Annotated in this window: 65 protein-coding genes and 4 tRNA genes; 31 read left to right on the top strand and 38 right to left on the bottom strand. The window is 46.2% G+C overall.

Features of this window, described 5'->3' with window-relative positions; genetic code table 11:
* Positions 1-66: 66 nt before the first annotated feature.
* On the bottom strand, positions 67-588 hold the full coding sequence (locus JW727_03870) for a GTP-dependent dephospho-CoA kinase family protein (protein MBN2095159.1): 522 nt from the start codon (positions 586-588) through the stop codon (positions 67-69).
* A 136-nt stretch (positions 589-724) separates the two neighbouring features.
* Here JW727_03870 and JW727_03865 point away from each other — a divergent pair, with 136 nt between their 5' ends.
* Positions 725-1,501, top strand: a complete 777-nt coding sequence (locus tag JW727_03865) for a hypothetical protein (protein MBN2095158.1) — start codon at positions 725-727, stop codon at positions 1,499-1,501.
* Between the two features lie 42 nt (positions 1,502-1,543).
* Here JW727_03865 and JW727_03860 read toward each other — a convergent pair whose 3' ends face one another.
* The 3 genes from JW727_03860 to JW727_03850 all read right to left on the bottom strand — a co-directional run bounded on the left by JW727_03860 (position 1,544) and on the right by JW727_03850 (position 2,924).
* Complete coding sequence (locus tag JW727_03860; GenBank protein ID MBN2095157.1) at positions 1,544-2,362, bottom strand: hypothetical protein; 819 nt, start codon at positions 2,360-2,362, stop codon at positions 1,544-1,546.
* A 24-nt stretch (positions 2,363-2,386) separates the two neighbouring features.
* Positions 2,387-2,575, bottom strand: a complete 189-nt coding sequence (locus tag JW727_03855; GenBank protein ID MBN2095156.1) for a hypothetical protein — start codon at positions 2,573-2,575, stop codon at positions 2,387-2,389.
* 163 nt (positions 2,576-2,738) lie between these two features.
* Complete coding sequence (locus JW727_03850; protein MBN2095155.1) at positions 2,739-2,924, bottom strand: hypothetical protein; 186 nt, start codon at positions 2,922-2,924, stop codon at positions 2,739-2,741.
* 124 nt (positions 2,925-3,048) lie between these two features.
* Between JW727_03850 and mvk the strand changes: the two genes are divergently transcribed.
* Positions 3,049-3,999, top strand: coding sequence for a mevalonate kinase (gene mvk, locus JW727_03845; GenBank protein ID MBN2095154.1), 951 nt, complete (start codon positions 3,049-3,051; stop codon positions 3,997-3,999).
* Between the two features lie 55 nt (positions 4,000-4,054).
* Complete coding sequence (locus tag JW727_03840) at positions 4,055-4,675, top strand: DUF116 domain-containing protein (GenBank protein MBN2095153.1); 621 nt, start codon at positions 4,055-4,057, stop codon at positions 4,673-4,675.
* Between the two features lie 62 nt (positions 4,676-4,737).
* Here JW727_03840 and JW727_03835 read toward each other — a convergent pair whose 3' ends face one another.
* Both JW727_03835 and JW727_03830 read right to left on the bottom strand, forming a co-directional pair.
* The gene (locus JW727_03835) at positions 4,738-5,094 is read right to left on the bottom strand and encodes a hypothetical protein (protein MBN2095152.1); all 357 of its coding nucleotides are present in this window, start codon (positions 5,092-5,094) and stop codon (positions 4,738-4,740) included.
* A 74-nt stretch (positions 5,095-5,168) separates the two neighbouring features.
* Positions 5,169-6,329 carry a methionine adenosyltransferase gene (locus tag JW727_03830; protein MBN2095151.1) on the bottom strand — a complete coding sequence of 387 codons (1,161 nt, stop codon included), beginning with the start codon at positions 6,327-6,329 and terminating at the stop codon, positions 5,169-5,171.
* Between the two features lie 68 nt (positions 6,330-6,397).
* On the opposite strand from JW727_03830, the gene JW727_03825 reads away from it, so the two are divergent.
* Together JW727_03825 and JW727_03820 are read left to right on the top strand one after the other, a co-directional pair.
* Entirely contained in the window at positions 6,398-7,342 is a 945-nt protein-coding gene (locus JW727_03825; GenBank protein ID MBN2095150.1) for a replication factor C small subunit, read from the top strand.
* 48 nt (positions 7,343-7,390) lie between these two features.
* Complete coding sequence (locus JW727_03820; protein MBN2095149.1) at positions 7,391-9,643, top strand: hypothetical protein; 2,253 nt, start codon at positions 7,391-7,393, stop codon at positions 9,641-9,643.
* A 14-nt stretch (positions 9,644-9,657) separates the two neighbouring features.
* Here JW727_03820 and JW727_03815 read toward each other — a convergent pair whose 3' ends face one another.
* Both JW727_03815 and JW727_03810 read right to left on the bottom strand, forming a co-directional pair.
* Entirely contained in the window at positions 9,658-10,077 is a 420-nt protein-coding gene (locus JW727_03815) for an archease (GenBank protein ID MBN2095148.1), read from the bottom strand.
* A 55-nt stretch (positions 10,078-10,132) separates the two neighbouring features.
* Positions 10,133-10,957, bottom strand: a complete 825-nt coding sequence (locus JW727_03810) for a hypothetical protein (GenBank protein ID MBN2095147.1) — start codon at positions 10,955-10,957, stop codon at positions 10,133-10,135.
* A gap of 79 nt (positions 10,958-11,036) precedes the next feature.
* Between JW727_03810 and JW727_03805 the strand changes: the two genes are divergently transcribed.
* Positions 11,037-12,128, top strand: a complete 1,092-nt coding sequence (locus tag JW727_03805; GenBank protein ID MBN2095146.1) for a replication factor C large subunit — start codon at positions 11,037-11,039, stop codon at positions 12,126-12,128.
* Positions 12,129-12,700: 572 nt separating this feature from the next.
* On the opposite strand, the gene JW727_03800 is transcribed toward JW727_03805, so the two are convergent.
* Complete coding sequence (locus JW727_03800) at positions 12,701-13,441, bottom strand: hypothetical protein (GenBank protein ID MBN2095145.1); 741 nt, start codon at positions 13,439-13,441, stop codon at positions 12,701-12,703.
* 86 nt (positions 13,442-13,527) lie between these two features.
* Here JW727_03800 and JW727_03795 point away from each other — a divergent pair, with 86 nt between their 5' ends.
* Positions 13,528-14,034 carry a hypothetical protein gene (locus JW727_03795; protein ID MBN2095144.1) on the top strand — a complete coding sequence of 169 codons (507 nt, stop codon included), beginning with the start codon at positions 13,528-13,530 and terminating at the stop codon, positions 14,032-14,034.
* A 39-nt stretch (positions 14,035-14,073) separates the two neighbouring features.
* Here the strand turns inward: JW727_03795 and JW727_03790 are convergent, their stop codons facing one another.
* Positions 14,074-15,618, bottom strand: a complete 1,545-nt coding sequence (locus tag JW727_03790; GenBank protein MBN2095143.1) for a 2,3-bisphosphoglycerate-independent phosphoglycerate mutase — start codon at positions 15,616-15,618, stop codon at positions 14,074-14,076.
* 67 nt (positions 15,619-15,685) lie between these two features.
* Between JW727_03790 and JW727_03785 the strand changes: the two genes are divergently transcribed.
* Positions 15,686-17,149 (top strand): hypothetical protein, encoded by a 1,464-nt coding sequence (locus JW727_03785; protein ID MBN2095142.1) that lies wholly within the window; start codon positions 15,686-15,688, stop codon positions 17,147-17,149.
* Between the two features lies 1 nt (position 17,150).
* Here the strand turns inward: JW727_03785 and JW727_03780 are convergent, their stop codons facing one another.
* The 3 genes from JW727_03780 to JW727_03770 form a co-directional block, all read right to left on the bottom strand.
* Positions 17,151-17,942: a TIM barrel protein gene (locus JW727_03780; GenBank protein MBN2095141.1), complete on the bottom strand. Its 792-nt coding sequence runs from the start codon at positions 17,940-17,942 to the stop codon at positions 17,151-17,153.
* Complete coding sequence (locus JW727_03775; protein ID MBN2095140.1) at positions 17,939-18,424, bottom strand: flavin reductase family protein; 486 nt, start codon at positions 18,422-18,424, stop codon at positions 17,939-17,941. The genes JW727_03780 and JW727_03775 overlap by 4 nt, the downstream gene beginning before the upstream one ends.
* A 73-nt stretch (positions 18,425-18,497) precedes the next feature.
* On the bottom strand, positions 18,498-18,980 hold the full coding sequence (locus tag JW727_03770; GenBank protein ID MBN2095139.1) for a pyridoxamine 5'-phosphate oxidase family protein: 483 nt from the start codon (positions 18,978-18,980) through the stop codon (positions 18,498-18,500).
* A gap of 44 nt (positions 18,981-19,024) precedes the next feature.
* Between JW727_03770 and amrB the strand changes: the two genes are divergently transcribed.
* A complete protein-coding gene (gene amrB / locus JW727_03765; protein MBN2095138.1) occupies positions 19,025-19,846 on the top strand; it encodes an AmmeMemoRadiSam system protein B in 822 nt (273 codons plus the stop codon).
* A 57-nt stretch (positions 19,847-19,903) separates the two neighbouring features.
* A complete protein-coding gene (locus JW727_03760) occupies positions 19,904-20,446 on the top strand; it encodes a hypothetical protein (protein ID MBN2095137.1) in 543 nt (180 codons plus the stop codon).
* Between the two features lie 109 nt (positions 20,447-20,555).
* On the opposite strand, the gene JW727_03755 is transcribed toward JW727_03760, so the two are convergent.
* Positions 20,556-21,380, bottom strand: coding sequence for a TrmB family transcriptional regulator (locus JW727_03755; GenBank protein MBN2095136.1), 825 nt, complete (start codon positions 21,378-21,380; stop codon positions 20,556-20,558).
* 211 nt (positions 21,381-21,591) lie between these two features.
* On the opposite strand from JW727_03755, the gene JW727_03750 reads away from it, so the two are divergent.
* Together JW727_03750 and JW727_03745 are read left to right on the top strand one after the other, a co-directional pair.
* The gene (locus JW727_03750) at positions 21,592-23,253 is read left to right on the top strand and encodes an MMPL family transporter (protein ID MBN2095135.1); all 1,662 of its coding nucleotides are present in this window, start codon (positions 21,592-21,594) and stop codon (positions 23,251-23,253) included.
* A gap of 166 nt (positions 23,254-23,419) precedes the next feature.
* Positions 23,420-24,157 (top strand): geranylgeranylglyceryl/heptaprenylglyceryl phosphate synthase, encoded by a 738-nt coding sequence (locus JW727_03745; protein ID MBN2095134.1) that lies wholly within the window; start codon positions 23,420-23,422, stop codon positions 24,155-24,157.
* A gap of 92 nt (positions 24,158-24,249) precedes the next feature.
* On the opposite strand, the gene JW727_03740 is transcribed toward JW727_03745, so the two are convergent.
* Positions 24,250-25,137 carry a hypothetical protein gene (locus tag JW727_03740; GenBank protein ID MBN2095133.1) on the bottom strand — a complete coding sequence of 296 codons (888 nt, stop codon included), beginning with the start codon at positions 25,135-25,137 and terminating at the stop codon, positions 24,250-24,252.
* A 169-nt stretch (positions 25,138-25,306) separates the two neighbouring features.
* Between JW727_03740 and topA the strand changes: the two genes are divergently transcribed.
* The 4 genes from topA to JW727_03720 are packed head-to-tail and all read left to right on the top strand — an operon-like array spanning position 25,307 to position 29,065.
* Positions 25,307-27,508, top strand: coding sequence for a DNA topoisomerase I (gene topA / locus JW727_03735; GenBank protein ID MBN2095132.1), 2,202 nt, complete (start codon positions 25,307-25,309; stop codon positions 27,506-27,508).
* Positions 27,509-27,533: 25 nt separating this feature from the next.
* Positions 27,534-28,322 carry a hypothetical protein gene (locus JW727_03730; protein ID MBN2095131.1) on the top strand — a complete coding sequence of 263 codons (789 nt, stop codon included), beginning with the start codon at positions 27,534-27,536 and terminating at the stop codon, positions 28,320-28,322.
* Between the two features lie 53 nt (positions 28,323-28,375).
* Positions 28,376-28,657 carry a hypothetical protein gene (locus JW727_03725; protein MBN2095130.1) on the top strand — a complete coding sequence of 94 codons (282 nt, stop codon included), beginning with the start codon at positions 28,376-28,378 and terminating at the stop codon, positions 28,655-28,657.
* Positions 28,658-28,663: 6 nt separating this feature from the next.
* Entirely contained in the window at positions 28,664-29,065 is a 402-nt protein-coding gene (locus tag JW727_03720; protein ID MBN2095129.1) for a hypothetical protein, read from the top strand.
* Positions 29,066-29,088: 23 nt separating this feature from the next.
* On the opposite strand, the gene JW727_03715 is transcribed toward JW727_03720, so the two are convergent.
* Positions 29,089-29,613: a CDP-2,3-bis-(O-geranylgeranyl)-sn-glycerol synthase gene (locus tag JW727_03715; protein MBN2095128.1), complete on the bottom strand. Its 525-nt coding sequence runs from the start codon at positions 29,611-29,613 to the stop codon at positions 29,089-29,091.
* Positions 29,614-29,618: 5 nt separating this feature from the next.
* Between JW727_03715 and JW727_03710 the strand changes: the two genes are divergently transcribed.
* Together JW727_03710 and JW727_03705 are read left to right on the top strand one after the other, a co-directional pair.
* Positions 29,619-29,765: a hypothetical protein gene (locus JW727_03710; GenBank protein MBN2095127.1), complete on the top strand. Its 147-nt coding sequence runs from the start codon at positions 29,619-29,621 to the stop codon at positions 29,763-29,765.
* 220 nt (positions 29,766-29,985) lie between these two features.
* The gene (locus JW727_03705) at positions 29,986-30,873 is read left to right on the top strand and encodes a hypothetical protein (protein ID MBN2095126.1); all 888 of its coding nucleotides are present in this window, start codon (positions 29,986-29,988) and stop codon (positions 30,871-30,873) included.
* A gap of 23 nt (positions 30,874-30,896) precedes the next feature.
* Here the strand turns inward: JW727_03705 and JW727_03700 are convergent.
* Positions 30,897-31,047: transfer RNA gene (locus JW727_03700), tRNA-Val, on the bottom strand.
* Between the two features lie 230 nt (positions 31,048-31,277).
* On the opposite strand from JW727_03700, the gene JW727_03695 reads away from it, so the two are divergent.
* Both JW727_03695 and JW727_03690 read left to right on the top strand, forming a co-directional pair.
* The gene (locus JW727_03695) at positions 31,278-31,586 is read left to right on the top strand and encodes a hypothetical protein (protein MBN2095125.1); all 309 of its coding nucleotides are present in this window, start codon (positions 31,278-31,280) and stop codon (positions 31,584-31,586) included.
* A gap of 46 nt (positions 31,587-31,632) precedes the next feature.
* On the top strand, positions 31,633-31,827 hold the full coding sequence (locus JW727_03690; protein ID MBN2095124.1) for a ferredoxin: 195 nt from the start codon (positions 31,633-31,635) through the stop codon (positions 31,825-31,827).
* Positions 31,828-31,950: 123 nt separating this feature from the next.
* Here the strand turns inward: JW727_03690 and JW727_03685 are convergent, their stop codons facing one another.
* Together JW727_03685 and JW727_03680 are read right to left on the bottom strand one after the other, a co-directional pair.
* Entirely contained in the window at positions 31,951-32,673 is a 723-nt protein-coding gene (locus JW727_03685; protein ID MBN2095123.1) for a hypothetical protein, read from the bottom strand.
* On the bottom strand, positions 32,670-33,605 hold the full coding sequence (locus tag JW727_03680) for a hypothetical protein (protein MBN2095122.1): 936 nt from the start codon (positions 33,603-33,605) through the stop codon (positions 32,670-32,672). Before JW727_03680 ends, JW727_03685 begins: the two co-directional genes overlap by 4 nt.
* Positions 33,606-33,682: 77 nt before the next feature.
* Between JW727_03680 and JW727_03675 the strand changes: the two genes are divergently transcribed.
* Entirely contained in the window at positions 33,683-33,940 is a 258-nt protein-coding gene (locus tag JW727_03675) for a SemiSWEET transporter (protein MBN2095121.1), read from the top strand.
* Between the two features lie 23 nt (positions 33,941-33,963).
* Here the strand turns inward: JW727_03675 and JW727_03670 are convergent, their stop codons facing one another.
* Complete coding sequence (locus JW727_03670) at positions 33,964-34,218, bottom strand: hypothetical protein (GenBank protein MBN2095120.1); 255 nt, start codon at positions 34,216-34,218, stop codon at positions 33,964-33,966.
* Between the two features lie 171 nt (positions 34,219-34,389).
* Here JW727_03670 and JW727_03665 point away from each other — a divergent pair, with 171 nt between their 5' ends.
* Positions 34,390-34,773: a hypothetical protein gene (locus JW727_03665; GenBank protein MBN2095119.1), complete on the top strand. Its 384-nt coding sequence runs from the start codon at positions 34,390-34,392 to the stop codon at positions 34,771-34,773.
* A gap of 3 nt (positions 34,774-34,776) precedes the next feature.
* On the opposite strand, the gene JW727_03660 is transcribed toward JW727_03665, so the two are convergent.
* The 3 genes from JW727_03660 to JW727_03650 form a co-directional block, all read right to left on the bottom strand.
* Positions 34,777-35,442, bottom strand: a complete 666-nt coding sequence (locus tag JW727_03660) for a hypothetical protein (protein ID MBN2095118.1) — start codon at positions 35,440-35,442, stop codon at positions 34,777-34,779.
* 75 nt (positions 35,443-35,517) lie between these two features.
* Positions 35,518-35,787, bottom strand: a complete 270-nt coding sequence (locus tag JW727_03655) for a hypothetical protein (GenBank protein MBN2095117.1) — start codon at positions 35,785-35,787, stop codon at positions 35,518-35,520.
* A gap of 53 nt (positions 35,788-35,840) precedes the next feature.
* Positions 35,841-37,358: a hypothetical protein gene (locus JW727_03650; GenBank protein MBN2095116.1), complete on the bottom strand. Its 1,518-nt coding sequence runs from the start codon at positions 37,356-37,358 to the stop codon at positions 35,841-35,843.
* 176 nt (positions 37,359-37,534) lie between these two features.
* Here JW727_03650 and JW727_03645 point away from each other — a divergent pair, with 176 nt between their 5' ends.
* Positions 37,535-37,828, top strand: coding sequence for a hypothetical protein (locus tag JW727_03645; GenBank protein MBN2095115.1), 294 nt, complete (start codon positions 37,535-37,537; stop codon positions 37,826-37,828).
* A 60-nt stretch (positions 37,829-37,888) separates the two neighbouring features.
* On the opposite strand, the gene JW727_03640 is transcribed toward JW727_03645, so the two are convergent.
* The 6 genes from JW727_03640 to JW727_03615 all read right to left on the bottom strand — a co-directional run bounded on the left by JW727_03640 (position 37,889) and on the right by JW727_03615 (position 41,331).
* The gene (locus tag JW727_03640) at positions 37,889-38,263 is read right to left on the bottom strand and encodes a YbjQ family protein (protein ID MBN2095114.1); all 375 of its coding nucleotides are present in this window, start codon (positions 38,261-38,263) and stop codon (positions 37,889-37,891) included.
* Between the two features lie 2 nt (positions 38,264-38,265).
* The gene (locus JW727_03635; protein ID MBN2095113.1) at positions 38,266-38,445 is read right to left on the bottom strand and encodes a hypothetical protein; all 180 of its coding nucleotides are present in this window, start codon (positions 38,443-38,445) and stop codon (positions 38,266-38,268) included.
* A 32-nt stretch (positions 38,446-38,477) separates the two neighbouring features.
* Positions 38,478-39,575: an ROK family protein gene (locus tag JW727_03630; GenBank protein ID MBN2095112.1), complete on the bottom strand. Its 1,098-nt coding sequence runs from the start codon at positions 39,573-39,575 to the stop codon at positions 38,478-38,480.
* Between the two features lie 568 nt (positions 39,576-40,143).
* Positions 40,144-40,295: transfer RNA gene (locus tag JW727_03625), tRNA-Val, on the bottom strand.
* Between the two features lie 33 nt (positions 40,296-40,328).
* Positions 40,329-40,823, bottom strand: coding sequence for a hypothetical protein (locus JW727_03620; GenBank protein MBN2095111.1), 495 nt, complete (start codon positions 40,821-40,823; stop codon positions 40,329-40,331).
* Positions 40,816-41,331, bottom strand: coding sequence for a hypothetical protein (locus JW727_03615; protein ID MBN2095110.1), 516 nt, complete (start codon positions 41,329-41,331; stop codon positions 40,816-40,818). Before JW727_03615 ends, JW727_03620 begins: the two co-directional genes overlap by 8 nt.
* A 50-nt stretch (positions 41,332-41,381) precedes the next feature.
* Between JW727_03615 and JW727_03610 the strand changes: the two genes are divergently transcribed.
* Positions 41,382-41,639, top strand: a complete 258-nt coding sequence (locus JW727_03610) for a hypothetical protein (protein ID MBN2095109.1) — start codon at positions 41,382-41,384, stop codon at positions 41,637-41,639.
* A gap of 8 nt (positions 41,640-41,647) precedes the next feature.
* Here JW727_03610 and JW727_03605 read toward each other — a convergent pair.
* The 3 genes from JW727_03605 to JW727_03595 form a co-directional block, all read right to left on the bottom strand.
* Positions 41,648-41,836: transfer RNA gene (locus JW727_03605), tRNA-His, on the bottom strand.
* A gap of 31 nt (positions 41,837-41,867) precedes the next feature.
* On the bottom strand, positions 41,868-42,419 hold the full coding sequence (locus JW727_03600; GenBank protein ID MBN2095108.1) for an HDIG domain-containing protein: 552 nt from the start codon (positions 42,417-42,419) through the stop codon (positions 41,868-41,870).
* Positions 42,420-42,437: 18 nt separating this feature from the next.
* Positions 42,438-42,953: an NUDIX domain-containing protein gene (locus JW727_03595; GenBank protein ID MBN2095107.1), complete on the bottom strand. Its 516-nt coding sequence runs from the start codon at positions 42,951-42,953 to the stop codon at positions 42,438-42,440.
* 24 nt (positions 42,954-42,977) lie between these two features.
* Between JW727_03595 and JW727_03590 the strand changes: the two genes are divergently transcribed.
* Positions 42,978-43,116: transfer RNA gene (locus JW727_03590), tRNA-Gly, on the top strand.
* Between the two features lie 17 nt (positions 43,117-43,133).
* Here the strand turns inward: JW727_03590 and JW727_03585 are convergent.
* Entirely contained in the window at positions 43,134-43,547 is a 414-nt protein-coding gene (locus JW727_03585; GenBank protein MBN2095106.1) for a hypothetical protein, read from the bottom strand.
* 116 nt (positions 43,548-43,663) lie between these two features.
* Between JW727_03585 and JW727_03580 the strand changes: the two genes are divergently transcribed.
* Positions 43,664-44,461: a stage II sporulation protein M gene (locus JW727_03580; protein ID MBN2095105.1), complete on the top strand. Its 798-nt coding sequence runs from the start codon at positions 43,664-43,666 to the stop codon at positions 44,459-44,461.
* A 43-nt stretch (positions 44,462-44,504) separates the two neighbouring features.
* Complete coding sequence (gene rpl2p / locus JW727_03575) at positions 44,505-45,200, top strand: 50S ribosomal protein L2 (GenBank protein ID MBN2095104.1); 696 nt, start codon at positions 44,505-44,507, stop codon at positions 45,198-45,200.
* A gap of 163 nt (positions 45,201-45,363) precedes the next feature.
* On the opposite strand, the gene rpsK is transcribed toward rpl2p, so the two are convergent.
* A complete protein-coding gene (rpsK, locus tag JW727_03570; protein ID MBN2095103.1) occupies positions 45,364-46,017 on the bottom strand; it encodes a 30S ribosomal protein S11 in 654 nt (217 codons plus the stop codon).
* 70 nt (positions 46,018-46,087) lie between these two features.
* On the opposite strand from rpsK, the gene JW727_03565 reads away from it, so the two are divergent.
* Complete coding sequence (locus JW727_03565) at positions 46,088-46,342, top strand: PRC-barrel domain-containing protein (GenBank protein ID MBN2095102.1); 255 nt, start codon at positions 46,088-46,090, stop codon at positions 46,340-46,342.
* Positions 46,343-46,465: 123 nt separating this feature from the next.
* Positions 46,466-47,242: a hypothetical protein gene (locus tag JW727_03560; GenBank protein MBN2095101.1), complete on the top strand. Its 777-nt coding sequence runs from the start codon at positions 46,466-46,468 to the stop codon at positions 47,240-47,242.
* Between the two features lie 24 nt (positions 47,243-47,266).
* Here JW727_03560 and JW727_03555 read toward each other — a convergent pair whose 3' ends face one another.
* The 3 genes from JW727_03555 to JW727_03545 form a co-directional block, all read right to left on the bottom strand.
* The gene (locus JW727_03555) at positions 47,267-48,001 is read right to left on the bottom strand and encodes a hypothetical protein (GenBank protein MBN2095100.1); all 735 of its coding nucleotides are present in this window, start codon (positions 47,999-48,001) and stop codon (positions 47,267-47,269) included.
* A gap of 533 nt (positions 48,002-48,534) precedes the next feature.
* Positions 48,535-48,966, bottom strand: a complete 432-nt coding sequence (locus tag JW727_03550) for an HIT domain-containing protein (protein MBN2095099.1) — start codon at positions 48,964-48,966, stop codon at positions 48,535-48,537.
* Between the two features lie 19 nt (positions 48,967-48,985).
* Entirely contained in the window at positions 48,986-49,888 is a 903-nt protein-coding gene (locus tag JW727_03545; protein MBN2095098.1) for a hypothetical protein, read from the bottom strand.
* Between the two features lie 90 nt (positions 49,889-49,978).
* Here JW727_03545 and JW727_03540 point away from each other — a divergent pair, with 90 nt between their 5' ends.
* Positions 49,979-50,371, top strand: coding sequence for a translation initiation factor IF-2 subunit beta (locus JW727_03540; protein ID MBN2095097.1), 393 nt, complete (start codon positions 49,979-49,981; stop codon positions 50,369-50,371).
* 74 nt (positions 50,372-50,445) lie between these two features.
* Entirely contained in the window at positions 50,446-51,246 is an 801-nt protein-coding gene (locus tag JW727_03535) for an MBL fold metallo-hydrolase (GenBank protein ID MBN2095096.1), read from the top strand.
* 21 nt (positions 51,247-51,267) lie between these two features.
* Here JW727_03535 and JW727_03530 read toward each other — a convergent pair whose 3' ends face one another.
* Positions 51,268-53,259, bottom strand: a complete 1,992-nt coding sequence (locus JW727_03530) for a minichromosome maintenance protein MCM (protein ID MBN2095095.1) — start codon at positions 53,257-53,259, stop codon at positions 51,268-51,270.
* Positions 53,260-53,481 lie beyond the last annotated feature (222 nt).

Here is a 53,481-nt window from a genome sequence, read left to right as displayed (position 1 = left end):
GAGACAGTTTTCCAAACTTATCAAACAATTTTTTGAATTCTGTATTGCAGGAAAAAAATCGCAGCACTATTTTCCGGCCACATATTTCGAAAAGCAGGTTTTCAGAATATATTCTGCTTTCTTTTTTGACTCCTTTCCAACTTCCACAAAAACGCTCCCCTCTTTTGGCTGGCCATAAAAAATCAAAGTCCCAGTCCTTGAAAGCAATATTGCAGGAAGAACGAGTAAATCCTCCTCACCATCCACCTCCAGAAGAACCTTGTCTCCAGATAGAGCTTTCGAAACTGCATCAATACCCGGGGCAGTTATTTTTCCAGGAGGGTTTTCTACAGCAATAATTTCCCTAAAGCCCGCATACTCATTTTCAACAGGCCGCCGCTCAACTTTGTAATCAACTATCGAAAGTTTTGGAATAATGCCGCGCTCAAGAAAATTCTTGGTCGTCCTATCACCCACCGCCACAATAGCTTCACTTTCAAGGCTAAACCCTAGTGAAAAGGGGGAAGAAACAACTTTCCCCAAGGGCACTCTAAGGAGCATCCGGCATTCTTTTTTCAAAACAAGGTCAGAAGAAAAGTCCATATACATACATAGCTGCCCCTATAAACTATATGAGATTGCCCAAACATTTTGCCCTGCCCAAACCACGTAACAAAAGTTCAAATTTAGACAAGCCCAGAAAAGTATTTATACGCACAAGGTTAATTATAATAGGGTGATTAAATTGTCTGGAACTTATAGCTCGGAGCTATATCCTGCTCAGGAGTTTGGCCTAGAGACACTTATTGGAGCGCAAACAGCCCCTCCTGCGAGATATGCTCCCCAGATGCCTCCTGAAAGCTCCATTGCAAGTGACCTCATATCGGTCCCAGCGCAGCTTATTGGGGGCGCAGCCAGCGGCCTTGGAAAAGGCATTTACAATATTACCCTGGGCCCTCCTGTTTACTTGATAACTAGCGTTGCAAACAATGCAAAAAACATAGTGGAGAGGGTTCCTGCCGCGGCAATAGGCCTCGCAACGACCCCATATTCATATGCTTACGCAATAGACGAAACCGGCCCGATACACCAGTACCTATCTAAACCAGCCATCTGGACCGCAGACAAGCTTACAGAATACGCATCCTCGCTGGGGTTTGAAAAAAAAGACCTAGTGGAAATACCTGAAGGAAGCGACATTGCTGCGGAATTTAGCACCAAGGCGCAGAACATGGGCACCAATATATGGAACGATGCCATAGACCTGGGACGGGAAATAATCCAGGACGGTTCTGACTTCCTAGTAACGCCCGCAGTGGCAATTGCCGCAAGCTTGCTTGGAGCTTACCTGGTCTACAAAACCGCATTTGGAGCGCAGAGAGGCATATTTTCAAAAGGCAAGCAGAAGGTTTCACAAGCCATAAGGGGCGCACCCCAAGAAGTCATTCCTATGGCAGACATGCCTCTATACATAAGCCCTGTTTACGAAACAGAGGCCCCCTCCGCTCCGCAAATCCAGTAAAATACTGCTCTTTTTCCAGCAAACTCTTAAACTAGAAGCGCCTTATCTCTCATTGTACAAAACGTCATAAATTTCTGTAAAGCGCTCACGCGAACATGCACCGCCTGGCTGCAAAAGCCCTCTTGCCAAAAGGTAAATCTTTAGCTGAAAGCTCTCACGAAACAGCTTTCCATCAATCTTCTTCCCATAGCCCTCTTCGTAGGATTCCAGAAGTTCCCTGTAGGTCAGGCCAGTGCTGCATGCCGCAGAAATCGTGTGAATGTAGTTGTCTATGTCCTTCTCAAAACCGGGGTACGCTTTTATTGCAAGCTCGAAGTCCAATGCATACAGCTTGAACTTATCATCGGCTACCGCGGCATTGACATCATCTCCCTCATAATCAAGCATAAACTGCTTCACCAACGGCTCCCCATGATGCTCTCCAGTATTATGAATCTCCCTCATAAGCTTTCCTGATGCCTTTACCAGCTTTTGCTTGGTCTCTTTTTTTGTTTTTGGGTTTTGGTAAACCTCATTCAACTGAGCGCCGGGAACCTTCTCCATCCTTATGCTGTCTACATCAGAAGAGATAACTTTCGGGACAGGAAGACCCGCCTCATAAAGCGTTTTTAAGACCTCTTCTTCGCGCCCCTTTCTCTCCTGAGGCGAAGAATACGACTGGGGATAAATCGAGCCAAATCTGGACCAGACCTTCTGAGTCAGGTCGGACCTTGAGGAACGGTAAAATTTCTGGACATAATCCTCCCCAATAATCAGCTCATTTAAGTGGCTAAACCAAACGGGGGGAGCGTAGACTCCATCATCCGGTTCGGGAACCGAATTTTCGGAAAAAACTAAACCTGCAATACTATATGTTTCCATACTACCCCCCCAAGTATTTCCTAGCTAATCCAATGCATACAGTATGCCCAGACCCATCAAGCTTGCACCCGTATAAAGGGACATGTTCTTTGCCATCTTGTAAAGCGCAGTATCGGTATCCACATAAGGGTCAGAAAGGACTCTGTAAGCTCCAAGTGCGGCAGCGCCTATAAGGCCGCCGAGGAAATATTTCACTATCAAATCCTCTACCATAGTTATCACCTAAATATAATAAACAATACATATATAAATACATTCCACAACTAAAACATATAGTCTAGAATATACATAATCTCAAAAAAACTTCTGATTGCCTCGTGTTGAGTCCCCAGACACAATAAAACCAAGAAATATAAAAACGCCAAATTCAAGGCCATTAGTCCAAAGCATACAAAAGGCCTCCGCCCATCAAACTTGCCCCAGTAAAGACCGCCATGTTCTTTGCCATCTTGTACATTGCCGTTTCAGTATCTGCATAGGGGTCAGAAAGGACTCTATAAGCTCCAAGTGCGGCAGCGCCTATAAGGCCGCCGAGGAAATATTTCACGATTAAGTCTTCCATATTTACCACCTAAATATAGTAGATATTGATAGTATATATACTTTTCTGTTGTGTAAAATATATCCTTTAGTAGCTAATTCTACCGAAATTTCCCGCTAATATAGATAACCCCCAAACTAATAATATGGCCGTGTCTTCTGCACCGGGAAATATTTTCCTTCTGGGCGAACACTCTGTAGTTTATGGCAGAAGTGCGATAATTGCGGCTATTGGCCTCAAAACCTTCTGCCGGGCAGAAAAGATAAGCGAAAAATCCCTGGAAATAGCCTCTGCCGGATACGGCAAATTCGAGTCAAAGCTGGAAAATCTAAAGAAGCCCACCGAGTACCAGAGCCCCCTTGACCCGATAATCGACCTCTTTGCGGAATTTTCAGGCAAATTTAACCTTAAAACCGGGGTACGGCTTGAGATATCCTCCAACATACCCAGAAATTCCGGGGGAATGAGCTCATCAACAGCAGTCCTGTCTTCTGTTCTGGATGCCCTGAACAAGCTGCGGCCTTGCCTCGAAAAAGAAAGCTATTATGGCTTTCTTCTGCCCTTCCAGCAGAAAATCCATGGAGGAAAGGCCTCAGGCGCAGAGATATTTTCCTCAACATTCGGCGGCTACAACAAGATAAGGATAAACCCGCTCCAGAGAGAGGGCCTGGGAAACATTGAGCTCCCTATAATGATTGTAAACACCGGCGTAGAGGCAAAAACTGCAGAAACAGTGCCCTATGTAAAAAGCGGCTGGACGCTCGACATGGAGTCCTACGAGGAGGTTTTTGACAGGATTCAGTCCCTCGTGGAAGAGGGGGAGAAGGCAATAAAAACAACCGACCTTGTAAAGCTTGGAAAGCTCATGAGCGAAAACCACCAGATCCTTGCTTATGACCTGGGCGTTTCGCACCCCAAGTTGAATAAAGTCATAAAAGTCGCCCTTGACAGCGGAGCTTACGGCGCAAAACTTTCCGGCGGCGGGAAAGGAGGGGCTGCAATAATCCTGGCCGACAAAACAAAACAGGAAAAAATAGCCGAGCGCCTCTCGTTCTGCCATGTTTACAAGACGGAAATTGGCGTAGCCGGGTTATAGAGCGTTTTCTGCGGTCTGAAAAACTTCCTTTCTTAATTAATCAAAAGCTTCATTTATGGCTTATAACTTTGAGTTCAATCTCAGGAAACTTCCAAAGGATTTTTTTCTTGACCTGACAAAAGCCGCAAAAAAGCATAAAATCCACAGAAAGCTTGGAAAAACCTCGAGAAACATTGTAAAAAAATTCAGGGTTAATGAGCGGCTTGGCGTGCCCTTGGATGATGCAGTGACTATCGTAGAAGACCTTGTTGACACTTACATAGACAACATACTAAGCGTCGAAGACGTAAAAAAAGCCCGCCAAAAAATCCTGCTCGTTCCCCACTGCTGCCGGAAATACATGGATTCCCGCTGTAAGGCAAAGTTTGACGCCGAATATGCCTCATACTTTTGCAACAACTGCTCCAAGGACTGCTTTGCAAACCGGGCGACAAAAGCCGCAAATGACAAGGGCTACCAGGTCTACATTCTACCAGGCGGCTCCTGCATAAAAAAGCTGATGAAAAAAGTCCAGTGCGAAGCCATAATCGGAATTGCCTGTGGGGAGGAACTAAAGCTTGGAAAAGCTGCCCTCAAGGACAAAAGGATTCCCACCCTCGGCTTGCCTCTTACAAAGAACGGGTGCGCAAACACCGAATTCAATGTAGCTAACTTAAAGAAAATGATGGCCGATTAGAACCTAATCCTGAAAAATAGCCCCAAGTTAACCGAGTAAAAAACCCTGTTTTCACAGGACAGCTATTCCTTGTCCTCTTTCTTGGAGGTAGGATTTGCTGCTTCTGTTTCCTGCGTTTTGCCTTCCCTGCGCTTGAGGTATTTGTCAAGGCCAATTGTTGCCAAAGCATACAGCACAGTGAAACCAACCGCAAACTCAAGGTTATCCTGCACGGATTCCGGATTGTCCCTTATGTAGTTCCCAAGGGAACTTGCAGTGTATGCCAATGGAGCCATAATAGTTGCGTAAACTCCAGGGTGCTTTTCGATAAGCCCAGCATCAAAGCTCAGGAAACCCTTAAGGTCAGAGGCATATTTATCGGGGGTATAGCCCATATTCTCCAACTGAGCATACCCAAATTCAGATTGATTTTTGTTCATATTAGTACCACAATATAATAGTAACATATAAGTATTTATAGAGTTTATTCTGGCTCCAACTGCCAAATACATATTCAAATTCCGGCTTCTTTTCTCAAAATTTCTGCCTTGTCCACTTTCTCCCATGCAAAATCCGCTTCCTCGCGCCCAAAATGACCATAACTTGCAAGCTTGCTAAATATGGGGCGCCTGAGGTCAAGCTCAGAAATCATTCCGGCAGGAGTCAGGTCAAAGTGCTTTAAAACAAGCTCCTGCAGTCGGGTGTCCGAAACTTTCCCCGTCCCAAAAGTTTCCACATAAACCGAAATCGGCTTTTCACCGCCAATTACATAAGACACCTGAATCTGGCAGCGCTCAGCAAGTCCTGAAGCCACAATATTCTTGGCTATGTACCTTGCGTAGTACGCCCCGGTTCGGTCAACCTTTGTCGGGTCCTTTCCGGAAAAAGCGCCGCCTCCGTGGTTTCCTATCCCGCCATAAGTGTCCACAATGATTTTCCTGCCAGTACAGCCAGTGTCTGCCACAGGCCCTCCAACAACAAACCACCCCGTATTGTTTATGTAGCACTTCGTGCGCCCATCCATGTACTTGCCACAAACGGGAAGGATTACCTTTTCCTTTATGTCCCGCCTTAAGTCCTCCATATCCACATCCGGGTCATGCTGCGCGGCAATAACCACTGCCTCGACACGCTTAGGCACATTTGAAACATACTCAACCGTAACCTGCGTCTTTCCGTCCGGCCGAAGGTAGGAAAGCGTTCCATTTTTCCTGACCTCTGCAAGCTTTCGGGCAAGCTTATGGGCAAGCATTATGGGGAGTGGCATAAGCTCAGGAGTTTCATTGGTGGCATACCCGGACATCATCCCCTGGTCTCCCGCTCCGACCGCCCCGCACGCCGGTTTTGAAACCCCCTGGGAAATATCGGGGCTTTGCTCGTGAAGGGAAACCAGCACACCAACGGAGCGGTAGTCAAAGCCATATTCTGTTTTTGTGTACCCAGCCCTCTTTAGGACATCTCTCACAATATCCTGAACATTGAATGTGGCGTTGGTGGTGATTTCCCCCGCAACAACAATATATCCCATCCCTGCCATCGTTTCGCATGCAACCCTCGCAACTGGGTCCCTTTCGAGAATAGCATCAAGAACTGCGTCTGAAATCTGGTCGCATACTTTGTCTGGGTGTCCCTCAGTCATTGATTCCGAGGTAAACATGAAGTTTCCGGAAGCCATAATTATTGCTGGCAGTTATGATTTATATCTGAAAACTCCAAAGGAATCGGTTAAATAATCTAACTATTATTATGGAAATCTGGACTGAAAAGTATCGACCGCATAAATTGGAGGATATTGTAGGGCAGGAGCATATTGTCAAGCGCCTGAAGGCATTTGTGGAAAGAAAATCAATACCAAACCTGCTTTTCGCAGGCATGCAGGGAACCGGAAAAACAACTGCCGCCCTTTGCATGGTAAACGAGCTTTTCAGGGAAAATTCAACAAGCAACTTTATCGAGCTTAACGCGTCAGATGAAAGGGGAATCGACACAGTAAGAGTCAAAATCAAGGACTTTGCCCGGACAAAGCCAATGGGCGACGCAGAATTCAAGATTATCCTTCTGGATGAGGCAGATTCGCTTACAAAAGACGCCCAGCAGGCGCTCAGGAGAACAATGGAAAATTACTCCTCAATCTGCCGCTTTATTCTTGACTGCAATTATTCCTCAAACCTTATTGAGCCCATCCAGTCCCGGTGTGTTGTTTTCCGATTCAAGCCGCTTTCAGAAGAGGATGTAAAAATGTACCTTGCACGAATTGCCAAGGGAGAAAAGCTCACTCTTGACGAAGCCGCGTCAAATGCCATATTTGAGGAGTGTGGAGGCGACCTCAGGAAATCGACAAACATTCTCCAGGCATGCGCGGCAATTGACGCAAAAATCACTGAAGACATTGTCCTTGAAGTCGTGGGGAGGGCAAAAAATTCTGATATAGAAGAACTCCTGAAGCTTGCTCTCGACAAGAAATTCCTGAAAGCCAGGGAAAAGTTATACAAGCTGACGCTTGAGCAAGGGATAAGCAGCGACTACCTCCTAAAGCAAATCTACCAGCAGATTTTCAAGCTGGACCTGCCTGAAGATTCAAAGGTTCAGATAATCAAGATGATTGCAGAGTGCGACTTTCGGATTGTTGAAGGAAGCAACCCCACAATCCAGATGGAGGCCTTTTTGGCGGGATTAGGGGAGAAATAGCCCTAATTGTCTCCAAGACAATATATAATAGAAGAACCCACTTATTTTATGCAAATCCGCTTATTGCATTTCCTCACATTTCTGACAATTTTCTTCATATCATATCCACAACTCTGCCTTGCAAATGATGTTCCAGTAGGCACCTTTGAAGCAATATCCGGCGGGGCGTGGGCAATCGGCTGGGCGGTTGACCCTGACATGCCCATGGACCCAATATATGTTCACTTCTATGTCTCGGTACCTGAAGGGTCAAAAAAATATATCGGAAAAGTGCTTGCAAATATGTCCCGGCCGGATGTAAACCATGCCACTGGCTTTCCCGGCGATCATGGCTTTGCCTGGGAAATTCCGGAAATTTATCAGAATGGCTACTACGAGACATATGGCTATGCTATTGACACTGAAGGAGGGACAAACTTCAAGCTCACCGACTCCCCAAAGACGCCTCTCCCCAAGCCAAACGCAACCTCAGAGATAGTTGCAGAATTTGACGGAGATAATGTCACAATAAAAACCAGCGAAAGAACCGCCGGAGCAATAAGTTCTCTTACCTGGAGGGGGATGGAGTTCATAAACAGCTATGACCACGGAAGGGAGCTCCAGTCGGCCTGCTCACTTGACAGCTACAGCGAATGTTATAACCCGACTGAAGCTGGCTCTGCCGCCGACGGCAAAGGCAACACGACAAAAAGCGTTCTCCGTTTCCTTGAAGCCAGTGAAAACCGGCTCGCAGCAAAAACACAGATGGCATTCTGGCTTAAGCCCGGACAGACGAGCAGTTATTGTACGGGCGCAACTTCTGCAATGAATACTGTCAACGTTTCGGATTATGTTGTTTCTAAGGAAGTTGCTATCGGCTACGAAGGAATCGACAATGTCATAGAGTATGAAATAACTTTCACAGTTCCTGAAGCCAGAAGCTACGGCGTGTTTGAAGCACTAACTGGCTATATGCCGCCCGAATTTTCAAGGTTCTGGAAATACGACCCGGAAACCAAGCGGCTCTATGCGATTTCCGACGGACCCGGTGAGCAGGGATACCCCCTCATATTTGCAACCCCAAACGCAACTTACGCAATGGGCATTTTCTCGCCGGACCTGCCGGCACACCAGGGCGCGCACCTTGGTTATGGAAGGTGGAGATTTCCTGAAAGCCAGTACCCCGGAGCGGGAAACGCATGCGTAAAATGGAACTGTGTTTTCAGGGAATATGGCCTTGAAAAAGACGATGAATTTACCTACCGCTGCTACCCGATTATCGGATCCCTTAATGACGTAATTGTCGCCATGAACAAGCTTTACGAGCTTTTCGCAGACGAGAAAGGAAAAAGCCCAATTGGCTACCTTGACGCAATAAATTCTGCCGGGCTTGTTTCCGGATGGGCGCTTGACCCTGATGACCACAATGAAGCCATAACCCTTGAATTCTACCTGGACGGCCCCCTGGGAAGCGGGCAAAAGGTGGGTGAAGTAGATACCGGCCTTTCCCGGCCTGACGTAAACAACGCTACGGGCTATTCGGGAGATCACGGATTTCAGTTCAAGCTCCCCGAGAACCTCAAAAACAGCACACATAAATTGTATGTTTATGGTCTGGACACTGACAACAGCTACCGCTACGAGCTAAACAATTCAGGAAAGGAATTTACAATAACAATCTCCTGCCCGGTGCTGGGAGTAGATTCCTCCGGAAACTGCAACCTGGACTGCGGCTCTGCCAAAATCTGCATTGGCAAAAAACCGCTGGATGCAATATCCTATTGCGCTTACGGTGGAAAACCCCAGATTCACGACCAGTGCTCTGAAACCTGCCAGCCGGAAGACCGGCCCGACAAAATATGCAGAAAAACTGGAGTTTCGGACTGCACTGCACCCGCAGAATGTGACGGGCTTGTCGCAAACTCCTGCTCAGGAACAGCCCTAAAAAAATGCGGCTCCAGCTGCACCCTCGTGCCGTCCTGCGGAGATGGAGTTTGCAACTGCGGCGAAACACTTATGCTATGCCCTTCTGACTGCGGCGGCCAGAACAGCTCCCTACAGCTTATGATTAATGAAGACTGCGCCCTTAACCAGCCCTGCACATTCATCACGCTTGGATGTAGCAAAAGCATAATCGTGCTTACAAACACTGAAGGAAGTCCGATTGACGTGACAAAGGAAAGAATTGTCTATTTCGAAAACACACCAGTAACAAGAAGCTTCACTCCAACCGAAAGAGGGATTGTAAGGGTTTCCTTAATATGCCTGACTGGAATTCCTACAGCAGTCAAAAAGTACGTAACAATTGCTGGCGGAGTTTAATCATTTTATAAAAATCAGATGTCACAGACAACTGTCGCCCTAAAGCCGCCTTCAGTTTCCTCAACCTTAAAATTATATAGCGTTACCGCTTTTACGACGGTTCCGCCCTTTTCGGGGGTAATCGGCTCGCCCTTTGCGGTTAAGTGTCCCCTGTAGCCCTCGGGCAGCTTTTCCAATTCCACCTTGAACTGGCACAGGAAAAGCTCAGCGATTTCAGCTTCCGCCAAGAGCCGGTTCAGAAAGTGAAAAAGAGTCTGGCGCAGGTCTTCTCCAAAAAAGTCAAATTCCAAGGTTTTTAGCGGCCTAATCTGGTCAATTTTTGCCTGCACCGCAAAAATCGCCTCTGCAGAGTTTTCAAGAAGTTCCCCTTCAGTCTTTCCAAGCGCCTCAAACATGACGTCAGAAGTCAGGTCCGAAATAAAGCGGTATTTCATAAGATAAAAGGTTTTTTCTAAATGCTTAAAGAAATTCCAGACGGTCTAACAAGACCTACTTGAGCTTCTTTTTCTTAGATTTATTACGAGTATGCTTACCATCACCACCAAACGCTCCATTTTTGACGAAAATCTCAAAAAGCCATACGATAGCAGCACTAATCAGAGAAACACCAATACCAAAGCAAAAATCCTTGCAAAAGGAGGTATTTTGAGATTCTAATTTAACCAAATGCCATTTACGGCAATTATCCAAAATACAACTCTCAATAGCAGTATCTAAAACTAATTTTATATCCTTATTGCTACTCCCCACATAGGACTTAACTCCATTGCTTTTCTCAATTTTTAGGCAATCACTACAAAAGTAATTAGGACCCAAAACAAAATTAATCCCGTACTTATAATCATAAAGGTCAACTTGAGGGTGACTTAGGATAAAAGCTCCACTTGGAACCAACGCCAAATCATAGCTTACGTTTATGCTTTTACAATTGGAAACATTGTATAGAATCAGCACGGAATGCCTAGAAGGATCATCTGAACCTTTCAAATCTGTAAAAATATTTTTGACAGTACTGTCATGAGTCGTACAAATTGCAGAATATTTATCCTCATTCAAAAAAATCGGAAAGTCTAAAAGAACGTGGTCTACAGCGGCATCACTTGTCAAAGTGAAATTAATTTGCCCTTCATTGGTTTCAAAATTATGTTTCCATAAGAAGCTGTTCAACTTGAGGTCTGGATTTGTTGGACTAGTAGAAATCTCAAGAACATAGATTCCTCCAGGCAATTCTACAGGAATACTTGCTGAATAGACCAGAAAGAAAAGACCTACACTTCCAAGCAAAACTGACCCTAAAACTTTCTTGTACACCATAATAACTCACTTATTTAAGAATCGAGCGGTTTCTTTTTGGTCCTGGAGCTTTTTCTTTTCAAAAGAAAAAGATTCAATTATGTCCCTCCTTGAAAAATACAGGTCTTTGGACCTTCGGCAGTTTATCGGAAACAGCAAAGCTGTCCAGGATGTTTTGATGAACATCAGCAAAAAGCCCATTTTACTGCACGGAGCCCCGGGTGTCGGAAAAACGCTGCTTGCGCACCTAGTTGCAAAAAAGCTCAATTATGACCTGTACGAGGTCAATGCTTCAGACTACCGAGACCAGGAAAGCATGAAGCGACTGGCCAATATCGCAAAGCAGACGACACTGTTTGGAAAAAAGCGGCTCATCCTTGTAGACGAAGTGGATGGAATGTCAGGAACCGACCGGGGAGGCATAACCGAGCTTATAAAAGTCCTGAAAGACCACGCCTGCCCGACAATCCTTACCGCAAACGACGCTTACGACAAGAAGCTCCAATCATTGAGAAGCTATGTCCTTTTAGTGCCATTTACAAAAATAAATTACCTGTCTATTGCTAAGCACCTGAGGGAAATCTGCCAGAAGGAAGGAGCTGAGTGCGACGAGCAGACCCTGAAGGGAATTGCCCAGAGGTCAAACGGAAGCGTCCGCTCTGCGGTAAATGACATGGAAAGCTTAATTGTCGAGGGAAAACTCCTTGACCTCTCGTACCTCTCCGAACGCGATACTGAGGAAAACATTTTTGACCTAGTGAAGGTGATACTGAAAACCAGGAAAATTGACGTGGTAAAAAGCGTTGTCAAACGGATGGACCGGTCGCCTGAAGACTTGTTCTGGTGGATTGAGGAAAATGCCTGCCGGGAGTACGCAGGTGAAGACCTTAGGAAAGCGCTTGAGTGGCTTGCCTTGGCCGATATCTACCGGAAAAGGATTATGAAGCGCCAGGACTGGAACCTCTTAAAATATTACATTGACTTCATAACGATTGGCGTCGCCCTCTCGAAAAAGGAAATGTACCAGAAATACATCCCCTATGGCTTTCCGACATATGTCACAAAGATGGGCGGCGCTAAAAAGTCCGCTGAGGAGCAGGAAGAACTAGCCGAAATGGCAAGAAAGATGCACACCTCAAAGCACGTGATAAGCGAGGAGATGCCTTACCTGAAGCAGTTCATAAATAAATGAAGAGTATTCAATCCACCAAAAAACTACCTCACAATAATTCCTGTTAAGGAATAACCAGTAATACCCGCATATATATTTCTGCAAGGCGAAATTATTTTACGCGAAAATATGATTTCAGAAACAACTCCTCCGAATTCTAGGAAGTGGCATTACCTGACAAGTCTTAGTTCTGGAGAATCCAAAAGTCGACTGTTAGAGATTTATAGCGAAAGCCAAAACCACTTGGTGGTTCCAAGCCAGCCTTCTGGTTGGGAGGTGTACTTGAAAAAGGGTAGCAAAGCATACGAATTGCTTATATTGGAAAGTCCTGGGGCCAGGATCCCCCTACATTCGGCCAATAATCCTAAACTCTTCTAAATAGCCAGTCATCCATAAAAAGTGTAATGATTCTTAGAGGTGTTACAGGGCAACACCAATCATCGATATACGCCACTAGTCCAAACAATCTTAGGGAGTACTCTGACAGCTTCCCCATCTGATTGGCCTGCCCCTGAAAGGAAGCGGAGAAATAGAACTGCTTCTGACAAACTTCAGGGACTGCCTCTAGAAAACCCTAAAAAATTTTTTGGGTTTTAGTTTTTCGCAAGATTCCAAATGAGGGAAAAGTATTTCCTGAAGCTCTCAGAAACTTCCGAGCTTTCGATAAGAACGGTTATCATCTCGCCCGACCAGATTGAAAATGCAAGCTTGTTTCCATAGATTGTGATGCCTGCCGGGCTTACATACTCGTCTGGCAAAAACCGAATATCAACGAGGCCGTACTTTTCCAGGAACCTTCTCGAGCTTTCGGCTGTCAGGATCTTCATTTCTATTCCGCGCCGAATCCGCTCCTTTGTAAACCTTGGAAGAAAGTAGCGAAGCGAGTCCTCGGCATTTACTATAGCCGTGCAGATTATGTAAATTGTCTCGCCAGTTTCAAGCTCATCCATAAACATCGCCTTCAGGCCCTCTTTTCCCGAAAGGACTTTCGCATTGACCTTGTCGCCACTGCCTCCAAAAACAGATTCAAGACCAGGCAATACTTTCACGAACTCCGACTTAATCCGGGCAAGATTTTCCTCCCGCTCCCCAATAAGGTCAAGAAGCTTATTTGGCTTTAGCGGCTGGTAAAATGTCTTGCCCTCCTTCTCTATGGAAGAGACAAGCCCTTTTTGCTTAAGCCGCCGGACAATGTCATAAGCTGTCCGGCGCTCCACTTTTGCCGCCTTTCCAAGCCCGCTTGCCGTTGCCTCCTTGAGTGTGAGCAGTTTCAGGTAAAGCTTGGCTTCGCCCTCCGTAAGCCCAAGCCCTATGAGAATTTCGTCAAGCTGCATAAACTAATGAATAATAGCAAAAAGCAATCCCTTGTGGTGGTGGGCAACACCTCACCCGTTTACCACCCCGGGAAGCTAGTTGGATTATGGCACGAGTACAAGCCCACTTCGGGGAAGGCCTCTTCGGAGACACTGAAGGAAGCCCACTGCACACTCCGATAGATAAAACTCCCTTCTACAAAGCAGTCTCAGCATATGTGGGTAAACGCTTTGAAGAGCTTCCAGAACCTGAAAGAACAAGCTTGGAAGAACAACTCCTTGGAGAAGTAGGTGGCATTTTTGGAATCGATGGCGTCAGATGGGATAGGTTTGAAGAACTTCGGGATGGTGAGGAAAAAACTGGGTTTTATACGATAACCCCCATAATTTACGACCAGTTTGAAGAAAATGGCACTTTAAATGTAGAGCGCGGTTGGGGAGTTTTTGATGGCTTTGGCTTAAATATCGGCCCCAAAAGGACGCTCTTTCCCTACTTCTTTAACAGCAAGCCAGAAGCCGAAAGGTACAGGCAGCAAGTTTGGGGCGGCGCGCTATTTCCTACGGAGGTCAGGTATCTTTCGGGAGCAAAGGTGCGAAAGTCTCCAAGGTTCTAAAGCTTGGTTGATTAAATAGCAATAAGAAGAGGTCTTTGCTTAATTTCTGTTCGAAATCAAGCTCTCGCCCGTCATTTCGGTGGGCTTATTTATCCCCATGATATCCAGGATTGTCGGGGCGACGTCGATTAGCCCCCCGCAGCGAAGCCGGATATTACGGAGCTCCTTTTCAGGGGAAATCAGCAGGAACGGGACCTTATTCAGGGAATGGCTTGGTTTTAGCTTTCCGTCGGGATAGAGCTTGTCCTCAGCGTTTCCATGGTCAGCGGTAACAAGCACAGTATAGCCATTGTCAAGCCCTGCGTCCACAACCTTCCCAACACAGTCATCTACAACCTCAGTTGCTTTTATTATCGCGCTTTTTACTGCAGAGTGCCCCACAAGGTCGCAGTTTGCGTAATTTACGAGTATGAAGCCAAATTCCCCACTCTCGATTTCTTCAAGGAGCGTTTCGGTAACTTCACTAGCAGACATCTCCGGCTTCTTGTCGTAAGATGGGACTTTCGGGGAAGGAACCACAATTCTTTCCTCCCCAGGATACGGCTTTTCAACCTGTGAATTGAAAAAGAAAGTCACATGCGGGTACTTTTCCGTCTCGGCAATCCGCAGTTGGCGAACCTTGCTTGAAGACAAAATGCTTCCAAGGTTATTTGGAATGTCCTCCTCTCCAAACGCAAAAGGGCAGTCAAAAGTGGAGTCATACTGCGTAAAGGTCACAAACTTAGTCTTAGGCCATGCCTGCCTGTCAAAACCCTTAAAATCCTTCGATATAAAGGCCTCGGTAAGCTGGCGAGGCCTGTCTGAGCGGAAATTGAAAAAAATTACGCAGTCGCCTTCTTTCACAAGCCCAATTGGCTTATCATTTTTCCCAACAATCACTGTCGGCTGGATATAATAGTCGGTCTTGTCCCCTCTCTGGTAGGCATTATCTATTGCCTCATTTGCGCTTTTTGCCTTGTGCCCCACTCCAAGAGCCATCAGGCCATACGCCTCTTTTGTCCGGTCCCAGTTCTTGTCCCTGTCCATTGCGTAGTACCTTCCGACAACTGAAGCGATTTTGCCAACCTTCAGCTCCCCCATCCTTTCCTCGATCATCCCGACATACCGGTGGGCCGAGTGCTCCGGCACGTCCCTTCCATCAGCAATAAAGTGCACAAAGACGTTTTTTGCGCCCCTCTTCTTAGCCATGTCAAGAAGCGCGAGCAGATGGTCCGTGTGCGCGTGTATCGCCTCATCCGAGCAAAGCCCGACCAGGTGAACCCTGGCTTTTCTTCTTTTTGCCAGGTCAAAAGCTTTAGTTAGCTCCTTATTCTTTATAAAGTCGCCGCTTTCTATAGACTTGTTAATCCGGCCATATTTCTGGAGCACAATCCTTCCAGCCCCCAGGTGAAGATGCCCCACCTCTGAGTTGCCCTGCGTGCCGGGAGGAAGTCCAACGGCCTCCCCGGAAGCGTCATTTTCAGCATAAGGGTAATTTTTGAAATAGCAGTCAAAATTGGGCTTTTCTGCCATGCTTATGAAATTTCCGGGTCCCGCAGGAGCACAGCCCCAGCCATCCATGATAATCAGGATGATTTTCCGCATAAATAACCTGAAAATATTACTTAACAATAGCCCCTCCAAAAGCCCTCTATATAGATAAAGTTCAATTATGGGTTGCGGAGTGATGGCGGTCATTAACCAAGGTGGAAACTCAAGTGCTGAAACCTTTGGATTCACAAGATATTTGCTTGAAGAACTGAAGACCCGAGGCCAGCAGGGGTGTGGAATTACAATGTATGACGATTCCGGCCTCCAAAGATATAGGGGTCTAGGGCTGCCAAAGGAAGTCTTCGCGCCAACCGTGATAGAAAACAGTGCCTTTCGGGGAAAGGTGGGCATCGGGCATACACGATACAAGACCAAGGGGAAAAACAGCCCCGCAAATGCCCACCCGGTCAGGGTAAGCAAAAACGGTCTGACCCTAGATCTCACCATGAACGGTGAAATATCCGAGCATCATCTCTGGAGAGATGAACTTGAAAGAAAAGGGGTGGATTTTTACGGCTCTGGCAATGACACCTCAACTATTGGAGGGATCCTTCTTCAGGAATGTTGTGAGAAGAAAGACCCACTTGAAGCCCTTGAATCCACGTACAACAAGATCTTCGGCTATGGAGGGTTTACGCTTATCGGCCTCTACAAAGACCCTAAAAGGGAGAATGACTGTATGTTTTATGCCCGAGATGGCATACGACCACTAAGCAGGTGTGAATTCAGCTCAGACCAGGAAGATTTTATTGCCTTTGCCTCCGAAACAGCTCCATTTGAGAATCTTGGTGGAAAAAACATAACGGAAGTCAATGCTGGCGAAATAGGCGTCTACAACATAGGAAGTGGAGAATTTGAAACCAAAAGAATGGACCGTTCAAATCCCCCCTGTTTCTTTGAATATGTCTATGAGATGAGACCTGATTCGCTAGCCATGGGCAAACCTCTTAATTATCTCAGGCAAGCTCTGGGGGGAATGTTAAAACTAGAACATCCTGCAGTGCCAAATGCTATTATTGTAGGGCTTCCAAATTCAGGCCTTAGCTATGGGGGTGGGTATGGGGCAACTGACAGGAACATTTTCATGAAAAATCCCACCCAAGAGTTCCTAAGATCCTTTATGTTTGACCAGCCCGAGCTTAGAAAAGAGAAGGCAAGAAATGGACTCTCAGTAATTGGCGAAGTCCGTGACAGACCCGTCATTATGGTTGACGATTCAATTGTAAGAAACACTGTTGGCCCAGTTGCTGCAGAAAAACTAAGGAAAAAGGGCGCCAGCGAAGTCCATATCAGAGTTGGCTCACCTCCGATAATTGGACCGTGCGGAAGCGGCATAGATACTCATATGGAGGACCTAATCGTGACTGCTTTGAAATTTGACCCCCGAAAGGTAGCGGAAAACCATGAGGCGTTCGAGAAAAAACTGGCAGAACATAGTGGTTTTGACAGCGTGGGCTACCTATCCAATGAAGGAGCCAAAAAGATATGCGGCAACTGCTGCTATGGCTGTGTCAAAGGAATATACCCCTACCATTTTGAGGGGCTAGAAAAAACGCCATTCAGTTCTGAAGCAGACATCGGCTAAGCTAGTTTTGTATTTCCTCGAAAAACCCCTTCATCTTCAGGCTGTCCTGCTCCAGAAGTGGCGTTTCGCAGATTATCGTGATGTCAATGTTTCTTTTTACAATTTCCCTGGCAAGCTCCTCAAAGTCCGGCCCTGCTGTCCCAAGCGGCAGGTGCCTCCTCTCGCCTGCATCCGTATACTCGATGTTCGAAAAGTGCGTGTGGAGGTGTTTTAAGTGCTTAACTTTGTCCAGGACTTCCTTGTAGTCAATGTGGCCGCCCTGCCTTGCATAAATGTGGGAAAAGTCGATAACCGGCTCAGCAACTTTAAGCTCAGAGCAAATCCTTATCAGTTCGTCAAGTGTGCCAAACTGCGACTTTTTGCCTGTTGTTTCAAGCCCCAATTTCACGTCCCAATTGTTTGAAAGAATCACCTCCTGTATTTCAAGGCAGTTTTTCAGCACCATTTTGTAAACCGTCTCAGGCGCCAATTTTCCGTAAAAGCCGGGATGAAAAACAACGTATTTTGCGCCCAGGTGATGCGCGATTTCGCAGGAGTCAAGAATCCTCTTCTTGCTTGGGGCAAATTTTTCGGGGTTTCCAAAGTTGACATAATACGGCCCATGGACTGAAAGCCCTATGCCAAGCTCTTTTGCAGCTTTGCCTATTTCTATTGCCTTGTCTTTCTTGAGATAAATGCTGTGGACAAATTCGAGTTCCATGAAGTTCAGGCCAATTGAATGCAGATCCTTGAGCCCCTGAATGGTGTCTCCCTTCGTTATTGTCGGAAGGCCCCCCGGCCCAAGGCAAATCATTTTAGCCCCACAGGAGACATATACTCACTTCCGCCCTTGTGAAGAAGCGGCGTAAAGTCCTTTCGCCTGACCCATTCTTCCAGTACAGCCCCGACAACCAGGACATGGTCTCCAAGCTCTTTCATGTCCATAACCTGGCACTCGTAGCTTACCGGGCAGTAAACCACGGGAGGAAAAACCTTCCTAGACCTTATCGGGTCAAGCCCGCACATCTGAAACTTGTCCTTGTCCCGCCCGGAATAGGCGCCGCATATTGCTGCAAGCTCTTTTTGACGGGTATCAAGAAAGTTGAGAGTAAACTCCTCTACCTGCTGAAGATTATAATAGCTGAATCTGTGGGGGGCGATGGAAAACGCGACATATTTGGGGTCAAAGCTGATTGGCATTATGAAGCTAACTGACATCAGGTTCGGCCGCCCATCTTTTCCGCAGGTGCCAAGAAGCGCAACCGCCCTTGGAAAAATCTGCTCGCTTATCCTCATAATTAAAGCAAGGCGGCATATAAAGACCGATTTTAGGGGTGCCTGCACACTGCCGCTCCTGCACCTGGTTTCTTCAAGGTAACTCTCCAAAACCAAGCGCCCTGCTTTCTGAAACGTCCAAACGCCAGACCAGATTTTGTGAAGTTTCCAGAATCGCTTCCGGGGGGTCGGTCTCCAAAAGCCCTATTGCTGTAAGCGCCCTCTCCGAAACCTTCCCGGAAGAAAAAAGCTTGAAAAATCTCATTCTCACTGCCTTTTCCTCGGTTGCATCCTTTACAATGGAAATAGTTCCAAGAAGCCGTACGAAGAAAAAGCTGGAAAAATCGCCAGAATTGCTCTCTATCTCAAGGCACACTTTTGGCCGGCTTTCCATAAGTGCCAGCTTTAGCCCATAGTTGGAAGCGATAACATAAATCCGGCCCTTTTCAAGGACGTAAAAGAAAGGTGCAATATATGGGAATTCGCTTCCTCCAAAAGCAATCCTGCAAAGAAAATTGGACTCTATTAGACGCATCTGCCCTTTTGCTCCAAGAAAAGGAATTCTAAAGGCCCCCATAATAATTGCCGCTTCCCACCATATAAATCAAAAGACCTAATGTTATGAGATTGCCGATTGGCGCAGGCACGTTTTACCCTGCAGACCATGGGGAGCTTATATCCGGGCTTGAGATGTTCTTTGGGGCTGAAACCACGCACTTCCCGGAAGCAAGGGGGCTCATTGTGCCTCATGCGGGCTACCTGTTTTCAGGGCCCGTTGCAGCAAAAACATACAAAGCCGTTTCAAGAAGCGACAAGAAAAACTTCGTAATTCTTGGAACCGACCATTATGGCAAAGGTATAATAGCAACTTCAACTGAAGACTGGTCAACGCCGCTTGGAAACGCAAAAGTAAACCTTGAGATGATAAAGCGCATCACTAAAGAGCAGGCCATAATGGAAGCGCCCGGGGAAATGAAAAGTGAACACTCCATAGAGGTCCAGATTCCCTTCCTCCAGTACCTGTTCAGTGACTTCACCTTTGTGCCGCTGCAGGTTCCAAGACTCCCGCTCGACGAGATTAAGGATCTTGCAAAAATAATAGCCGACAAAAATACAATCTACATCGCATCCTCTGACTTCACGCATTTCGGCTCAAATTACGGATTTGTGCCAAAGGAGAGCATCTACGGGCCGGACGAATATGTAAAAACTCTTGACTCCAAAATTATCGACCTAATTGTTCAGGGCGACACGAAAAAATTCGTTGACTTCATCGAGGACAATGACATGACTGTCTGCGGCTATGTCCCAATTGCCCTTCTCATGGAGGTCATGAAGATTCTCGGCGCCAAAACGGTGGAAAAAATCGCATATGACACATCATTTTCTGTTTCGCATGACGTTTCGGCAATTGTGGGTTACGGCGGGCTTTTGTTTAGGTAACCCTCTGAAAATAAGTGTCACTTTAAAGTAATATAATATTTAAAAACATTCATAAGTATGTCTGAAAAGGAAAGTTTCTGGGAATCCATAAAGGCAGTGCCTGATGATAAGCTCATATACTCTGCTGCAATTGCAGGCGTGCTTGACACTGCGGGCTTTATGAGCATTTACAAGGACGGGCTGCCTGGAACAGAGGAAATAAAGGGCCTGGGAAATCTCCCTGAAAATGCAAAAAGGGTCTACGAGTCCATCACCTTTGAGGATATGTCTCAGGCAGACCCAAACGATTATCTCTTAGGGTACTTTTACAGCAAGGAGGGCTATGACATTCCAATGCATCTTGCTTCGGTCTTTGCAATTGGCTACGGGCTTTCACGGTTTGCCGATTCCTACGGAAAGGCAAAAGGCAAAAACTATCAGAAATACGTGATGCCCGCAATACTTGGCCTAATGCTTGGCTGGGAGTTTGTTGAGGCCTCTTTTGGCATATTCGGCTGCGGATTTGAAAAAGATACCCTTGGCGACCTCCTGATCGGAGGCGTGGGGGGATACATAGGGAAGGAATATGGATCAAGAGAAAAAGAAACACTGCCAAACTAGTCGAATGCCTTGTGGCTACCCCAAAAGCGATTCAGGCAAATCTATGGCTAAGCCCCTAATCAGAGTTTAAACAATTCAAGCTTAAAAAACAGCAAAAATAATATAGAATCTACTTAGGAGGGGTTCCCTTTTTCCACAAGTGGTCGAAAACCGGCTCCATTAGGTTCTTTGCCATGTGTTCGCTCTGCGTCCAGAAGACTGTGTCCTGTGTTGACTCGACTTCCTTTTCGTCGGTAAGCCCCAAGATGACATGCGCTCCGTCGAAGATGTGCATCCTAGAGTAGTCTTTCTTGAGCCCCGAAATGTCCCTTATCTCCACATAAGGCAAAAGCTCTGCAACAATGCTCTTGTTCCTGTCGGTTATTGGCGCTGCAACAAAGACCGGCACCTTTGCGCCCTTAAGCTTGCTAAGCGTCTTTATGTGGTATGTCAGGTTCTCAAGCCCCCTTTCTGAAGTCAAAATCTTTGCATACTTGGTTGTTTTGCCAAGCATCGACTTGACGTGAAAGTTGACCTTGTCTTCGGACTTTATGACACCGCTGAAGTCAGAAGGGTTGACAACATGAAGGTCTTTCTGGAAAAGGGTTGTCAAATCCCTCATTATCTCGCTGTCTTTAAGTTCCCGCAGCCGCTTTCCTGATGCCTCAGCGTGCTTGAGAATGTTCATTCTCATCCTCTCCACTGCTTCCATTGGCTCCACTGCCACATACTTGAATGGGCTTCCGCTCTGTATGATTACCATCCCTTTCTCTTCAAGTGACTCGAGCACGTCATAAGCTCTTGCTCTGGGAACTCCGGACAAGTCTGAAAGCTCACTTGCAGTAGCTACTTTCTTGATAAGCAAAGCGGCATAGATATTTCTCTCATAAAGGTTCAAGCCAATGCCCCTCAGACCCTCCAAGACTTTCCTTGGTACGATTTGTGTTATGACCATATTATAGGTTATTTTCTTATATATAAATAGCTTATCAAAAAACATTTAAAGGAATAGTCAATTGACGGATAGCCGATAACTTACTTAGCAGGAAAGATATATATAAGAGTAGGTATTACATCTGAATCAGCGCCGAAAGCAGCCCTTTCTGCCAAATTATTAATTTTGTCATAATCTTATGGGCCTCAGGAAACTGGTTTTGAGCTGGCAAATGCTAATCTTGTTTGTGGCGCTTGCAGTATCTATCTGGGCGATTTCCCCGGATCCCAGCCCAAAAGGCCTGGAAGTCACGTCTGTCGGGTATGGCCCCTTTTACGGAAACCTCAAGTCGGGGACTATAATCTATGCCGCAGGAATGCTGGGGGAAGGGACTCTTACAGACCTTACCAGCCCCGCACAGCTTGCAGATTTCCAGGGAAAAACCGGCTACCTTACCCTCAGGACAGATTATGGAACACAAACCATCCTACTCGATGGAAACGACACATTCAACCTCACTACTGAAAAAATCCCGGGCTCTAACCTGAAATTCGGGCTCGACATACAGGGAGGCACAAGGGCGCTGCTCAGGCCCGAAAACCTTACAAACTCAACTCTTGATGACATTGTTTCAGTCCTGCAGACCAGAATCGACGTTTACGGGCTGAGGCAGACAGAATTCAGGAAAGTCGAAGTGGGGGACGAAAAGCTTCTGATGGTTTCCATTGCTGGCGGAAGCCCTCAGGAAATCGAACAGCTCCTTTCAAGAAGGGGCGACTTCAAGGCGACAATCCCCCTTACAATAAAGGACAAGGGGACATTCCTGCTTGGAAAATATACGGGGGGACAGAATGAAGAGTACACCCTCAAGATTAAGGATGAAACAAGCATTACTATAAACGGCAAGACCTACGAAACAGGGGACATTTTTGAGCTTAATGGCATTGTTTTCAGCGTCAAAAACGTAACAGCCAAGCTTTCGGTAATCGAGGGGCAGGTCTTCACCAGCAAGGATATAATTAATGTAGGCATACCTCCTGAGGCAAGCTACCTTCAAAGGTCCGGAACCGGCTACAGGTACCAGTTTGGCGTGGTTATTTCGGAAAGCGGCTCAAAAAGGTTTGCCGAGCTTACTCAGAACCTAAACACCATTCCCGGCTCGGACGAGGGCTCTCTTTCGGAAAAAATCCACCTCTACCTTGACGAAAAGGAGTTTGACGCCCTTGGGATCTCTGCCTCACTGAAAGGAAAGCAAGTCACAAACCCGGTTATCACTGGATACGGCGACACAGAAGAAAGCGCCAAAAAGAGCAGGGACACGCTTAAAGCGGTCCTGAAATCCGGCGACTTGCCGACAAAAGTGGAAATTGTGTCCATCGACCGGCTTAATTCAACGGTTGGGGAAAGCTACCTCAGAATGATTCTTCTTGCAGGGCTTAGCGCCATACTTGTGGTAAGCGCGGCCATATTTATCCGGTACCGGAAATTCAGGATTTCCCTGGGAGTGATAGCGACAATGCTCTGCGAAGTCGTGATAATCCTTGGCTTTGCAGCCCTTACCCAATGGAACCTGTCCTCCCTTGCCCTCTCGGGACTTATTGCAGCAATCGGCTTTGGAGTCGATAACCAGATATTCATTGTTGACGAAACCACAAAGAAGAAGGAAAAATACACCTTACGAGAGGGCCTTAAGAGGGCCTACACCATGATACTTGGCTCAGGCGCCACAACTATATTTGCAATGATCCCAATACTGTTCCTTGGCTTTGGCATATTCAAGGAAATCGGCGGCTTTGCGCTCACCACCATTGTAGGTGTCCTTGTAGGGATACTCATCACAAGGCCGGCTTTTAGCAAATACGTAGAGTACCTTCACGAGAAGGAATCCGCTTAAGGCAATCTTTCGCCCAATACTGGCTCTTAAATGTTCCCCAAGGATTACCACTCACAAACGGTTCTTTAGTGACTATATTGCCAGAAAAGAGCATGCCCCAAATTTTAGAGTTAAATAAATATAAAAAGAACCGCCCCAAAAACCTTATTTAAACTAAGATATTATTATGATATTTGATGAATTGGCCGAAAAAGGCAAGTCGCAAAAGCTGCACTTCACGCTTATTGACCCGGACAAACAGCCCGTGGAGGAGGCGGTAAAGCTTGCAAAATTCGCAAAAGAATGCGGAACCGATGCATTCATGATTGGCGGGTCTTCCCCAACAGTAGTAATTAGCTTGGATGAAACCGTAAAGGCAATAAAAGAGGCATGCAAGCTTCCAGTAATCCTTTTCCCACACTCACATGCGGGAATCTCAAAGCATGCAGATGCAATATTCTTTATGAGTCTTTTGAACTCAGCAGACGTAAACTATGTTATAGAAGAGCCCGTCAAGGGGGCTCCCCTGATAAAGGCCTATGGAATCGAGCCAATCCCGATGGGCTACCTTATGTTTGAGTCAGGAAAGACCTGCACATCCCAGTTTGTGGGAAGGGCAAAGCTTCTTCCAAACAGCAAGCCGGAGATCGCAACAAGCTACGCTCTTGCCGCCCAGTTCCTTGGAATGAAGCTTCTTTACCTTGAGGCGGGGAGTGGAGCGGAAAACCCTGTCTCAAACCAGGTCATAGAGCATGTAAAAAGGAATGTTAATATCCCCGTAATCGTGGGCGGCGGCATAAGGGACAAGTCAACTGCCTTGGAAAAGCTAAATGCTGGCGCAGACATTATCGTCACAGGGACAATAAACGAAGGAAACCGCGAAAAGTTAAGGGAGATTATAGGCACAATCAAGAAATACAGGTAATTACAGCCATTATCCTAAAGCATTCGGCAGTAGGGTCACTTTTCACTAAATCCAAATAGCAGGCCCGGTAGCCAAACTTAAAAAATAACTGACTATATCGCGTATCCAAAGACTGAGGTCATGAAAAATGGATAGAACAACATAGGTATTAAGACAAACAGCACGGCATAAAAGAACATTGCCAGAGCGAGGTTTCTTGCAAGCATTCCCTGCTCCATTACATGGTCAGACCCATAGGTGCGCCTCGTAAAGTAAATCGTAAGCAGAGTTACCATCTCAATCAGAAAAAAACCAAATATGAACTCCAGTTCGAAAGGCATCACCAGATTTACCCCCGCAAGGATCATCATATCATAAAATGTCTGGGCAAATGCCCCATAGAAGAGCGTGGGGAAAAACTCAGTATATGACCAGAAATAGCCAAACACCATCATAAGCAGGACGTGAAACGCGCCAATAAGCCCAAACAGAACCCCCAAAACCGGCGCATGAAGCTGAAAAGTCAGAAACCTCTTTTCCAAGAGGTTCCTGCTGCACAGATGAGTATAGGAAATAACTGCTATTGCAGCGCCAAGCACCAGAAACATATTGTAGAATATGCCTTCAAAAAGCTCCGTGCTGGGGTAAGCCATAGCCCCCGAATACCAGATAAGGCCTGCAAACCCAGGCAGCATCACGCAAAGGCCAAGAAGAACTGAAACAAGCCAGACGGGTACTTTGAGCCCAACTAACTGTAAAACTGAAGCTTTTGCACGGGGGGCTTTTCTATGCCCTTTGCCATGACTCTTTGCCTTATGGGGGTGAAGAATAAACTCTCCAAAGAAGGCAATAAAAAGCAAAGGCAGCACCAGATTCATCAAAATAGCAAGCTGCGATGCTGAAACCGGCGACTGGACTAGAAAGACAAGATATGGAAAGAATATTGCAATGCAAACCGAGAGGGCTACAAAAAGCCAAACAAACAAGTCCTGTTTGGGCATTATTAATAATAGGGAAAAATAAGCTATATATTGAAGCGGATATTAGTCCATTCGTTGTCCATGCCACAGCAAAATCATAGATGCAATCTCCAGAAAGCTTCCTGATGCAGGATGTATTTTTTGCCCTTCCATAGCATCAACCTTAAAAAAGATACTGCCCCTTTAAATAATGGTTCACCTGATTATAGCCGAAAAGCCGACTGCGGCAAAGAAGATTGCAGACGCGATTCTTGATAACTACACCGCCAAAAAAGCGACAGGGGGCGTGAGCTACTTCGAGTCGCCCGATGGCAATACAATAGTCGCTTCAGCCGCAGGCCATATCTTCGGGCTTGAGGAGGAAAAGAAAAGGCCCTACCCGAATTTCGACCTCTCCTGGGCGCCGGCTTTCAAGAAAAACAGCTTTACTGCGAAATTCCACAAGGTATTGATGCACCTCGGAAAGATGTCAACGGAAACCACAATCGCAACAGATTACGATGTCGAGGGCGAAGTTATCGGGTACAACATTTACCGCTTCCTTTGCGGGAAAAGCAGGGCAACAAGGATGTGCTTTTCAACACTCACAAAGCCAGAGCTTAAAAAAGCGTTTGATACAAGAAAGAATGGTGTAAACCTGGGGCTGGCTGAGGCAGGGCTTACAAGGCACTACCTGGATTTTTTCTACGGCGTCAATATTTCAAAGGCGCTTACAGGCTCGATTCGGACTGCGACAAACCGCTACCAGCTTCTTTCTTCCGGAAGGGTTCAGGGCCCGACTCTTGCTCTCATAGTAAAGCGCGAGCTTGAAATCGAGGCGTTCAAGCCGGTTCCATACTGGCAGATTAATTTTCAGACAAGCAGGAACGGAAAAGGCGAAAAGTTCCCGGAAACGCTCACCTTTGAGTACGAAACTGACAAAATCTGGGAAAAGCCGGAGGCAGAAAAGATATTTTCCAGTTGCCAGGGAAAAAATGCAGTCGTTGACAATATCCAGACAAAAAAGCACAAGCTTAACCCCCCGACACCTTTCAATTTAACAGACCTCCAGTCAGAAGCTTACCGTGTATTCGGCTATGCCCCGTCAAGGACGCAGAGCATCGCCCAGGGGCTCTACCTGCAGGGGGTAATTTCATACCCCCGAACTTCTTCCCAGAAGCTTCCTGAGTCTATTGAGTACAAGCCGATCCTGGAAAAGCTCGCCAAAAGGTACCCACTTGGAAAGCAGCTTCTCGGAAAAGACCTTAAGCCAAATGAAGGAAACAAGACCGACCCGGCCCACCCGTCAATTTACCCGACCGGAGAAGAGCCGGAGAAACTGGACAAGGATGCTGAAAAGCTTTACGAGCTTATAGTCCACAGATTCTTTGCCATATTCGGCCAGCCGGCGGAAAGGATGTCCATGAAGGTTACCGCCCTTATCGACGCTTATGCCTTCAACTGCACAGGTGCAAGGACTATCGCAAAGAACTGGCTTGAAATGTACCCTTACGCAAAGCTTGAAGAAGTAGAGCTTCCCAGCCAGGAGAAAGGAACCGTCCTGATTGTCGACGCCCTCAACATGCTTGACAAGGAAACCCAGCCCCCAAAACGGTACAACCAGGCAAGCTTAATCAAGGAGCTTGAAAAGCGAAACCTTGGCACAAAGTCCACAAGAGCCGCCATCATCCAGATTCTCTATGACAGAAACTACATCGAAGGGCAGAAGATAAAAGCAACCACTCTTGGCGTGCGGCTCATTACCACTCTTGAAAAATTCGTGCCCGAAATTGTGTCCGAAGAACTGACGGTAAAGCTTGAAAGCGAAATGGAGCAGATTCAGGAAGGAACAAACAAGCGCGAAAACGTCCTCGAAGAAGCAAAGGAAAACCTTACGAGCACCTTCAAAAAGTTCCGGGCTCACGAAAAAGAAATCGGGCAGGAGCTTTCCGGCTCGGCGCTGGAGACGCAGGAAATCCAAAATAAGCTCGGCCCCTGCCTGAAGTGCGACGACGGAGAGCTGAAATTCATCAGGATGTACAACGGCTCGAGGTTTGTCGGCTGCACCAATTACCCAAACTGCAAGAATGCTTATCCACTCCCTTACAACTGCGCGATTGAAAAGACCGGCAAAACCTGCGAAAAGTGCAATACTCCTATTTTGAAGATAATCAGAAAAGGCCACCGCCCGTTCACCATGTGCCTTGACCCTAACTGCGAAACCAAGAAAGACTGGGGCGCAAAAAAGAAGGAAAAGCCGGAAGATGCCTCTCCTGAAGGCGCCGTAATCCCAAAGGCAGGAGAAACGGCCAATAAAACAAAGCCAAAGGCAGTGAGAAAGAAAAAAGCGCCCCGGGAAAAGGCGGGCAAAACCACCAAGAAGAGGGCTCCAAGGAAGACAAAAGAGGAATAAATATTACTAAAGGATAGATAGATTTATGAGAACTTCGCAGCAGGAAGCTTTGGTAGGAATATTAGAAGAAATTGGAAAGGGAGATTTAACCGAGATTCTTGAAAACAGAAAATTTGAAAGCGTAGAAATTGGCTTGCAATTGCCTATTTCTAAAGAGGATGAGGTATTTTTAGGAAAAGTCAAACAGCACTATGATTTGCCTGGCACCTTCAATTGTACCACTAAGTATACTCCAAGAATGGATCCTGAAATCGAGAAAGTAATGAATGAAGGAAACCATTGGATAAATGAAAAACAAATGCTTCCTTTCGCATACCTCTATTGTGACTTACCCTTCAGCGCCGAAAGCGGCTTAAGGCATATTGTCGGTATAGGCGATAAGAATCGCACCGACCTGACGGAACTCACCCACCTTTATAACAGACACATAAAGCCTGATGAGACAAATAAGCCCCTAAGCGCAGAAATATATTACTATAGCCACATTTGGGACAGGGAAGAGTGGAAAGACAAGCATCCAGAGGCAGTTAAAATGGTGCCTCGGCTTGTAGGCGGCCTTTTGGATGACGGTTATGAGCCAAGAAAAATTGACATCCGGCTTAGGCCCAGAGGAAGCATGCATCTTAATGAAGGGGGAGAAATGATTCTGGAAGATTATGGAGAAAGCCGCAAGCCAAAACCGCATGTGGCTTTTTTGGGAGATATAGTTCTTCCGGGAATGCTCAAAAAAAGCCGGGGGGGTGGTGTAAAAAGCAATATTCCCAAACTCGTTGCCCAGTATAACATGCCCACCACAGCGTATAAGATTACATAAGAACCACAATCGTAGTGCTTTCTGCAAAGGAATACTTTTGGAGAGGTTAGATTATGGGACAAATTCGGGTTTATGACATGGCTCCAAAAGATATGAGAGATGCCCTAGGCAGTAGTTCAATAGGAGTTGCCCTCGCAATGACTCTAATAGACGATTCCAAAAAACTTATACTTACTCCTGCACACCTGTTGGCTGCCGATGCCTTTTGTCGAAGCGGGCTAAAATCAGATGGTCTGGAAGAAAGCGGACCTCAGTACATTGCAAGACGAAGCCCCTGGGGGGTGTCTCCGAATGTCGTAGCGGCAGCATACGAATATTCCAAATGCAAGCTCTAAGCTATTATGGATGACAAAAGCAAACAAGGAAAAGAATACGAAATGGCAATAAGAGAGTGGTGGGGAAACACTTCCCCCAGCAAAAAGGCAGTTTACGGCATTGGAGGGCTTGCCGCGCTTGGGGGCCTCATAGTCATTGGCTCCATTGCCGGGGCCTTGATGGGCGCCGTAAGCGGAGAAGTGCTCGACCATACGCCATACCTTGGGGAGGCAGTCATAAATGGGTTCGAGTATCTTGGAAACTTTGTAAGCCCGGACTATGCAAGCCAGTCGGCAGAAGCGCTTCAGGGAAACCTTGACAAGGCCGGCGCAGCAGCGGGATTTTTAGGAGGATTTTTGAAAAGTTATGGCATGGCTCCGCAGATAAGCTTGCCGCAGGGTAGTGAAAAAGCAAGCTCTGGCAGCTAAAAACCGCAAAGGAATTACCGCCCCTACCAGGGCTCCTTTTTTAACTTGATAATATAGCCAAAAACATTTGAGGCCTTGTGGATAAAGGGGGTAACAATTACCAGAAACACGACCCAGTCAAGAGGCATTCTGTAGAAAAGTGAGAGAGAGCAAAGCGAAAAAATCAGGAAGTCCAGCTGGTCAAGAATCGGAGCAGGCGCGCCTCGGGGCATATCAAGGCGGCGCTTGAAAAAAGAGCCAACCAAGTCCCCCAGAAGCGCAAAAAATGAAAGCATAAATATCGTGAGGAAAGTGTGCTCAAATGAAATTCCTGCGTACCCGGCAAAGCCGGCATTCTGAAGCAAAATCAGGACAAGGCCGGCAATTATCCCGAATATTGTCCCCCCAATAAGCCCTTCATAAGTCTTTCCATCGCCAAACCAGCGCCGGCCGTCACTGAAATTTCGTTTCCCGTCGATTGGAGTCTTTCCCCGGATGAAGACCGGCATGAAATTAGCGCAATATGCGGGAATCACCAGCCACAGGCTATTAAGTATTATGTCCCACATAACTTATGCAGGAAAAGGTAATAGTTATATCATGCCCAAATTGCGGAAAAAAGACTGAGATACCGCTAAGGGTGTTCTATGACGGCTATGAAGGCCCTGTCTGCTGCTCTTCCTGCGGAGAAGAATTGGATGTCGATTCTGAGGAGGAATAAGCATAGTCTTTTTATATTACACTCCACTTACATTCCGGCTTAAATACGTTATTCCAAATGAGTAGATAGGGTACACACAGGAGGGAGAGGGTCTATAGATGAAAGAAAACGCAATCCCCGAGAAATTGCTCTTGGGAGGAGTAAGGCAGACCAGCATGCCCGGCACCTGAGGCAAGAAGAAGCCAAAGGAAGTCGCCCAACCACGTTTAGGCCGCCAGTTATGTCAGATAAGGGTTCGGACTCAAGCAACATAGTCGAGAGACTAGAAGAAGACCGACTTCAAAGAGAGTATGATTTGCTAGGTGATAGACGAGAAGGCCTGGACAAAATTAGAGGTTATCTGAATACAGCCCTTGAAAAATACCGCAACGGAGAACCTTTTCCAAGAGATTGGCTGGGGCTAGCCGAGACTAAATTCGAAATGTTGGGCATTGAAATTCCAGAATCCTCAACGCATACAGGAGACCTATTTATAGACCATTATGCTCCACTAAAAGCTGTTCTTGATTGCACCCGGGCTGGCGAAAATGTTCTAGAAGGTTTCAGGAGACCCACCGTGAAATATCTGCTCAGGGCTAAAAGAATTGCTGAAGAAAACGAGGCATATATCGGAAAAGGTATCTTAGAACCTCCAAAAGCACCGGAAATTAGCCCAGAACTTGATTCCACCATGGAAATACGGGGGTATTGCTCAGATCCAAGAAGGTCCGAAAGGCCTCCAGAAAAAAGTTTCTCCTCCTCAGAAGACCGCTCCAAGCACTCCCGTCGTGGATTGAACGACGACTGTTACCTCACCACTGCATGTGTGGGTGTAATGGGTTTAGATGATAACGGCCGGGATCTTTCGGCTCTGAGAACTTTTAGAGATGATGTGCTCGCAAACACGCCTGAAGGAAGAATGCTACTGGCACACTACGAAGAAGTCGCGCCACGAATAGTAGAAGCAGTAAATAAAAGGCCAAATGCAAAAAGAATCTGGGAGGGGGAAGTCTACCCTCAGATAGCAGCCACCACCTCGCTATTGCTTTCAGGTCTTCCTAGTGAAGCAATTGCAACATACCAGAACATGACCTTGGGTTTGGAGAAAAAATACCTCCGCCCGAACTAGACCTGACAAAATCTTAAATTATATGGGCCCGCCCAGATTCTCAAGAATATTCGCGCAAGCGGTAACTGCTTTCTTTTGCGCTTGGGGCTTTTCTTTTGCAAAGAAAAGCTTCATTTGAACTGGGGATCTCTTCCATGTGAAGGAAGCGTCTTAGCCGGGCTGGACTACGAGCCCATATATTAATCGAAATGACAAGCAATAAAAGGCGTATATATCTGCGAAGCAGGAATCTGCTTCTTTGGGGTGACCCTAAGACCTTTCTTGCAAGAAAGGGATAGGGGACTACGAGCCCATAAATAAGCAACACAGATAATATTTTGAAGCGCTTCAGGAGAATCATAATTGAAAAGCACTACGCAACAATTACAAAACTGGAAATTAACTAAATCAAGCCCAAGAATGTTATGGCAATCGAAATACGCGGAATCGTAAAAGACGCCAGAACAGCAGAAAGGGAAGAAAGGCCTAGCAGCACAAAAGTGCAGGACTTTCTTTCCGAGCTTGTAAACATTCTAAAGGAAAAGCTGAACACCCAGAACAGCAAAATTGAAAGAATAAGGACAGACGTCAGTATGCTCAAGCAGAACGACCTTGAGCTGATGAAAAAGAATATGCGGGTGCTTGAGCAGAGAATGGAGGCGCTTGAGAAAAAAATCGAGTCCCAGAAGCCAGAAGTCGACTCAAAACTGCTGGATGCCCTGAAAAAGGCCTAAAACCCGCAGGCAAAAAACCATTTTATCTTTTTTGAGATGTTATTTTATGTTCAAATTATCTATAGACAAGGAAAAATGCATTGGCTGCGGCTCTTGCGTTGCGGTTTGCAATAACTGGGAAATTGGTGACGATGGAAAGGCTGCCCCAGTAAACGGCTCTGTAAAGGAAATCGGGTGCAACAAAAAAGCCAAGGAGATTTGTCCTGTCGATGCGATTGAGATAAAGGAAACAAAAGATTAACCCAAAACATCTTCGCCTGCTTTTTTATATTTGGTTTTACTGGGTGCGTGCCTGCGCATGAGGATTCTATGGTTACACTCAGAAAGTAGATTTTGTAAAAGTTGCAACAAGCAAAGACCCCACCTACTTTACAAGCGTGAACTTCCCAGTTCCCTTCAGTGACTCCATCTTCTTAACTGCAGAGTTCGCTCTTTTTTCAAGCATTGCCTGCCCTTTTTTCGGGTCTTTTGTCTTCAGCTTAAGCAGGAACTTCGTATTGCCAAGGTACGTTGCCTCAATGTCGCCAAGCTCCTCAAGGGCTTTTTTTATGCAGTCAACGCCCCTGCCGGAATTAGAATGGAGCTCTATCTCCCCCTTGAACTCATAGGTCTTTTCTCCAGTACTGAATCTCTCAATTACGGAGGAAAAGTCCTCTCCAAGCCCAAGGTCAGTCTCTCCCTCCCTCATCAGCCGCATGGAAGAGTAAACACCTCCAAACTTCTCCTTAAGCCGGCCTATCGCCTCGTCGACCCTTGTGTCAGGAATTCCAAACTCCTTTGAAACCATCCTGAACATCCGGGCGGATTTTCTCTCCTTCCGGAAGTGCTCAAGCTTCTTTTCCGAGTCATATTTTGAAACGTCTTTCATTGACAGCTCCACCTGCCCATCAATATGCGCAATCTTTGCAACTATGAGGTCTCCTTTCCTCATGAACTTCCTTATATCCCTGATCCAGAGCCCCGGAACGTTTGCGACATTCAAAAATGCAGGCATGTCGTACTCAGACAGGCGGGCTGCAATCGAGTTCGAGTGAACCTCAGTGATCTCTGCAACGACAAGGTCCCCCCTCTTCGGCCTCAAACTCATAGTAGCTTTTCAACCTCTTCTTCAAAATTAACCAGCCGTATGTCATTCAGTATGAGTTCGCTGTCGCCAAAAAATTCATTCTTCCTGACCTTTCCGACAAACAGCATCTCTTTTCCGACAAGCTTATCCTTCTTTATCTTCTGGGCGACATCCCGGAAAGAAACAAACCTTTTCGCAGAAGTGCCGTCGTCAAGGTATCCTTTTACAATCAGGTTTCTTTTCGGCTCGACTTTTCCATCCTTTTCGCACCTGTAATCCCCATCGCTGTCCTCCACGCGCCCTTCGCATTTTGGGCAGGTAAGGTACTCGTTTTCTGTTGTCGAAACTATTATCGCCCTTGTTTCTGCAAAATCATTTTCCCTGAGCTCATCAAGCTGCCGCCTTTTTGCAGAAATCTGTCCCCCGGAATAACCTTCGCCAAAGGGCTTGCTGTTTTCAGCAACCTTTATGTCCCGGTCAACCTTCTGGATGATGCTCGACTGTCCTGTATGTATCTCAGGAATTCCAAAAGAATTCGGCTTTGTAATGCACCGGTTGACCCTTATGACATCTCCGGGCTTTAATGCTTCTGCTTCCTTCACCTTCTCGTTCCAGAAAACCACCCTTATAGTTCCGGTTTCGTCGCCGATAACGACATTTTGCACCTTTCCTTTACGGTCTGCCTTCGAAAATTCTCTCACCTCTGAAAGCGAAACAATCTTTCCTACTACATCCACAGACTTAAGCCCGGGAACAACATTTTTTATCTTCAAGCTTAGGTCCCTCTTTTCAAGCAGGTCGAGCCCCTCCTCTTTTGCAATTATATAGGCAGCGCCTTCTTCGGAAACAAGCCCGGAAAGCTCAATAATCTTGTCCTCAATCCTCTGCTCAAGCTCGTCCTTTGGAATGCTTGCTTCCTTTGAAATTTTCTCCTTGAGTTCCTCCAGCTCCATAATAAAGGTTAAAATTTTAAGGTAGGGTTGGTGTGTGGCTTCACCAAACAGCTTATAGAGAATATATTGCATATTGTATGATGGAGTTTACGATTATTCTCGGGCTAATGGCTGGCCTACTCACAACGCTTGCAAGCATCCCGCAGATAATAAAGAGTTGGAAGACCAGGAAGACGCGCGATATTTCCACTCCCTGGATAGTCCTAACCGCTTCGGGTGTGTTTTTGTGGCTTTTTTATGGATTTTTGGCCAGGGACATTCCGCTTATGGCAGCAAACTCTGTATCTATTGTTCTCCTGCTCTCCCTGCTTGTGATGAAGCTTAGGTTTGGGTAATTTCTGCCACGTTACAGAGTCCCTTAGACCAAGCCCGACAGATAATCCTTTAGCTCTTTCCTGGAAAGCTTAACTCTGCACCTAAGATTCTTTATCTTACCGGAACTAACAAGACCAAAATCAGGATAAATATAATGAATTTCAAGGTCATCGCCTTGCTTCCAGAACCCCCAGGCAGGATAAAAATACCTGCCCCTTATCAGAGGCCCAACCGGGTGTCGAAGGCCATAATGGGCGGCAACGTCTCTTATGAAAGCCCCATAGTCTTCTTTGGTCACAAAGCTTTCAGAAGGTCCAAGATAGACTAGAGTGAGACCTTTAATTCCAGTATCTACCTCTATCCCCCGACCAACTAAACTATCAAACCGTTGTGACTATACCATAATTACTTCAATATATACGAAATCCAGTAAGACAATAAGACCTAAATGCTTTGGGTAAAAACAATTATGCACAATTACAAAAAGGGCTTTAGGGCAGAGCATGAGCTTATGAAGCTTCTGGGCTCTCTTGGATACGCGGTTCTCAGGGCGCCAAAATCAGGAAAAGACACCATTGACCTTCTTGCCTGCAAGAACACGCCATACGGCCCAAAAATATTTGTCTTCGAGTCGAAGTTCTGGGCAAACACTGTCCGAATCGACGAGCGCCAGATGAATGCGCTTCTGTCTTTTGCGGAAAAAGCTGGGGCCAAGCCAATTGTCGCGGTAAAAGCGGCAAACGACGGCTGGAAGTTTCTTCAGGCAGAGGACGTAAAGGAAAACAAAGGCATTGCCTCAAACGACCTTATAGCCGAAAAAGGGTTTGACATTGGGTTTTTTGAGAAGTTCTAAAACTTATCCTGTCTCATTTCCAAAAATCTCCTGCATGCTCCTGCCGAGCTTGTCCATGTCAGAGTAGATTTTCTCAAATCTATCATCAATGCGGGAAATTGTCTCATTTTTGGACTGGTTTAGGTCCTCTCTTATGAGAGCGGTCTGGTTTTGCACAAGTTCATCGAAGCTCTTGTTAAATGTCGCGTTTATCTCCTGCATAATGTCGAGGCGGCTGTCATTTATCCGGTTTACGAGGTCCTGGTACCTTTGCGCCTGAAGCTGGGACATCTCCACGATGAAGTTAAGGGCGGGCGAGACATGAAAGGAAGAAGAAATCTTCATTGTTTGCTGGCTTCCCCTCCGCTCGAAATGGCAGGTTATCGTCTCCTCGTAGATTCCGTTTACTGTTGGCGTCATGAATTGGCCATAATAGTTTCCTGGCTCGCTTGACGGCTGCATTGGGTAGTCTGTCAGGAAATAGGACTTGTCCGGGTAGAGAATGGTTGCAAAGCAATTCGCGTTTTCTATGGGATTTCCGCTGTTATCTGCAAGCCGGATTATCACCTGGCCGTATTCACCGCTGATGTACTCGGTTCCGGAAACCATTCTCAGATTAGCTTCGCCGCCCCGAAAATACGCAAACGCAAAAAACGCGAGGATTGCAAAAACCACCAGAAGAAGTGGCAAAACAAGCCTCCTTTTGCTGGGCTCATCTGATTCGTAATGTTTGGGCTGAAAGGAAATTTTGCTCATTTTTAGGGCTCAGGAGATTATGGTCATCTTGTCAAGAAGCCGCGGCTCCAATATCTCCGTAGAGTGCTTCTTGTCATAAATCTGTCCATTTAGTATGCCGTCGCCGATTCCAATGAAGAATATGTCTGGAAAATCTGCATAAACGCTGAGTTTTGGGTCTGCCAGGACAAAGTTTCCAGTAAAGGAGGTTGCGAAAACCAGCAGAAGGAGGAGAAAAACGCAGACAATCAGAATCTTCAAAATAGTTGGCTTATAGTTAACTCTCAACAATAGCTCCATAATTATAATCTCCCGTATAAAAACAAAAACCAAAACTCAAAAAAAGAAAGAAACTAGGAGATAATGTGGATGTTTACCTGGTTTAGCTGGTCATCCCTCATCTGGCTTAAGGTCTGGTTTATTTCAGAAGTCTGGGCCTTTATCAGCCCAAGATCCAAAAGGATTGAATCGAGCTTTGCCGCAAAGTCTCCGCTCAAAAGCTGCCAGGTGCTTGCAGTGGTTGCATTTATATCTTCAAGATAAGCAGTTTGCTCTGACTTTAGGGACTGTACGGTTTCCTTTAGCGAAAACACGTCCCTGCAAAGCTGCGAATCATTTGTTATCTCGTCTCCGCACATTGCCTGAAGAGAAGCCAGGTCTGCATCCACGGAATCAAATCTTTGGTTGATTTCAGTCATGTTTCCACCGCCCATCGCATTACTTACAAGCCACTCTGTATCCTGCCTTATGCCCTCCAGAGTCTGGTTCATATAGGGCAGATAGCCGCCCATATAGGAAAGCATCGTGCTCTGTGTTGCATTGACTAAGTCGCTTATGCTGCCATTGACGCCTGTAAGCTGCGCCTGAATAGCATCCCTGGAGCCAGCCACCTGCGCAGAAATGCCTATGCTAACATCCGTAAGCTTTGAGTCTATGCTTGCGTTGACCTTGGAAAGCTCACCCGACAAGTCCGTGTCAAGCTGCCCAATTGCAGAGGTTATAGTGGTCTCTGTATCCTGCACTTCCAGGATAATCTGGGTCTTTGCGTTTTCGACAGTGCCCGTGACATTTACCTGAACGTCCAAAAGCCCCGAGTCAATGCTTGCGCCATTTGCGCTTAGCTGGCTCTGCAAATCAGAATTTACCTGCTCAATAAGCGCAGTCAGGTTTCCCTCTACAACGCTGAGGTTAGAGACAATCTGCTGGCCATTTTCGGCAATTTTTCCCTTAAGTGAAATCTCCATGTCAATGAGCCGCGTGTCCACCTCTGCATTTGATGAGGCAATGTCCTGTGCCAGTGTCTCGTTTATGTCCCGGATAAGCCCGGAAAGGGTGGTTTCTGTGGAGTTTATCTGCCCTGAAAGGCCTGCCGTCGTGTTCTCTATAGTTCCTGTAAGGGTCAGGTTTATCTCGCCAAGGTTAAGGTCCAAAGCAATATTTTGTTCGCTGAGGTTCCTGATAAGGTTAAGCGCAGGGTTTACATGGAAAGACTGTGATGCCTTGGTCGTCTTGCTCCCACCATAAGTGCAGGTAACCTCCTGCTCGTAAGTGCCTTCCGCAAGCGGGGCAGGGTCAGTTCTGTACCAGTTTCCAGGGATTGAAGAGGGCTGCAAGGGCTGATTTGAAACATATGCTGTCTTGTTTGGGTAAAATATGTTTGCAATGCAGATGTCAACGTCATAAGGGTCCCCCTTGTAGTCCGTAAGCCGGACAATGGTTGAAGCATTGTCTCCGCTCCAGTACTCGGTGTGAGATACAAACATTATGTAGGGCTCTGATGTAACGTCTTTTCCGTCAGAATATGCCTTCGCTGAAACCGCTAAAAGTCCTAGTGCAACTACTGCTATCAACAATAGCCACTTCTTATTCATAACTGTACTTGCTGTAATTGTATATATTTGCACAATCCTGTGCATTTAAGCACTACATATGTAATACCTTAGATATACAATAATTATACAAAAGCATTACTATTCAATGCGTAACTTGAAAGAATACCTCTGCGAAGTATTTATACTTTAATAGTAACTATATTTAGGTGATAAAAATGATAACTGCAAATCCCAAGGAAAACCGGGCAAGCGACTGGAAAGACCACCTCTGTGTAGAAGACGAGCAGAAGCTTAATGAGCTTCTTGAGGCAGCCAGAAGGCACAGGTGCGCTTACCACAGCTCGGACAATGTCCAGGTTGCCCAAGTCTGGTGCGCACTCATAGAGATGATGAAAATGGTAAACAAGCTCGAGGCAAGAGTTTCGTACATCGAAAGGGTCCTCAACCACTTGTTCGAAGGCCACCAGGGCGAAAAAGAAAAGCTCCTTTCGGGGCTTCTCAAGTTCTAATTTTTTGCTAGTTTTTGATTCTTGAAAAGAAATGAGAAAAGTATCTCCTCGGGAAGGCAGCTATCGCCTGCCTTTTGCCTTGCTGGGCTTAACACCTATCTTCCTTCCGATTTTCCTGAGTTTTACTGCAGTTCCAAACGCCAGAAGCTCTGCTGCGCCCGCAGTTACCGCTGAAGTCATAAACCTTATGCCTACAACCCCATCAGCCCCCAGCTTTTTTGCCTCCCTGACCATCCTATTGAGGGATTCCTGCCGGGATTCCGAAAGCATTTCCGTGTATTCCTGTATCTCACCGCCAACGAGATTCTTAAGCCCCGCCATGATGTCTTTTCCAAGATGTTTTGAGCGCACAGTGTTTCCATTGACGACTCCTAAAGATCCGGTTATCTCAAAGCCAGGCACGAATTCCAGAGTTGTCAAAACAATTTCTGCCATAATTATTTTCCGCTATCTATTTTACTTTCCCGATTGCGGTAGATTATAAGCGCAGAGCCCATAAGCCCGAGTATTATCGAGTATATCAGCAGCGGAAAAATGTCCGGATTTGCCAGTACCACCAAAACCAGAACAAATGCAATTGCCAGAAAGCCCCATCCCCACTTTTCCTGGCTGTTCATAATATACTTCCTCAGGAATTATTCCCTATCTACTAATCGATCAGCTGCCTCGCCTTAAAAAAAGCTCCCCTCAGGTTAGGATTCTCTCCAGCCATAAAAGAGCAGGCAGGTGCAGCACTGTAAAGCTTATTATGCCCGGACAAGTAGCTCTTCAATGAAGGCAAAAACAAATCTGCATCATTCATTACTGGACCTGCAATCCTTGCCTCTGGCTCCAGGCCATAGTCTTTCCTGATTACCTCTTCTGCCTTTAAAATGCCATATCCGAGAAATTCTCCCATCAGCCGGTAAGCTTTAAGGCAGTTCGGCTCGCCTTCCTGTGCAATCCTTGCTATTGGAATTGCCGAGTCAAACGGCAGCATTAAGTCCTCAACCCCGATTCCTTCAAGCCCCTTCTCCCCAAGAAATCCTTCGTAGTAATCCCGGTTCCCTTCTGAGTAAAAGTCGCCGCCACAGGCAACTTCAAGAAGGTTTCTTAATGCCCTCGGAGAGCCAAGTGCTCCAATCCGGAAGTTTCCCGGATAGTCCGGAGAAATAAGCTTGCCTAGTGCCCTGTCGACTGAATCTTTCGAAATCCCGTGTCTTTCAAAAAAAGGGTAAGCTTCCTTCCGGGAAATCAGCACCCTTAAGCCCAAGTCATTGGGAAGGGGGTTTTTTGCCTCATCAAAAACGGTTCCCTGGCCAAACCTGACACTGTACGGAAGAGTCCCGTCTTTTCGGACAAAAGCGCTTCCTATTCCATGCCCCAGGACTACATAGAAAAAATCTCCACCCTTAAAATAATATTCTCCCAAAGCACCGCAGTCCGCATCATTGTCTATGCTTGCAGGCACACCGAAGCGCCCGCCCAGATACTCCGCAAGGTTAAACCCGATAAGAGAGGGAAATACTGTAGAGCGGTATAAGGCATTATCCTGTGACAGCAGGCCCGCAATACCGATTCCAATTGCGGAAACTTCATCTCCGGAAAGAAAAGAGTCCACCCTCAAAGAGATATCCTTTTTAACGGTTTCCAGATCTGCAGAAGTGTAGTTATGCCTCCCACCGGAAGTCCTTGTAAGATTTTCCCCCTCAAACAAACCCAGTTTCAAGCCGGTTCCTCCCAAGTCCATTGCCAGAATCTTAGCCATAGTTCATGCCAATATACATATTAGGCAGCTTTCATAATCAAGAGTGCCTTCTGTGCAAAAAGGCCAGCAGAGGGATTTCATCGGGTAACGGCATATAAATAGCCAAGGGATTATTATAGTACATTATGGTTGCTAACATTATAGGTACGGGAGTCGATAAGTATGTGCTCAATCTAATCGATCAATATAAAGAGGCTGCGGTATCGAAATCGACCCAGAAAACCCAACAAAAGAAGCAAGATTAGAACTGGCTCTGGCATTGGATAAAAGAGGAGATGAATCAGGAAACCTGGGATTTGGGTAGGATGCTCTGCAAATAGTCCTTGGGAGACGCATTGGTTCCGATGAGCAACCTTATAATGGCTTATTCGCCGCATACCCGCTAGGGAAAAAATTGGGTCCTGGGGAAAGGACGAGTCCAGAAAGTTTTTATGGAGGATTTCTCTAATAGAATGCTTCCAAAAGACACAATTAGTAATTTGAAATGGCCCGCCGTCAGACCTTCTTTGAAAAAGAACGCCCGACACCTCCAAGAAAACAATTCTAATACAAGACTATTTTGAATATATGGGCCCGCCCAGATTTTCATTTTTATTGTGCGAAGCACGAATCTGCTTCTTTTTGGTCCTGGAGCTTTTTTCTTGCAAGAAAAAGCTTCATTTGAACTGGGGATCTTCGCCGTGTAAAGGCGACGTCTTAGCCGAGCTGGACTACGAGCCCATATATTGGGTAGAAAGCAAGTAATAAATTGGCTTAAATCGACTCCTCAACCTGCATCCCATAGACCTCCCCCACCTTCAGCTTGAACTGGTTGAAGATTGTCTTGGCCCTGTAAAACTGGTAGATCCTTTGATTCTTGTAGTAAAGGTAGTAATACATCCACCAAAAATACCTTTGCAGAAACCCAGTTTTTACTTCAGTTACAAACTTTGGGGACATTGAAATCGAGCACTCTCCAAGCCGTGTCCTCGAGTTCTGGCAGCCCTGAAAGGTTATGGAAAGCTTCAACTTCGACCAGGAATCCATATTTTTTGCAAATTCCCACTTAACCCAAAACGTCTTGGTTTCTCCTGTCGCGTCCCATTTAATCTTCGGCTCGAAGATATCCTTTCCTGCCAATTCAAACACATCCAGGAAAAGCTTTTTTCCAGAGCCGTAAAACCGAAACGGCTCCGGGCCCTTGTACTTTAAAACCTCTTTTTCCTTCGGATAGACCAGGTTATCTGTAAAAGCGTACTTGTCACTCATTGTTCAGGTGCTCAAAATAACGAAGAAGTTTTTCCTCAAAGCAGGATACCTGCAGCCGGCCCCAGTCCAGATGCTCGATAAGCTTTTTGTTATAGAAGTAAGTGTGCCAAAACATCCGGATAATCTCATAAAAAAAGCTCTTTTGCCATAAGGTCTCCTGAGGGTACTCTGTGATTATTACCGGCTCGCCCATCTTTATCGTCGCGCTTCCAAACCCGTCCTTGTACTTGACGCTAAGCGAAACATCCACCCTGAAATATGTATAGGTATCTAAATCCTTGAACAAAAACCAGTCGCTCTTGTAACTCCCCTCGCCCACGTTTATCTCCTTTTGCTGCCAGGTGCTGGGGTTAAATACAAGCTTGACAAGCTTTGGGAGAAAGTGAATCAGTTTGTCAGGATTCTTCCCCTGGTAAGAATAAGCAAGATTCTTAAGGCCTGGCTTTGCCCCCCTCTTATAAAGCTCATTCCAAAGCACTAATTTGCTCCCGGAAGGAACATATCCCATAATCTATGTATGTGGATTAGATATATCCTTAATCCGAAGATGGCTTTATTATGGAGAAACAGAATATTCCCAAGTTAAGGCGAGACCTTGCGCTCGCCATGTCTGAGGGCAAAATTAATGAAACTCTGCGAAATCTGAAAAACATGCCGCTGCCACAGCTTGAAGCGCTTTCCGAGGCAGAAATGAAGGAAGGGGTTGACAAGACAGGGCTTGATGAAGAGCAACTCGAGAGAATGGAAAAAGGCCTTGAAAAGCTCAACTTCTACGTTTGTGGAATCCTGATGCACAGGATTTTGGATGGGGAGTAAATTTAATGGACCGGAAGCGGGATTTTCATTCAGCCTTTTTCTTTAAAGAAAAAGCCCGACTTTGAACCCACCCCAAGAGATGTCTGCAAAGCCGCAGAGATGATATGGAATTGTGTTTTCTTTCGGCTGAAGGCATTTTTTTTGAAAAAGAAATGCCTTCCACAGTCTCTTATGCTACCAGGCTACACCATTCCGGTCATAATATTGCTTCAAAGGAAAATTAAAAACCTATAGGCCCATCTCTTCAGACACCTTGCAAAGAGCGGCAAGGCCAATGCCCAAAAACTCCTCCTGACTTAAGTTAAGCCGCTGGCAGGTCATAATCTTCTCCCTTGACACGGCTTTGGCAAAGTCCTTCTTTTTGAACTTTTTCATGACACTTTCGACCGTAACCTCTGAAAGCTTCTTTGAAGGCATTATGAGAGCCGTTGAGATTATTAGCCCGGAAAGCGCGTCTGAAGCAATAAGGGCTATGTCCATATTTGACTTTGCGCCGATCCCCGTATGAACCCCATTATGCGCCTTTATCGCGTAGATTATTTCTTCAGCAACTTTTCCCTCCAAAAGCTCTGCCGTTTCAAGCCCATGCTTTTCGATGCGGGTGGAGGTCTTTTCATAATCAAGGTCGTGAAGAATTCCTGTCAGCCACCAGGTGTCCTTATCTCCACCCAGTTTCTCGGCCAAACCCTCCATAATGGCGGCAACGGCAACACTATGGCTTCTTATGTTCCTGTTCGAGACATTTTCCGCAAGAAGTTTTTTTGCTTCTGTTCGTTCCATAATCCAATCACCCCGCATCTAATTTATTCCAAAATACTTCCGAAGCAAAAAAAGAAGCTCCGGGTGAAACTTCTCGCCCCGGTCAACCATCTCCTGAAGCTCTTCTGTTGAGAAGAAGTCCACTTTTTCGACCGAGCCGTCATCGAAGGTAAATGGGCCGTCACTGCTCGCCTTGAAAGTCGCCAGAAACATGCTGATTCCCCTCAAGTCCGAATAGAGGTCCTTTTGGAAAAACTCAAGATTGCTCTTTGTTCCTAATTCCTCCAGATATTCCCGCTCCGCCGCCTCTTCGTAAGTCTCACCTGACTGCACATGCCCGCCAACGGTTGTCGACCAGTGGTGGGGGCAAAAAGAGCAGTGTTTCGCCCTCAATTGAAGCGCCATTTTGCCCTCCTTGTTGAAAATAAGCACATGAACAATGCGGTGGGTGAGAAACTCCTTGTAGATTTTGGGGCGGGTTGCAGTCCCGATAACCTGGTCGGTCTTATCGACCACATCCATCAATTCAACCGGCTCAGACGCCAGGGCGTTCATAATATTTTAATTAACCATATTTATGCGTCGATAGTCTAATGGCAGGACATTGGCCTTCCATTGAAGCTTTTTCTTGCAAGAAAAAGCTCCAGGACCAAAAAGAAGCAGATTCCAACGGTCAAGAAGATAGCCAACAATCCGGGTTCGAATCCCGGTCGACGCATTTAATCAATTGCTAATTTAGCACCGTCTGTGAGGTTTAATTCCGCAGGTTTCTACCTGCTTGACCGGGTCACAAGGTAGAGGGCAGTGCGGCCCTTGGGAGTAAACCACTCCAGAATCAATTTGACTATGCCGAAAGTTCAATTCATCAAGATTTGTGCCATTTTTTTCAAGTTGCCCCAAAAAACCCTTTAAGTCAAATTTTCGGCCAGCCGCAGGATTGTAGTCTGATGTGCCAGAGGATAGTTCCTGACGGGTAACTTCTGGCGGATTGGAACTTGAATTCAAAGAAGTTCTCTGATAAATCTGCCTTTTGGGGGACAAGAAAGGAGGAGAATTATATCGCTCAAGAGCCACATCCACCAGATAGGTCTTGGTCCTAGGGTCTAGTTTTTCAAAAGCCTGTTTCCATCCAAGTTGGCCGTATCTCATAATTAGAAAAAAGCAAAATTATATAAAGTAACTCAAAATATTACTACTCCACTGTGATGTGAAATAGAGCCAACTTGCTCAAAAAGGAAACCAATAGTTTATAGCAAAGCTAAGTTATGGTCCTGGAAGCACTCATAAGCCCCTGCACGCTCAGAAGGCACCCTAGCGAAGCAATAATACAGGGCGCAGCAGGAACTGCAGTTGCCATATTTGTGTGCCAGATTCTCGCCCAAAGCGGCCTTTTCCTTACAATGCTTATCACTCTTGCCCTTCTGCCTTCAGTCATAATCCAGATAAGACACGACGAAAAGCAAAGCGAAAACCAGGAATTCTGGAAATACTGCTACGAAGGGGGCTTTTTAAGCAGGCATGGCGCCCTTATTCTTGACTATATATTCCTAATCCTGGGCATATCTGTCACGATAGCATGCTCATACCTAATAATCCCGGATCAAACTGCCTCGATGATATATTCTGACCAGGTCAGGGTCATTGGTGAGATTACAGGAAACGTTACAAGGCCGGACCTGTTTTCGATGATACTTGTAAATAACCTGGGTGTTATGGCAATCTGCTTTGTTTTCTCCCTATTCTATGCCTCAGGCGCGATATTTCTTATTGCCTGGAATGCCACAGTCCTGGGTGTAGTGGTGGGGCAGGGCGCAAAAGCCCTGGCGGGTTTTCACGCGATACCACTGGTTCTGCTGTCTTATGCGCCTCACGGCAGTTTTGAGTTTCTCGGCTATATCCTGGCAGCAATAGCGGGAGGCATCCTGTCTGTTGCGGTTACAAGGCACAAGGAAAGCAGGGAGCATTTCAGGTTTATCCTAAAGGATGCAGTCCTTTTGACAGTTCTGGCCGTAGCAATGCTGATTATTGGCGCATATATCGAGGCATACCCAATATTGATGTAAAGGGGCTAAAAGAAGTAGATTAATATTTTTTCAAACATTGGTTATGGGAAAATGGATAATCTCCAGAAGGAGGGGTAAGGGAAGCGCAAGATACCGAGCACAGGGAAAGCTCGCAGTACGGCTCCCCCACAAGACAGGGAAAGCTACTGTCGAGGATATATACCATGTTTCTGCAAGAAACACCCCTATTATGAGGGTTGCCTTTGAAGATGGCACCACTTCTGAGCTTATCGCTCCAGAGAACATTTCTACTGGAGATATTATCGAGTTTTCAGGCGAAGCAAAGCCGCAAACTGGGAATATATTGCCATTAAACAAGATACCTGAAGGAACTGCAGTATTCTGCATAGAAAAGAGCAACGGAGACGGAGGGAAGCTTTGCAAGTCTTCCGGCTCGTTTGCGGTCGTAAAATCCCATGAAAAGGGCTATGCTCACCTGCAGATGCCTTCCAGAGTGCTTAAGAAGTTCGATGGAGCATGCAGGGCAGTTGTAGGAAAGCCGGCAGGAGCAGGCAGAAAGGCAAAGCCATTTCTTAAGGCAAGCTTAATGTGGAGAAGCAAAAAAGCCAGAGGAAAGCTTTGGCCAGTTACCTCTGGGAGCAAGATGAACCCTTGTGACCACCCATTCGGCGGAAAGACCGGGCCTGGACAGTCGACAAGCGTATCCAGAAATGCCCCTCCCGGCCAGAAAGTAGGTTCTATCGCACCGAAACGGACTGGAAAAAGGAAAAGGAAGTAATAGCACCTTTCAGGAAAAGCGATTGATTTTTATCCCGGGATTGTATTTTGGAATAAGATTCTAACTAGATTTGATCCAGTATCTGCCCAGAAATCCATAAAAGGGAAAGGGGTTTATAAAAGACTCAAATTCCATATAAACTATCCAATTTGCTGGGCGGGATTTACAATCTCCTGCCCCTTCTTCCACCCTTCCTCTTCATTCTTCCGTGGATTATGGGGGTAACATCCTCGACAACGCCGATTGAAAGGCGGCTCTTGGTAAATGCCTTTATTGCCTGCTCAGCGCCTTTCCCTACGTCAAGCTCCTTATGGCCCCCCGGAGCCCTGACAAGAATATCAATTTCGGTGAATCCCTGGGCTTCTGTTGCCTCAATTGCCTTTCCGGCAGCAAGCATCGCCTGGAAAGGTGCACCCTTAAGCCGGTCCTGCTTCGTTACCATTCCGCCAGACACCCTTGAAACGGTCTCAGCCCCGGTAACGTCAGTTACATGAATAATCGTGTTGTTGCCGCTTGAATAAATGTGAACAATTGCCTTCTTTCCCGGTTTCTTTGGCTCTTCCGCCGCTTTTGCCTCTTTTGGTGCCTCTACTGGCTTTTCCGCCTTTTCAGGCACTTCCTGCTTCTCTTCAGCAGCTTCTTCTGCCTTGGAAACCTCTTCCTTTTTCTTCTTGGGGGCTGATTTTGCCTTCTTGGGCTTTGTTTCGGCTTTTTCTTTTTTCTCCCCAGCATCAGGAGAAACTGCCTCAACAGTTCCCTCTTTTATTTCCTCAACAACTTGTGTCACTTCAGCTTCCTTTGCAGATTTCTTTGCCATAATATGGGAAAATAAATAATAAGAAATCTCACCCCACAGGCAGATATTATTTATATATCTGTCGATAATTATGGACGCGATGTGCAAGGACCTTATAGGCAAAGTCATTGTTTCTGAGGAAACCGGCAGGAAATTCGGCCTTATTGGCGACATTAACTTCATCATTGAAAGCGGCGAACTTTTGAACATAAAAATCGAAGCTCCAACCAAGATTGTAGAGCAGATGAACTTCGAAACTGATGACCGGGGCAACTTCATCATCCCATTTTCAACGGTAAAAAGTGTAGGCGATTTCGTGATTGTCTCAGAAAAAGAGATTCTTTAAGGGCTTTTTTCGGTTTTTTGGTGGATTTTTTATGTCTGAGAAGGAAATATCTTTTCAAAAATATACTTTCCGGAACAGAAATTAATATATATACCTGTCGTTAATTATAATTTGGTGGTGAAAATGACAAATGGAACGGCAGCGGCCAGTTCGGTCGCAGGGGATGCAAGATTACTTGCCTTTGTGCAGGGTCTAGCCGATAAAAGAAAAGAAAAAGCAGCAAAGATAGACTCTGGCACTTTAAAAACGATACAGGAACTTAGTTGGAGTTCTGATGATTTCGTAAATCGCCTGTTTTCTGTTCAGAAAGGAGAAGTCGAGATGGACCCACAAACCGGAAAGGTCACAATAAAGCCAAGAACGGAGTCGGTGCTTTCCCTTTATGACAATGGGACAAGCTTGTTTGAAGTTGGCCAGTACGTATTTGGCGTCCCTATTGCCTGGTTTGGGACAAAGCTTGCGCAGGAAGCTTACATCCAGGACGTTGCGGGAGGCCTTGCGTTCAAGACAGAGCTTGAGCAGCTTTCAAGAACTGTTGAGGACTACCTCGACACGGTGCTGTTTGCCCTTCAGTGGGCAACTCCGGAAGCGCCCAAAAAAGGAGGAAAGTCAGACGAAGAAATTGCAAAAAGCGCTAAAGAGCTTCTGGCTTACAAAGGGCAGATAGACACCCAGCTTAAAGACCTTTACGGACGGCTTGAAGGCGTGGAGAAAGGGGTTTACGCAAGCAAAAGCGACCTTGAAGAGATAAAAACATACATGGAAAGCATAAACAAAGACATGAAAACTTACTCTGAGCAGATAAAAGGGCTCAGGGATAACGTGCTGTGGCACTATTTTGGAAAAGTCATGGAAGGGGCAGAAACGGATAAGGAAGAAAAAGCCGCCCGTAAATACTAAGGTTTCCAAGAAACAGTCCAAGTGTTATCTTGCGCCCATGCCAAGCGTTCGGGCGATCTTTTTCTGAAAAGCAATATTCTGCGCCAGATTAGGGTCCATCTTAAGGTTCTCTGCAATCTCAAAGATCACCTTCTCGATATTTGCCTGGGTGGACTGGATATTTTGCTCCTCCTGGGCAAATATCTGACCCGAAGCAATTGAGCCCGTTTTATTAAGATCCCTTATCTGGCTATTAAGAATATCCAATTCTGCCCTTGCCTGGTGAAGCAAAACCTGAAAGACCTGATATTCCCTAGGACCCATAATCCCCTCCATGCCTTCAATCGTTTTCGTCAAATCATCAATTTGTTCCTTCTTAACCCTCGCCGAATTCCGTATTAGCTTTATGTCATGCTGCTTTTCGGCTAATTTGGAGGTGACGGTTCCAAGAGTCCTCATCTGGCTTGGGGAAATTACGCGCGTTACGAAGAATAGGCCAGTGCCAAGAAGGATGAACAGAAACGCAAAGTTATACATCAGCGGCGCAAATGCCCCAAAAAGGCCAGAGTAGACAAAAACAATGTAAAGCATTATGGAAATTAAGGCGTGCATCTTCAGCCCGATTCCCCTCATAAGGTTCCCTGCCGTAAGGTAAACAATGATAATTGTGATTATCGAGGGCACAAGCAGGTACTCAATCATAAGCTTGTCCATAGCCATGGTGTTGCACACCTTTCCAAAGTGAAACAGGGTGCAAATCATTGCCTGCAAAGTAGCCATAATATTGCTTTGATTATACTATAAATTAAAAACTGAGCGGGGTGAAGTTTGAAGAGAAGTGTAAATCCCGCGGGTGAGAGTTGAATTTGTGGAAAACCTTTTCCAGTTATCTTGGCTAAAAAGGTCTTCACCCCAAAAGCAAGCTTAACGGAAGCTTTCGCTTTCTGCCAAACTTACGGTAGTCTTTCTGCGAAGCAGTAAACTGCCCTGCATTTGCCGCTAGGCAAATGAGGCCTCATTTCGCTTTGGCGAAATGCAGGTTCTTTTTGGGCTTGAAGCCTTTTCTTCGCAAGAAAAGGGTTCACTCACAACCTTCCGGTGCCTGCGGTCAAGCGTTAGCGAACGCACAAGGCAAGAAAGCCCTGCACTACAGCCGGACGCTCTATAATGGAATTCAAGCGCTAAAGGGATATAATCGCTGCAAAGCAGCGGAAAAATCCTTTTCTTTTTGCGCATGGGGCTTTTTCTTTTTCTAAAAGAAAAAGCTTCAGCCATTGAGCCACCGCGGGATAAAATTACTTGGTTTTAAGCTTTTAATCCTTCAAGTATTTTCCAAGAGCCGAACGGATATGCTCGGCAGTTCGCCCCATCTCCTCCCTTGGCACGTCCACCCGGTAGGGCGTTTTTTCAAAGTTTGTGAACAGGTCCCTGATTCCTCCTGTGCTGGGAAGAATATGGTAATGCAGGTGTTCCTCTGTCCTTTTCTGGACCGGGTTTTGAATCACCATTGCGTGCGCCCCATATAGCTCCGGCAGGACCTTCTGAAACAAGCCAATACAGCCAAACATTGCTTTGGATTCCTTCTCAGTCAGGTCAGAAACGTCGCCCACATGCCTTACGGGAAGAACCATCAGGTGGCCTTCCTTTATGGGCCACTTTGCGAAAATACAAAAGCAATAGTCGTCTCTGTAAACCACCATATCACCTTCTTCAAGTTCCCTGCAAAGCTTGCATCCTTCTGGCATAAATTATGAATACCTGGCTTTAAAGTTCTTTTTTAAGGTACGCTGCTATGGCAAGCCCTGCCAGAAATGAAAAAACTGCTATGAGCGCATAAGCATAGGGGCTGTCCTGAAAAGGAAGCGGAATGTTCATCCCATAAAAGCCAAATATTGCGGTAAATATACTAAAGAAGATAGTCACAATCGTAAGAGTGGTAATTGTGCGGCTGGTTTTGTTGGACAAAATTATGGTCTGGTAATTCCTTATGTTCGATATAGTCTTTAGGGAAGACCTGCAGATATCAAGGCCCTGCTCGGAGTCTATCAGGAGGTCTTCAATCATCTCCTTGTCGTCTTCAAAAAAACGTGTCTTCTTGAGCATCCTCTCATATATCGGCTTCATATAAGTGTAGCTGGATATATACGAGTTCAGCTTTTCTTCGTGGTGAAGGAGAAGGCGAAGGTCTTTTTCGGGCATCTCTTCACTCTCGCTCTTCTTGGCATTTACTATCCTTACCGACTCCATCGTTTCCTTCTCGAATTCTTTGCTTATGAGGGAAAGAAACTTGATAAGTGTTTTAAGCCGCTGGGTGGTAAACAGATCTATTTTGCCATCCAGGATTTTCCTCGTAAATAATGGCTCTGCCCGTGACAAAGTCAGGATATATCGGTCTGAAACCACAATAAGGCAGGTATCCAGAAAGCCCGCATCCCTTGAGAGAATCTTCACAATAATATAGGTCAGGCCATCCTCAAACTCAATTCTAGGCACTTCATTTCGGTCAAGCCCCGAAAGAAGGTTCTGCTCGTCCAAGCCAAACCGGTCTGACAAAAGCTTAAGCTCCTCCTGCGTAGGGTTCACGACACTTATCCAGGACCCGACAGAAAAATTCTCCAGCACTTCAAGCGCCTTATCTTTGACCGAACGCTTGTAGTAGCTTATCATAATTATCCTTAAATATGCCTTATCTTAACACTTACAAAACCAAAAATCTCGTGTTGCCAAAAACTAACTTTAGCTTTACTTATGATTATTATGGACTACAATGAAATGCTTAGCCAGGTATATGGCGTGGTAAAAAAAGGGACTATCGAGGAAAGAATACAGATTGTTCAGCCAATGATTTCCGTCCAGGGCAGCAAGACAATAATCTCAAACTTTGACAAGTTCTGCGACTCCATTCGGCGGGATGGCCACCAGGTCGCAAAATTCCTCTACAAGGAGCTTGCTTCTTCTGGTTCCCTTGACAGGGGACGGCTCACGCTTCAGACAAAATCGCCTCTGGTAAAGGACAAAATCGAGAAATACCTGAAAAACTTCGTCTACTGCTCGGAATGCAAGAGGCCTGACACGATAATCCAGAGAGAAGACCGCTTCTTTGTTATAAAATGCGAGGCCTGCGGGGCAAAGAGGACGATAAGCATCTAGACCTGAGATTAGTGCCTATCCAATACTGTCGATAGGGCACTACACATTTTCTTAACGATTCTGCTCCTTAGTTTATGAAAGTAACCTTTCTTGGAACAGGCGGCGGAAGGCACGTGGTAATAAGCCAGCTTCGGGCAACCGGCGGCTTTATTGTGGAGAGCGGAAAGCTGAAAATGCATGTGGACCCCGGGCCTGGCGCCCTTGTAAGGGCAAGGCAGTACAGAAAAGACCTGAAAAAACTGAATTGTGTTTTCGTCTCGCACGCCCACCCCGACCATTATACTGACCTTGAGATGGTTCTCGAGGCCATTACTCTTGGAACCAGAAAGAAAAGAGGCCTGCTAGTTACAAACGAAAATGTGCTTAAGGGTTCAGGGGAATACCGCCCCATTGTTTCCAGCTACCACCTCAACTCCCTGGAAGCGTATTATGCCCTTAAGCCAGGAGAATCTGCGAAAGTGCCTGGCGCAAAACTTTCCGCGACCCCCTGCAGGCACAAGGAGGAAAAATGCATCGGCTTTGTGCTTGAGGATGAGTTTGGGGTACGGCTTGGCTATACTGCCGACGGCGCATACTACCCCGGCCAGGAAGAATATTTCAAAAAATGCGACGGGCTCATAATAAACTCACTTCGCTCCAGGTTTGCGAAAAACTACGGCCATATGACCACGGACGGTGCAAAAAACCTGATTGAAAAAGCAAGGCCAAAAATCGCCATACTCCAGCACCTGGGAATGAAGATGCTTTTTGGAGTTGCCGAACGGGAAGCCGAATGGGCCGAAAAAGAAACCGGGATAAGGACAATAGCTGCAACTGACGGGATGATTATCGACATCGGCAGCCCGGACGACCTGCAAAAAAAGCTTGACCTGTAGACTCAAAGCACATCCTTTCAATTAGATTTTCTTGATGAACCCAGACCTTGGCTTGTAAAGCACGCCCTCGTTAATCATCTTCTGGACCATATCACTCCAGTTCTGGATTCCCTCTTCTTCCGCCTGCGCCTCAAGATCCTCCATCGGGATTCCGTCCTGAGCTCCGGAATCCTTTTCCATGCGCTCTATCAGGTCCATAAGGATCTTCATTTTCGACCTCTGGCCTCCCGAAACCGAAGACTCTACCCTATCAATGTCCAGCTTTCCCATCTCTGGATCGAACCCAAGCTGCCGAAGCGAAACCTGCATAAGCTTGATTGCCCTGTCCGCATCTTCCTTGGTGGTATAGTCGCGGAGGTGAACCTTTGCCGATGCCTGGGCAATGCGCATAAGCCCCTCAAACTGCCTGAAGGTTATGGGAACAATCTGGTCATCTTCAGTGTATTTGCCTCTCATTTCGACAAAAAATCTCTTGAATTCGGCAAGGGCATCGTCCCCAAGCTTGACATTTCGCACATTCCTTCTTGCGTAAACGACATATTTTCTCAAAAGCACATGGTCTATGTCTGTAATGATTTCTTCGGGGTGGCTTCTAAGCTTCAGGACATGGCTTACTAGCTTTTCGTCCATTTCGGGATTTGGGACATCCCTTAGAACAAACTTAAGGTCAAAACGAGACATGATAGTTGTGGGAACAGTAATCTGCTCTGAAATTGGAGTGTAGATGTTAAACCTTCCAAGCTTGGGGTTTGCGCCTGCCAGAACAGTGGTCTGCGCAGGAAGAGTTGCAACAATGCTTGCCTTTGCAATTGAAACCGTTCCCTGCTCAAGCGCCTCGTGCATAGAGACTATGTCTTCCATGGCCATCTTCTCGAACTCGTCTATTGCAAGAAGCCCGTGGTTGCAAAGTACAAGCGCTCCTGCCTCCAGCACCCAGCCGCCAGTAAACTCATCCTTTCGGACCGTTGAAATAAGCCCTGCACCGGACACACCCTTACCAGAAACATACTTGGACCGGGGAAGTATTCTGGAGGTAAGCTTTAGAAGCTGAGACTTTGCAGTTGCAGGGTCTCCAACAAGAAGTATGTGTATATCCCCCCTGATTCTGGTCCCATCGGGGTGTTCCATCGGGACTCCCCCGAAGAGCTGCATAAGCACAGCTTCCTTAATCTCATCATTTCCATAAATGGAAGGCGCCATAGACCTTACCAGCTTCATTACTACGTCAGGGTCTTTTGAAAGAGCCAAAATCTTCCCCTCATCATCCTTTGAGATGGTTATATCCTCTATATCCTCCTCTGCGGGCTCCACATAGTTTGCCTCAAGGTAAATGTCAGTCTGCGTTGAATCCTGGTGGCCCAGCTTTCTTGGAAGCTCCTTAAGAATTCCGGTAATTATAATCCTGTTTCCGGGGTCGCTTTTTCTCTGAAGATCAGGCGTCGTAAGCTCTTTACGCAAAAATACCTTGAGTTCTCCCGGCTTTTCTCCGGTTGTAATCTCAAACGGTTCGCCTACTGTAAGCCACCTCGAATCATACATCTTCTTTTCGACCAGCTTTGAGCCCTCTCGCCTGCCGCAATTGGGGCATACGAAGGGCTTTACTATGGCTGAGCCCCTCTGCTCCTGCTCGAAAACGTTTCCGCACTCCTGGCATTCATGAAGAGTCATGTATATGCGCGGCTTGACGTCAGAAGCAATCTTCACCACCCCATCAACAGTGATGAACTTCTCGAGATTGCTCACCCTGAGGTTCCTTATCCTTATGTCAACATTTTTTGGAAGATTCCTGAACTGAATGGCCGGCACTTTCGGCAGGTCAAAGTCCTCGACAACCTCCTCAAAGAGAGCAATATATTCCTCAGGCGACTCAAGAAGCTTTTCTCCAATCTCTGGCGCAAACTTGTCAAGGTTAGCGAAGTTTATCACAAGCGGCTTTCCATGCGTTGACGCCAATACAAGAGGGTCATAACACTCTGCCCGTATGAAATCGTATATCTGCTCCTTGAGTTCCATAAGTTAATAGCAAGTTTATCCTTTACGGGAGTTGAAAAGAGCATTCACGGAAGGGAGCCTACCGTATAGTTACGGAAAAAGTTTTACAAAAGATTAGTATCCAATCATAAACAATCCAGAATCCCTATGAAATTATATATATGATAATTGATAGTATTATTTATGATTGGGATGGTCAAGAAAAAAGTATCATCAGTAAAAAAGACCGCGGCAAAAAAAGTC

It is taken from the genome of Candidatus Aenigmatarchaeota archaeon (assembly GCA_016932615.1).
Classification (GTDB): Archaea; Aenigmatarchaeota; Aenigmatarchaeia; order QMZS01; family QMZS01; genus JAFGCN01.
Note: the sequence above shows the minus strand (reverse complement) of the source record. Positions and strands in the feature narration are given on the sequence as shown.

What these genes read in the sequence shown, in the direction of transcription:
- JW727_03725 (MBN2095130.1), top strand. Translation starts at nt 28,376, where the DNA reads ATGGGACAAATTCGGGTTTATGACATGGCTCCAAAAGATATGAGAGAT.
- JW727_03655 (MBN2095117.1), bottom strand. Translation starts at nt 35,787, where the DNA reads ATGGAGCTATTGTTGAGAGTTAACTATAAGCCAACTATTTTGAAGATT.
- JW727_03635 (MBN2095113.1), bottom strand. Translation starts at nt 38,445, where the DNA reads ATGAACAGCCAGGAAAAGTGGGGATGGGGCTTTCTGGCAATTGCATTT.
- JW727_03860 (MBN2095157.1), bottom strand. Translation starts at nt 2,362, where the DNA reads ATGGAAACATATAGTATTGCAGGTTTAGTTTTTTCCGAAAATTCGGTT.
- JW727_03535 (MBN2095096.1), top strand. Translation starts at nt 50,446, where the DNA reads ATGAAAGTAACCTTTCTTGGAACAGGCGGCGGAAGGCACGTGGTAATA.
- JW727_03595 (MBN2095107.1), bottom strand. Translation starts at nt 42,953, where the DNA reads ATGAACGCCCTGGCGTCTGAGCCGGTTGAATTGATGGATGTGGTCGAT.
- JW727_03740 (MBN2095133.1), bottom strand. Translation starts at nt 25,137, where the DNA reads ATGCCCAAACAGGACTTGTTTGTTTGGCTTTTTGTAGCCCTCTCGGTT.
- JW727_03715 (MBN2095128.1), bottom strand. Translation starts at nt 29,613, where the DNA reads ATGTGGGACATAATACTTAATAGCCTGTGGCTGGTGATTCCCGCATAT.
- JW727_03665 (MBN2095119.1), top strand. Translation starts at nt 34,390, where the DNA reads ATGCACAATTACAAAAAGGGCTTTAGGGCAGAGCATGAGCTTATGAAG.
- JW727_03800 (MBN2095145.1), bottom strand. Translation starts at nt 13,441, where the DNA reads ATGCAGCTTGACGAAATTCTCATAGGGCTTGGGCTTACGGAGGGCGAA.
- JW727_03615 (MBN2095110.1), bottom strand. Translation starts at nt 41,331, where the DNA reads ATGGGATATGTTCCTTCCGGGAGCAAATTAGTGCTTTGGAATGAGCTT.
- JW727_03585 (MBN2095106.1), bottom strand. Translation starts at nt 43,547, where the DNA reads ATGAGATACGGCCAACTTGGATGGAAACAGGCTTTTGAAAAACTAGAC.
- JW727_03710 (MBN2095127.1), top strand. Translation starts at nt 29,619, where the DNA reads ATGCAGGAAAAGGTAATAGTTATATCATGCCCAAATTGCGGAAAAAAG.
- JW727_03855 (MBN2095156.1), bottom strand. Translation starts at nt 2,575, where the DNA reads ATGGTAGAGGATTTGATAGTGAAATATTTCCTCGGCGGCCTTATAGGC.
- JW727_03780 (MBN2095141.1), bottom strand. Translation starts at nt 17,942, where the DNA reads ATGATTTGCCTTGGGCCGGGGGGCCTTCCGACAATAACGAAGGGAGAC.
- JW727_03530 (MBN2095095.1), bottom strand. Translation starts at nt 53,259, where the DNA reads ATGGAACTCAAGGAGCAGATATACGATTTCATACGGGCAGAGTGTTAT.
- JW727_03850 (MBN2095155.1), bottom strand. Translation starts at nt 2,924, where the DNA reads ATGGAAGACTTAATCGTGAAATATTTCCTCGGCGGCCTTATAGGCGCT.
- JW727_03555 (MBN2095100.1), bottom strand. Translation starts at nt 48,001, where the DNA reads ATGGCTACTTTGCAGGCAATGATTTGCACCCTGTTTCACTTTGGAAAG.
- JW727_03790 (MBN2095143.1), bottom strand. Translation starts at nt 15,618, where the DNA reads ATGCGGAAAATCATCCTGATTATCATGGATGGCTGGGGCTGTGCTCCT.
- JW727_03720 (MBN2095129.1), top strand. Translation starts at nt 28,664, where the DNA reads ATGGATGACAAAAGCAAACAAGGAAAAGAATACGAAATGGCAATAAGA.
- JW727_03545 (MBN2095098.1), bottom strand. Translation starts at nt 49,888, where the DNA reads ATGATAAGCTACTACAAGCGTTCGGTCAAAGATAAGGCGCTTGAAGTG.
- JW727_03580 (MBN2095105.1), top strand. Translation starts at nt 43,664, where the DNA reads ATGGTCCTGGAAGCACTCATAAGCCCCTGCACGCTCAGAAGGCACCCT.
- JW727_03690 (MBN2095124.1), top strand. Translation starts at nt 31,633, where the DNA reads ATGTTCAAATTATCTATAGACAAGGAAAAATGCATTGGCTGCGGCTCT.
- JW727_03770 (MBN2095139.1), bottom strand. Translation starts at nt 18,980, where the DNA reads ATGGGGGCCTTTAGAATTCCTTTTCTTGGAGCAAAAGGGCAGATGCGT.
- amrB (MBN2095138.1), top strand. Translation starts at nt 19,025, where the DNA reads ATGAGATTGCCGATTGGCGCAGGCACGTTTTACCCTGCAGACCATGGG.
- rpl2p (MBN2095104.1), top strand. Translation starts at nt 44,505, where the DNA reads ATGGGAAAATGGATAATCTCCAGAAGGAGGGGTAAGGGAAGCGCAAGA.
- JW727_03760 (MBN2095137.1), top strand. Translation starts at nt 19,904, where the DNA reads ATGTCTGAAAAGGAAAGTTTCTGGGAATCCATAAAGGCAGTGCCTGAT.
- JW727_03750 (MBN2095135.1), top strand. Translation starts at nt 21,592, where the DNA reads ATGCTAATCTTGTTTGTGGCGCTTGCAGTATCTATCTGGGCGATTTCC.
- JW727_03835 (MBN2095152.1), bottom strand. Translation starts at nt 5,094, where the DNA reads ATGAACAAAAATCAATCTGAATTTGGGTATGCTCAGTTGGAGAATATG.
- JW727_03840 (MBN2095153.1), top strand. Translation starts at nt 4,055, where the DNA reads ATGGCTTATAACTTTGAGTTCAATCTCAGGAAACTTCCAAAGGATTTT.
- JW727_03610 (MBN2095109.1), top strand. Translation starts at nt 41,382, where the DNA reads ATGGAGAAACAGAATATTCCCAAGTTAAGGCGAGACCTTGCGCTCGCC.
- JW727_03680 (MBN2095122.1), bottom strand. Translation starts at nt 33,605, where the DNA reads ATGGAGCTGGAGGAACTCAAGGAGAAAATTTCAAAGGAAGCAAGCATT.
- mvk (MBN2095154.1), top strand. Translation starts at nt 3,049, where the DNA reads ATGGCCGTGTCTTCTGCACCGGGAAATATTTTCCTTCTGGGCGAACAC.
- JW727_03775 (MBN2095140.1), bottom strand. Translation starts at nt 18,424, where the DNA reads ATGAGGATAAGCGAGCAGATTTTTCCAAGGGCGGTTGCGCTTCTTGGC.
- JW727_03795 (MBN2095144.1), top strand. Translation starts at nt 13,528, where the DNA reads ATGGCACGAGTACAAGCCCACTTCGGGGAAGGCCTCTTCGGAGACACT.
- JW727_03675 (MBN2095121.1), top strand. Translation starts at nt 33,683, where the DNA reads ATGATGGAGTTTACGATTATTCTCGGGCTAATGGCTGGCCTACTCACA.
- JW727_03550 (MBN2095099.1), bottom strand. Translation starts at nt 48,966, where the DNA reads ATGCCAGAAGGATGCAAGCTTTGCAGGGAACTTGAAGAAGGTGATATG.
- JW727_03730 (MBN2095131.1), top strand. Translation starts at nt 27,534, where the DNA reads ATGAGAACTTCGCAGCAGGAAGCTTTGGTAGGAATATTAGAAGAAATT.
- JW727_03600 (MBN2095108.1), bottom strand. Translation starts at nt 42,419, where the DNA reads ATGGAACGAACAGAAGCAAAAAAACTTCTTGCGGAAAATGTCTCGAAC.
- JW727_03645 (MBN2095115.1), top strand. Translation starts at nt 37,535, where the DNA reads ATGATAACTGCAAATCCCAAGGAAAACCGGGCAAGCGACTGGAAAGAC.
- JW727_03815 (MBN2095148.1), bottom strand. Translation starts at nt 10,077, where the DNA reads ATGAAATACCGCTTTATTTCGGACCTGACTTCTGACGTCATGTTTGAG.
- JW727_03695 (MBN2095125.1), top strand. Translation starts at nt 31,278, where the DNA reads ATGGCAATCGAAATACGCGGAATCGTAAAAGACGCCAGAACAGCAGAA.
- JW727_03685 (MBN2095123.1), bottom strand. Translation starts at nt 32,673, where the DNA reads ATGAGTTTGAGGCCGAAGAGGGGGGACCTTGTCGTTGCAGAGATCACT.
- JW727_03540 (MBN2095097.1), top strand. Translation starts at nt 49,979, where the DNA reads ATGGACTACAATGAAATGCTTAGCCAGGTATATGGCGTGGTAAAAAAA.
- JW727_03805 (MBN2095146.1), top strand. Translation starts at nt 11,037, where the DNA reads ATGTCCCTCCTTGAAAAATACAGGTCTTTGGACCTTCGGCAGTTTATC.
- JW727_03630 (MBN2095112.1), bottom strand. Translation starts at nt 39,575, where the DNA reads ATGGCTAAGATTCTGGCAATGGACTTGGGAGGAACCGGCTTGAAACTG.
- JW727_03830 (MBN2095151.1), bottom strand. Translation starts at nt 6,329, where the DNA reads ATGGCTTCCGGAAACTTCATGTTTACCTCGGAATCAATGACTGAGGGA.
- JW727_03650 (MBN2095116.1), bottom strand. Translation starts at nt 37,358, where the DNA reads ATGAATAAGAAGTGGCTATTGTTGATAGCAGTAGTTGCACTAGGACTT.
- topA (MBN2095132.1), top strand. Translation starts at nt 25,307, where the DNA reads ATGGTTCACCTGATTATAGCCGAAAAGCCGACTGCGGCAAAGAAGATT.
- JW727_03745 (MBN2095134.1), top strand. Translation starts at nt 23,420, where the DNA reads ATGATATTTGATGAATTGGCCGAAAAAGGCAAGTCGCAAAAGCTGCAC.
- JW727_03820 (MBN2095149.1), top strand. Translation starts at nt 7,391, where the DNA reads ATGCAAATCCGCTTATTGCATTTCCTCACATTTCTGACAATTTTCTTC.
- JW727_03785 (MBN2095142.1), top strand. Translation starts at nt 15,686, where the DNA reads ATGGGTTGCGGAGTGATGGCGGTCATTAACCAAGGTGGAAACTCAAGT.
- JW727_03560 (MBN2095101.1), top strand. Translation starts at nt 46,466, where the DNA reads ATGACAAATGGAACGGCAGCGGCCAGTTCGGTCGCAGGGGATGCAAGA.
- JW727_03620 (MBN2095111.1), bottom strand. Translation starts at nt 40,823, where the DNA reads ATGAGTGACAAGTACGCTTTTACAGATAACCTGGTCTATCCGAAGGAA.
- JW727_03810 (MBN2095147.1), bottom strand. Translation starts at nt 10,957, where the DNA reads ATGGTGTACAAGAAAGTTTTAGGGTCAGTTTTGCTTGGAAGTGTAGGT.
- JW727_03870 (MBN2095159.1), bottom strand. Translation starts at nt 588, where the DNA reads ATGTATATGGACTTTTCTTCTGACCTTGTTTTGAAAAAAGAATGCCGG.
- rpsK (MBN2095103.1), bottom strand. Translation starts at nt 46,017, where the DNA reads ATGGCAAAGAAATCTGCAAAGGAAGCTGAAGTGACACAAGTTGTTGAG.
- JW727_03705 (MBN2095126.1), top strand. Translation starts at nt 29,986, where the DNA reads ATGTCAGATAAGGGTTCGGACTCAAGCAACATAGTCGAGAGACTAGAA.
- JW727_03565 (MBN2095102.1), top strand. Translation starts at nt 46,088, where the DNA reads ATGGACGCGATGTGCAAGGACCTTATAGGCAAAGTCATTGTTTCTGAG.
- JW727_03640 (MBN2095114.1), bottom strand. Translation starts at nt 38,263, where the DNA reads ATGGCAGAAATTGTTTTGACAACTCTGGAATTCGTGCCTGGCTTTGAG.
- JW727_03755 (MBN2095136.1), bottom strand. Translation starts at nt 21,380, where the DNA reads ATGGTCATAACACAAATCGTACCAAGGAAAGTCTTGGAGGGTCTGAGG.